This window comes from Streptomyces olivoverticillatus, from assembly GCF_014203555.1.
Classification (GTDB): domain Bacteria; phylum Actinomycetota; class Actinomycetes; order Streptomycetales; family Streptomycetaceae; genus Streptomyces; species Streptomyces olivoverticillatus.
Window position 1 is genome coordinate 157,093 of the sequence record NZ_JACHJH010000005.1, and the last position, 55,894, is coordinate 212,986.

Annotated in this window: 56 protein-coding genes (2 of these 56 running past the window's edge); 44 read left to right on the top strand and 12 right to left on the bottom strand. The window is 71.9% G+C overall.

What is annotated here, in order from left to right; translation table 11 throughout:
* From FHS39_RS17910 to truA, 9 genes are all read left to right on the top strand, one after another.
* Positions 1-475, top strand: partial view of an adenylate kinase gene (locus FHS39_RS17910; RefSeq protein ID WP_184350349.1) — the 3' portion only. The gene continues 182 nt to the left of window position 1, outside the view; only the last 475 of its 657 coding nucleotides appear in the window; its start codon lies beyond the left edge, outside the window; its stop codon occupies positions 473-475.
* A gap of 110 nt (positions 476-585) precedes the next feature.
* Positions 586-1,422, top strand: a complete 837-nt coding sequence (map, locus tag FHS39_RS17915) for a type I methionyl aminopeptidase (protein WP_184350350.1) — start codon at positions 586-588, stop codon at positions 1,420-1,422.
* Between the two features lie 152 nt (positions 1,423-1,574).
* Positions 1,575-1,796 (top strand): translation initiation factor IF-1, encoded by a 222-nt coding sequence (gene infA / locus FHS39_RS17920; RefSeq protein WP_003956442.1) that lies wholly within the window; start codon positions 1,575-1,577, stop codon positions 1,794-1,796.
* A gap of 56 nt (positions 1,797-1,852) precedes the next feature.
* Entirely contained in the window at positions 1,853-1,966 is a 114-nt protein-coding gene (gene rpmJ / locus FHS39_RS17925; RefSeq protein ID WP_003956441.1) for a 50S ribosomal protein L36, read from the top strand.
* A 189-nt stretch (positions 1,967-2,155) separates the two neighbouring features.
* On the top strand, positions 2,156-2,536 hold the full coding sequence (gene rpsM / locus FHS39_RS17930; RefSeq protein WP_184350351.1) for a 30S ribosomal protein S13: 381 nt from the start codon (positions 2,156-2,158) through the stop codon (positions 2,534-2,536).
* 104 nt (positions 2,537-2,640) lie between these two features.
* Positions 2,641-3,045: a 30S ribosomal protein S11 gene (gene rpsK, locus FHS39_RS17935; RefSeq protein ID WP_003948617.1), complete on the top strand. Its 405-nt coding sequence runs from the start codon at positions 2,641-2,643 to the stop codon at positions 3,043-3,045.
* A 140-nt stretch (positions 3,046-3,185) separates the two neighbouring features.
* Positions 3,186-4,208, top strand: a complete 1,023-nt coding sequence (locus tag FHS39_RS17940) for a DNA-directed RNA polymerase subunit alpha (protein ID WP_004946635.1) — start codon at positions 3,186-3,188, stop codon at positions 4,206-4,208.
* A gap of 188 nt (positions 4,209-4,396) precedes the next feature.
* Entirely contained in the window at positions 4,397-4,861 is a 465-nt protein-coding gene (rplQ, locus tag FHS39_RS17945; RefSeq protein WP_030368392.1) for a 50S ribosomal protein L17, read from the top strand.
* Positions 4,862-4,946: 85 nt separating this feature from the next.
* A complete protein-coding gene (gene truA, locus FHS39_RS17950) occupies positions 4,947-5,801 on the top strand; it encodes a tRNA pseudouridine(38-40) synthase TruA (protein ID WP_184350352.1) in 855 nt (284 codons plus the stop codon).
* A gap of 87 nt (positions 5,802-5,888) precedes the next feature.
* Here the strand turns inward: truA and FHS39_RS17955 are convergent, their stop codons facing one another.
* Positions 5,889-8,009 (bottom strand): glycosyltransferase family 4 protein, encoded by a 2,121-nt coding sequence (locus FHS39_RS17955; RefSeq protein ID WP_184350353.1) that lies wholly within the window; start codon positions 8,007-8,009, stop codon positions 5,889-5,891.
* Positions 8,010-8,245: 236 nt separating this feature from the next.
* Between FHS39_RS17955 and FHS39_RS17960 the strand changes: the two genes are divergently transcribed.
* A complete protein-coding gene (locus FHS39_RS17960) occupies positions 8,246-9,034 on the top strand; it encodes a hypothetical protein (RefSeq protein WP_184350354.1) in 789 nt (262 codons plus the stop codon).
* 7 nt (positions 9,035-9,041) lie between these two features.
* On the opposite strand, the gene FHS39_RS17965 is transcribed toward FHS39_RS17960, so the two are convergent.
* Positions 9,042-10,025 (bottom strand): hypothetical protein, encoded by a 984-nt coding sequence (locus FHS39_RS17965; protein WP_184350355.1) that lies wholly within the window; start codon positions 10,023-10,025, stop codon positions 9,042-9,044.
* A 64-nt stretch (positions 10,026-10,089) separates the two neighbouring features.
* On the opposite strand from FHS39_RS17965, the gene FHS39_RS17970 reads away from it, so the two are divergent.
* From FHS39_RS17970 to glmM, 4 genes are all read left to right on the top strand, one after another.
* Entirely contained in the window at positions 10,090-11,709 is a 1,620-nt protein-coding gene (locus tag FHS39_RS17970) for an ABC-F family ATP-binding cassette domain-containing protein (protein ID WP_184350356.1), read from the top strand.
* Between the two features lie 312 nt (positions 11,710-12,021).
* On the top strand, positions 12,022-12,468 hold the full coding sequence (gene rplM / locus FHS39_RS17975) for a 50S ribosomal protein L13 (protein ID WP_184350357.1): 447 nt from the start codon (positions 12,022-12,024) through the stop codon (positions 12,466-12,468).
* Between the two features lie 39 nt (positions 12,469-12,507).
* The gene (gene rpsI, locus FHS39_RS17980; RefSeq protein ID WP_184350358.1) at positions 12,508-13,020 is read left to right on the top strand and encodes a 30S ribosomal protein S9; all 513 of its coding nucleotides are present in this window, start codon (positions 12,508-12,510) and stop codon (positions 13,018-13,020) included.
* A gap of 142 nt (positions 13,021-13,162) precedes the next feature.
* Complete coding sequence (glmM, locus tag FHS39_RS17985; protein ID WP_184350359.1) at positions 13,163-14,521, top strand: phosphoglucosamine mutase; 1,359 nt, start codon at positions 13,163-13,165, stop codon at positions 14,519-14,521.
* 57 nt (positions 14,522-14,578) lie between these two features.
* Here glmM and coaA read toward each other — a convergent pair whose 3' ends face one another.
* Positions 14,579-15,559, bottom strand: coding sequence for a type I pantothenate kinase (gene coaA / locus FHS39_RS17990; protein WP_184350360.1), 981 nt, complete (start codon positions 15,557-15,559; stop codon positions 14,579-14,581).
* 257 nt (positions 15,560-15,816) lie between these two features.
* Between coaA and FHS39_RS17995 the strand changes: the two genes are divergently transcribed.
* The 10 genes from FHS39_RS17995 to FHS39_RS18040 all read left to right on the top strand — a co-directional run bounded on the left by FHS39_RS17995 (position 15,817) and on the right by FHS39_RS18040 (position 24,870).
* Positions 15,817-16,050 carry a hypothetical protein gene (locus FHS39_RS17995; RefSeq protein ID WP_184350649.1) on the top strand — a complete coding sequence of 78 codons (234 nt, stop codon included), beginning with the start codon at positions 15,817-15,819 and terminating at the stop codon, positions 16,048-16,050.
* Between the two features lie 23 nt (positions 16,051-16,073).
* Positions 16,074-17,921 (top strand): glutamine--fructose-6-phosphate transaminase (isomerizing), encoded by a 1,848-nt coding sequence (gene glmS, locus FHS39_RS18000; protein ID WP_184350361.1) that lies wholly within the window; start codon positions 16,074-16,076, stop codon positions 17,919-17,921.
* Positions 17,918-18,286 (top strand): holo-ACP synthase, encoded by a 369-nt coding sequence (locus tag FHS39_RS18005; protein WP_184350362.1) that lies wholly within the window; start codon positions 17,918-17,920, stop codon positions 18,284-18,286. Before glmS ends, FHS39_RS18005 begins: the two co-directional genes overlap by 4 nt.
* 98 nt (positions 18,287-18,384) lie before the next feature.
* Positions 18,385-19,569 (top strand): helix-turn-helix domain-containing protein, encoded by a 1,185-nt coding sequence (locus FHS39_RS18010; protein WP_184350363.1) that lies wholly within the window; start codon positions 18,385-18,387, stop codon positions 19,567-19,569.
* Between the two features lie 143 nt (positions 19,570-19,712).
* Positions 19,713-19,904 carry a hypothetical protein gene (locus tag FHS39_RS18015; RefSeq protein WP_184350364.1) on the top strand — a complete coding sequence of 64 codons (192 nt, stop codon included), beginning with the start codon at positions 19,713-19,715 and terminating at the stop codon, positions 19,902-19,904.
* Entirely contained in the window at positions 19,901-20,338 is a 438-nt protein-coding gene (locus FHS39_RS18020) for an ATP-binding protein (RefSeq protein WP_184350365.1), read from the top strand. Before FHS39_RS18015 ends, FHS39_RS18020 begins: the two co-directional genes overlap by 4 nt.
* Before the next feature lie 58 nt (positions 20,339-20,396).
* Positions 20,397-20,819 carry a hypothetical protein gene (locus FHS39_RS18025; RefSeq protein ID WP_184350366.1) on the top strand — a complete coding sequence of 141 codons (423 nt, stop codon included), beginning with the start codon at positions 20,397-20,399 and terminating at the stop codon, positions 20,817-20,819.
* A gap of 28 nt (positions 20,820-20,847) precedes the next feature.
* Positions 20,848-21,630 (top strand): SDR family oxidoreductase, encoded by a 783-nt coding sequence (locus FHS39_RS18030; RefSeq protein WP_184350367.1) that lies wholly within the window; start codon positions 20,848-20,850, stop codon positions 21,628-21,630.
* Between the two features lie 64 nt (positions 21,631-21,694).
* Complete coding sequence (locus FHS39_RS18035; protein WP_184350368.1) at positions 21,695-22,213, top strand: DinB family protein; 519 nt, start codon at positions 21,695-21,697, stop codon at positions 22,211-22,213.
* Between the two features lie 161 nt (positions 22,214-22,374).
* On the top strand, positions 22,375-24,870 hold the full coding sequence (locus FHS39_RS18040; protein ID WP_184350369.1) for a serine protease: 2,496 nt from the start codon (positions 22,375-22,377) through the stop codon (positions 24,868-24,870).
* Positions 24,871-24,888: 18 nt separating this feature from the next.
* Here the strand turns inward: FHS39_RS18040 and FHS39_RS18045 are convergent, their stop codons facing one another.
* A complete protein-coding gene (locus FHS39_RS18045; RefSeq protein ID WP_184350370.1) occupies positions 24,889-26,328 on the bottom strand; it encodes an NAD(P)H-hydrate dehydratase in 1,440 nt (479 codons plus the stop codon).
* 89 nt (positions 26,329-26,417) lie between these two features.
* Between FHS39_RS18045 and alr the strand changes: the two genes are divergently transcribed.
* From alr to FHS39_RS18065, 4 genes are all read left to right on the top strand, one after another.
* Positions 26,418-27,623: an alanine racemase gene (gene alr / locus FHS39_RS18050; protein ID WP_184350371.1), complete on the top strand. Its 1,206-nt coding sequence runs from the start codon at positions 26,418-26,420 to the stop codon at positions 27,621-27,623.
* Complete coding sequence (locus FHS39_RS18055) at positions 27,623-28,858, top strand: alpha/beta fold hydrolase (RefSeq protein WP_184350626.1); 1,236 nt, start codon at positions 27,623-27,625, stop codon at positions 28,856-28,858. Before alr ends, FHS39_RS18055 begins: the two co-directional genes overlap by 1 nt.
* A gap of 61 nt (positions 28,859-28,919) precedes the next feature.
* Positions 28,920-29,444, top strand: coding sequence for a tRNA (adenosine(37)-N6)-threonylcarbamoyltransferase complex ATPase subunit type 1 TsaE (gene tsaE, locus FHS39_RS18060; RefSeq protein ID WP_184350372.1), 525 nt, complete (start codon positions 28,920-28,922; stop codon positions 29,442-29,444).
* A gap of 166 nt (positions 29,445-29,610) precedes the next feature.
* Positions 29,611-29,793: a hypothetical protein gene (locus FHS39_RS18065; protein WP_184350373.1), complete on the top strand. Its 183-nt coding sequence runs from the start codon at positions 29,611-29,613 to the stop codon at positions 29,791-29,793.
* A gap of 94 nt (positions 29,794-29,887) precedes the next feature.
* On the opposite strand, the gene FHS39_RS18070 is transcribed toward FHS39_RS18065, so the two are convergent.
* Positions 29,888-30,490 carry a hypothetical protein gene (locus tag FHS39_RS18070; protein WP_184350374.1) on the bottom strand — a complete coding sequence of 201 codons (603 nt, stop codon included), beginning with the start codon at positions 30,488-30,490 and terminating at the stop codon, positions 29,888-29,890.
* A gap of 232 nt (positions 30,491-30,722) precedes the next feature.
* Here FHS39_RS18070 and tsaB point away from each other — a divergent pair, with 232 nt between their 5' ends.
* The 4 genes from tsaB (at position 30,723) to FHS39_RS18090 (ending at position 33,566) form a co-directional block, all read left to right on the top strand.
* Complete coding sequence (gene tsaB, locus FHS39_RS18075) at positions 30,723-31,391, top strand: tRNA (adenosine(37)-N6)-threonylcarbamoyltransferase complex dimerization subunit type 1 TsaB (RefSeq protein WP_184350375.1); 669 nt, start codon at positions 30,723-30,725, stop codon at positions 31,389-31,391.
* Positions 31,392-31,447: 56 nt separating this feature from the next.
* A complete protein-coding gene (gene rimI / locus FHS39_RS18080; RefSeq protein ID WP_184350627.1) occupies positions 31,448-31,963 on the top strand; it encodes a ribosomal protein S18-alanine N-acetyltransferase in 516 nt (171 codons plus the stop codon).
* On the top strand, positions 31,947-33,071 hold the full coding sequence (gene tsaD, locus FHS39_RS18085) for a tRNA (adenosine(37)-N6)-threonylcarbamoyltransferase complex transferase subunit TsaD (protein WP_184350376.1): 1,125 nt from the start codon (positions 31,947-31,949) through the stop codon (positions 33,069-33,071). The genes rimI and tsaD overlap by 17 nt, the downstream gene beginning before the upstream one ends.
* Before the next feature lie 111 nt (positions 33,072-33,182).
* Positions 33,183-33,566: a hypothetical protein gene (locus FHS39_RS18090; RefSeq protein ID WP_184350377.1), complete on the top strand. Its 384-nt coding sequence runs from the start codon at positions 33,183-33,185 to the stop codon at positions 33,564-33,566.
* A 10-nt stretch (positions 33,567-33,576) separates the two neighbouring features.
* Here FHS39_RS18090 and FHS39_RS18095 read toward each other — a convergent pair whose 3' ends face one another.
* On the bottom strand, positions 33,577-34,767 hold the full coding sequence (locus FHS39_RS18095; protein ID WP_184350378.1) for a class I SAM-dependent methyltransferase: 1,191 nt from the start codon (positions 34,765-34,767) through the stop codon (positions 33,577-33,579).
* A gap of 86 nt (positions 34,768-34,853) precedes the next feature.
* On the opposite strand from FHS39_RS18095, the gene FHS39_RS18100 reads away from it, so the two are divergent.
* From FHS39_RS18100 to groL, 3 genes are all read left to right on the top strand, one after another.
* Positions 34,854-35,711, top strand: coding sequence for a polysaccharide deacetylase family protein (locus FHS39_RS18100; protein WP_184350379.1), 858 nt, complete (start codon positions 34,854-34,856; stop codon positions 35,709-35,711).
* 296 nt (positions 35,712-36,007) lie between these two features.
* On the top strand, positions 36,008-36,316 hold the full coding sequence (gene groES, locus FHS39_RS18105) for a co-chaperone GroES (RefSeq protein WP_184350380.1): 309 nt from the start codon (positions 36,008-36,010) through the stop codon (positions 36,314-36,316).
* 116 nt (positions 36,317-36,432) lie between these two features.
* Positions 36,433-38,055, top strand: a complete 1,623-nt coding sequence (groL, locus tag FHS39_RS18110; protein WP_184350381.1) for a chaperonin GroEL — start codon at positions 36,433-36,435, stop codon at positions 38,053-38,055.
* A 123-nt stretch (positions 38,056-38,178) separates the two neighbouring features.
* Here groL and FHS39_RS18115 read toward each other — a convergent pair whose 3' ends face one another.
* The 3 genes from FHS39_RS18115 to FHS39_RS18125 all read right to left on the bottom strand — a co-directional run bounded on the left by FHS39_RS18115 (position 38,179) and on the right by FHS39_RS18125 (position 40,559).
* Entirely contained in the window at positions 38,179-38,868 is a 690-nt protein-coding gene (locus tag FHS39_RS18115) for an ester cyclase (RefSeq protein ID WP_184350382.1), read from the bottom strand.
* 99 nt (positions 38,869-38,967) lie between these two features.
* On the bottom strand, positions 38,968-39,741 hold the full coding sequence (locus FHS39_RS18120; RefSeq protein WP_184350383.1) for an SDR family NAD(P)-dependent oxidoreductase: 774 nt from the start codon (positions 39,739-39,741) through the stop codon (positions 38,968-38,970).
* Positions 39,738-40,559, bottom strand: coding sequence for an MOSC domain-containing protein (locus tag FHS39_RS18125; RefSeq protein WP_184350384.1), 822 nt, complete (start codon positions 40,557-40,559; stop codon positions 39,738-39,740). Before FHS39_RS18125 ends, FHS39_RS18120 begins: the two co-directional genes overlap by 4 nt.
* Positions 40,560-40,640: 81 nt before the next feature.
* Between FHS39_RS18125 and FHS39_RS18130 the strand changes: the two genes are divergently transcribed.
* Positions 40,641-41,552: a LysR family transcriptional regulator gene (locus FHS39_RS18130; RefSeq protein WP_184350385.1), complete on the top strand. Its 912-nt coding sequence runs from the start codon at positions 40,641-40,643 to the stop codon at positions 41,550-41,552.
* A 94-nt stretch (positions 41,553-41,646) separates the two neighbouring features.
* Here the strand turns inward: FHS39_RS18130 and FHS39_RS18135 are convergent, their stop codons facing one another.
* Positions 41,647-42,006 (bottom strand): WhiB family transcriptional regulator, encoded by a 360-nt coding sequence (locus FHS39_RS18135; protein WP_184350386.1) that lies wholly within the window; start codon positions 42,004-42,006, stop codon positions 41,647-41,649.
* Between the two features lie 442 nt (positions 42,007-42,448).
* Between FHS39_RS18135 and FHS39_RS18140 the strand changes: the two genes are divergently transcribed.
* The 5 genes from FHS39_RS18140 to FHS39_RS18160 all read left to right on the top strand — a co-directional run bounded on the left by FHS39_RS18140 (position 42,449) and on the right by FHS39_RS18160 (position 48,298).
* A complete protein-coding gene (locus FHS39_RS18140; protein ID WP_003948568.1) occupies positions 42,449-43,060 on the top strand; it encodes a response regulator transcription factor in 612 nt (203 codons plus the stop codon).
* 368 nt (positions 43,061-43,428) lie between these two features.
* Positions 43,429-44,004 (top strand): sigma-70 family RNA polymerase sigma factor, encoded by a 576-nt coding sequence (locus FHS39_RS18145; protein ID WP_206279852.1) that lies wholly within the window; start codon positions 43,429-43,431, stop codon positions 44,002-44,004.
* Between the two features lie 133 nt (positions 44,005-44,137).
* Positions 44,138-45,640, top strand: coding sequence for an IMP dehydrogenase (guaB, locus tag FHS39_RS18150; protein WP_184350388.1), 1,503 nt, complete (start codon positions 44,138-44,140; stop codon positions 45,638-45,640).
* A gap of 249 nt (positions 45,641-45,889) precedes the next feature.
* The gene (locus FHS39_RS18155) at positions 45,890-47,017 is read left to right on the top strand and encodes a GuaB3 family IMP dehydrogenase-related protein (RefSeq protein ID WP_004955655.1); all 1,128 of its coding nucleotides are present in this window, start codon (positions 45,890-45,892) and stop codon (positions 47,015-47,017) included.
* A gap of 132 nt (positions 47,018-47,149) precedes the next feature.
* Positions 47,150-48,298, top strand: a complete 1,149-nt coding sequence (locus FHS39_RS18160) for a rod shape-determining protein (protein ID WP_184350389.1) — start codon at positions 47,150-47,152, stop codon at positions 48,296-48,298.
* Positions 48,299-48,344: 46 nt separating this feature from the next.
* Here FHS39_RS18160 and FHS39_RS18165 read toward each other — a convergent pair whose 3' ends face one another.
* The gene (locus FHS39_RS18165; RefSeq protein WP_184350390.1) at positions 48,345-49,616 is read right to left on the bottom strand and encodes a nucleotide sugar dehydrogenase; all 1,272 of its coding nucleotides are present in this window, start codon (positions 49,614-49,616) and stop codon (positions 48,345-48,347) included.
* Positions 49,617-49,989: 373 nt separating this feature from the next.
* On the opposite strand from FHS39_RS18165, the gene FHS39_RS18170 reads away from it, so the two are divergent.
* Entirely contained in the window at positions 49,990-51,696 is a 1,707-nt protein-coding gene (locus tag FHS39_RS18170) for an FAD-dependent oxidoreductase (RefSeq protein ID WP_184350391.1), read from the top strand.
* A 123-nt stretch (positions 51,697-51,819) separates the two neighbouring features.
* Here FHS39_RS18170 and FHS39_RS18175 read toward each other — a convergent pair whose 3' ends face one another.
* Positions 51,820-52,965, bottom strand: a complete 1,146-nt coding sequence (locus FHS39_RS18175; protein ID WP_184350392.1) for a serine hydrolase domain-containing protein — start codon at positions 52,963-52,965, stop codon at positions 51,820-51,822.
* A 112-nt stretch (positions 52,966-53,077) separates the two neighbouring features.
* On the opposite strand from FHS39_RS18175, the gene FHS39_RS18180 reads away from it, so the two are divergent.
* Together FHS39_RS18180 and FHS39_RS18185 are read left to right on the top strand one after the other, a co-directional pair.
* Positions 53,078-54,601, top strand: coding sequence for a serine/threonine-protein kinase (locus tag FHS39_RS18180; protein ID WP_184350393.1), 1,524 nt, complete (start codon positions 53,078-53,080; stop codon positions 54,599-54,601).
* A gap of 205 nt (positions 54,602-54,806) precedes the next feature.
* Positions 54,807-55,894, top strand: the beginning of a protein-coding gene (locus tag FHS39_RS18185) for a protein kinase (protein WP_184350394.1). 1,390 nt of this gene lie beyond the right edge of the window; 1,088 of the gene's 2,478 nt are visible here — the first part of the coding sequence; its start codon is at positions 54,807-54,809; the stop codon falls past the right edge of the window.

Sequence of the window (55,894 nt, forward strand, 5' to 3'; positions counted from 1 at the left end):
CGAGGTCACCATCGGGATGGCCAAGGACCGGATGCAGCAGGCGGACGCCGAAGGCGGCTTCCTCCTCGACGGCTTCCCGCGCAACCTGGCCCAGGCCGAGGCGCTGGACGAGATCCTCAAGACGGACGGGCTGCGGCTCGACGCCGTGCTGGACCTGGAGGTCCCGGAGGACGAGGTCGTCAAGCGCATCGCCGGCCGCCGGATCTGCCGCAACGACAGCAGCCACGTCTTCCACGCGATCTACAACCAGCCGAAGGCCGAGGGTGTCTGCGACACCTGCGGCGGCGAGCTGTACCAGCGCGAGGACGACAGCGAGGACACCGTCCGCAAGCGGCTGGAGGTCTACCACAGCGAGACCGAGCCGATCATCGACTACTACAAGGCCCAGGGCCTGGTGGTGACGATCTCCGCGCTCGGCAAGGTCGCCGAGGTCACGCAGCGGGCCATGGCCGCGCTGGAGCGCGCGGAAGCCTGATACGCGAGTCGTACTACGGCCGCGATGCCCCCCTGGGCGTCGCGGCCGTAGTGTTTGTCCGAGCAGTTGTCCCGAGCAGTTGGCGTGGCCGAATGGAGAGAGGCACCCCCATGGTGGAGATCAAAACCCCGGAGCAGATCGCGAAGATGCGCGAGGCGGGGCTGGTCGTTGCCGCCATCCACGCGGCCACCCGGGAGGCGGCCGTGCCCGGCGCGACCACCAAGGACCTGGACGAGGTGGCCCGCAAGGTGCTGGCCGAGCACGGGGCGAAGTCGAACTTCCTGGGCTACGGCGGCTTCCCCGCGACGATCTGCACCTCGGTGAACGAGGTCGTCGTCCACGGCATCCCGGACACCAGGACCGTCCTCAAGGACGGCGACATCATCTCGATCGACGCCGGTGCGATCGTGGACGGCTGGCACGGCGACGCGGCCTTCACGGCCTTCGTGGGCACCGGGCACGCTCCGGAGCTGATCGAGCTCTCCCGGGTGACCGAGGAGTCCATGTGGGCCGGCATCGCCGCCGTGAAGAACGGCAACCGCCTGGTGGACATCTCCAAGGCGATCGAGGGCTACATCCGCCGCCAGCCCCGCCCGGCCTCCGGCAAGTACGGGATCATCGAGGACTACGGCGGGCACGGCATCGGCTCCGAGATGCACATGGACCCGCACCTGCTGAACTACGTCTCCCGCAAGCGCGGCAAGGGCCCCAAGCTGGTCCCGGGCTTCTGCATCGCGATCGAGCCCATGGTGAGCCTCGGCACGCCGAGGACGCACGTCCTGGAGGACGACTGGACGGTCCTCACCGACGACCTGACCTGGTCCTCCCACTGGGAGCACTCGGTCGCCCTCACGGAGCAGGGCCCGCTGGTGCTCACCGCGGTCGACGGCGGCCGCGCCAAGCTGGCCGAGTACGGGGTCACGGCGGCCCCCGATCCGCTGGCTTAAGGATCTTTGTGTCGGGGCAGGCACCCTGGATTAGTCTTTCCGGTTGCCCTGACGTAGACTGATGCGTCGGCTCTCGTGTATCCGTATGCCCGCATTCGTTCGGGCGGTGCGAACACGGAGTCGATCAAGGTAGCCGATTCGAAAGGCGAAGCGTGGCCAAGAAGCAAGGTGCCATCGAGATCGAGGGCACCGTGATCGAGTCTCTGCCGAACGCCATGTTCAAGGTGGAGCTCCAGAACGGTCACAAGGTCCTCGCGCACATCAGCGGCAAGATGCGGATGCACTACATCCGTATCCTTCCCGACGACCGGGTCGTGGTGGAGCTGTCTCCCTATGACCTGACGCGCGGACGGATCGTCTACCGCTACAAGTAGATCTTGCCCGCACCCTCCCGTGGGTGAAGGCACTGACCCGGAGAACCTCACATCCCATGAAGGTCAAGCCGAGCGTCAAGAAGATCTGCGACAAGTGCAAGGTGATCCGCCGCCACGGCCGGGTCATGGTCATCTGCGACAACCTGCGCCACAAGCAGCGCCAGGGCTGACGCAGAACCTGCACTCCGCAGTTTCTTCGCGCGACGCATAGCAATACGTACATACGCAGGGCCCGCCCAGCCACGGCTGGCGGCACCTCCGGCGGGGGCCGGGGACCCGGACGTACCGCTCTCTTTCAGAGGGCCGGCGGTCGGGAGTGGCTTTGCGGAAGACCCCCGAGAATCAACTGGAGCCATTGAATGGCACGCGTTTCCGGTGTTGACATCCCGCGCGACAAGCGCGTGGAGGTCGCACTCACCTACGTCTTCGGCATCGGCCGCACCCTGGCGCAGGAGACCCTCGCCGCCACCGGTGTGAACCCGAACTCCCGCGTTCGTGACCTCGGCGAAGAGGACCTGGTCAAGATCCGCGAGTACGTGGACGCCAACATCAAGACCGAAGGTGACCTCCGCCGTGAGGTCCAGGCGGACATCCGCCGCAAGGTCGAGATCGGCTGCTACCAGGGTCTGCGTCACCGTCGTGGCCTGCCCGTCCACGGTCAGCGCACCAGCACGAACGCTCGTACCCGCAAGGGCCCGCGTCGCGCGATCGCCGGCAAGAAGAAGCCGGGCAAGAAGTAGTCCACAGCGGACGCTGCGGATCTTCGGGGAGCAACCCCCGAGGCACCCGCAAACCAGCGGTCTTCGCTGTAGGACCGACCACCTCCACTCCACGGGAGTAAGACATGCCCCCCAAGGGTCGTCAGGGCGCTGCCAAGAAGGTGCGCCGCAAGGAAAAGAAGAACGTCGCTCACGGCCACGCGCACATCAAGAGCACGTTCAACAACACCATCGTTTCGATCACCGACCCCACGGGCAACGTGATCTCCTGGGCCTCCGCCGGCCACGTCGGCTTCAAGGGCTCGCGCAAGTCCACCCCCTTCGCCGCGCAGATGGCCGCCGAGTCGGCCGCCCGCCGCGCGCAGGAGCACGGCATGCGCAAGGTTGACGTCTTCGTCAAGGGCCCGGGCTCCGGTCGCGAGACCGCCATCCGTTCGCTCCAGGCGACCGGCCTCGAGGTTGGCTCCATCCAGGACGTCACCCCGACCCCGCACAACGGCTGCCGTCCGCCGAAGCGCCGCCGCGTCTGATTCCAGGGGTCACTGACCCTCGGGATTTTCGCGCCGCTTCATACGGCACTTCGGGCGGTACGGCTCTTCGGGGTTGTGCCGCCCGTACCCTTGACCTAGGCATCAAATAGTGGGTGCCTAAGACTGAGAGGCAACATCTCATGCTGATCGCTCAGCGTCCCTCGCTGACCGAAGAGGTCGTCGACGAGTTCCGCTCGCGGTTCGTGATCGAGCCGCTGGAGCCGGGCTTCGGCTACACCCTCGGCAACTCCCTGCGTCGTACGCTCCTCTCCTCGATCCCGGGTGCGGCGGTCACGTCCATCCGCATCGACGGTGTCCTGCACGAGTTCACCACCGTGCCGGGCGTCAAGGAGGACGTCACCGACCTCATCCTCAACATCAAGCAGCTGGTCGTCTCCTCGGAGCACGACGAGCCGGTCGTGATGTACCTGCGCAAGCAGGGTCCCGGCCTGGTCACCGCTGCTGACATCGCCCCCCCGGCCGGCGTCGAGGTGCACAACCCCGACCTGGTCCTGGCGACGCTGAACGCCAAGGGCAAGCTGGAGATGGAGCTGACCGTCGAGCGCGGTCGCGGCTACGTCTCCGCCGTGCAGAACAAGCAGGTGGGCCAGGAGATCGGCCGTATCCCGGTCGACTCCATCTACTCGCCGGTGCTCAAGGTCACCTACAAGGTCGAGGCGACCCGTGTCGAGCAGCGCACCGACTTCGACAAGCTGATCGTCGACGTCGAGACCAAGCAGGCCATGCGCCCGCGTGACGCCATGGCGTCCGCCGGCAAGACCCTGGTCGAGCTGTTCGGTCTGGCCCGCGAGCTCAACATCGACGCCGAGGGCATCGACATGGGCCCGTCCCCGACGGACGCCGCCCTGGCCGCCGACCTGGCGCTGCCGATCGAGGAGCTCGAGCTCACCGTTCGGTCGTACAACTGCCTCAAGCGCGAGGGCATCCACTCCGTGGGTGAGCTCGTCGCCCGCTCCGAGGCCGACCTGCTCGACATCCGCAACTTCGGTGCGAAGTCGATCGACGAGGTCAAGGCGAAGCTGGCCGGCATGGGCCTGGCCCTCAAGGACAGCCCGCCCGGATTCGACCCGACCGCCGCCGCTGACGCCTTTGGCGCCGACGACGACGCGGACGCGGGTTTCGTGGAGACTGAGCAGTACTGATCGGTCTTCGGGTGCGGGTGCGCTGTGGCTTGTCGCGCCCACGCGGCGGAGTTGCAGATTGACATCGCCCCGCGCCCCCTCCGGACTCGCCCCTTCGGGGCTTGTCCGGATCTCCGACGGGCGACCGCCTGCTCGGATACTGACTCCGGTACCTGATACGGCCGGGGCAGACACCAAGGAGAAACACCATGCCGCGTCCCACCAAGGGTGCCCGTCTGGGCGGCGGTGCCGCGCACGAGAAGCTGATGCTGGCGAACCTCGCCAAGTCGCTCTTCGAGCACGGCCGCATCACGACGACCGAGGCCAAGGCCCGCCGCCTGCGTCCGGTCGCCGAGCGCCTGATCACCAAGGCGAAGAAGGGCGACATCCACAACCGTCGCCAGGTGCTGCAGACGATCACGGACAAGGGCATCGTGCACGTGCTCTTCACCGAGATCGCTCCGCGCTTCGCCGAGCGTCCGGGTGGCTACACCCGTATCACCAAGATCGGCAACCGTCGTGGCGACAACGCCCCGATGGCCGTGATCGAGCTGGTCGAGGGCGAGATCGCGAAGAAGGCGACCGTCGCCGAGGCCGAGGCCGCCACCAAGCGTGCGGTCAAGGAGTCCGAGGCTGCTGCCGAGGCTCCGGCCGAGGAGTCGAAGGACGCCTGACGCATCTGATGCGTTGCACGGACGGGCCCGCTCCCTACTGCAGGGGGCGGGCCCGTTCCGCATTTTTGATGAGAGGGAGCTCCGAGTGAGTGACGAGGTGGAGCCCGGCTACGTCCGGGTGCGGCTGGACCTGTCGTACGACGGCAGGGAATTCTCCGGCTGGGCCAAGCAGCGCGAGGGCCAGCGCACCGTACAGGGCGAGATCGAGGACGCGATCCGGACGGTGACGCGGTCCAAGGAGACGTACGAGCTCACGGTCGCGGGCCGGACGGACGCCGGGGTGCACGCGCGCGGGCAGGTCGCACACGTCGATCTTCCGGCGGAGGTGTGGGCCGACCACGAGGACAAGCTGCTGCGCCGGCTCGCCGGGCGGCTGTCTCACGACGTCCGCGTGTGGCGGGCGGTGGAGGCCCCGGCCGGGTTCAATGCGCGCTTCTCGGCGATCTGGCGGCGGTACGCCTACCGGGTCGTGGACCACCCCGGCGGCGTGGACCCGCTGCTGCGCGGTCACGTGCTCTGGCACGACTGGCCGTTGGACGTGGACGCGATGAACGAGGCGTCGCGCGCGCTGCTCGGAGAGCACGACTTCGCCGCCTACTGCAAGAAGCGCGAGGGCGCGACGACGATCCGTACGCTCCAGCAGCTGAGCTGGGAGCGGGACGCGTCGGGCATCGTCACGGCGACCGTGCGGGCGGACGCCTTCTGCCACAACATGGTGCGCTCCCTGGTGGGTGCGCTGCTGTTCGTCGGCGACGGCCACCGTCCGGTGGACTGGCCGGGCAAGGTGCTGGGCGCGGGCGTCCGCGACTCGGCGGTGCATGTGGTGCGGCCGCACGGGCTGACGCTGGAGGAGGTCGGGTATCCGGCCGATTCCGAGCTCGCGGCGCGGAATCTTGCGGCGCGCAATCGGCGGACGCTTCCGGGGTGCGGGGGCTGTTAGGCGCCCGGCGCCGGGGTGCCCGTAAATCGCTCTTCGGGGTCGTCCTCAAACGCCGGACGGGCTGAATTCAGCCCGTCCGGCGAACGGTCAGCCTGCCGCTTCCATTGCCGGCAGATTCACCGCGAGGTCGCTCGACATCGTGAAGTACGGGTGGACGCCCGCGATCGTCGGGTACATATCCGTCTTGTTGCGGTCGACGATGTCGCCGATCAGCCTGCCGATCCGTACCGGCTCGGCGCCCGGTGCCACCCGCAGGGACAGGTCCCACGTCGTGCTCTCGTCGCTGCCGCGGGCGGCGCGCAGCCGCTCGTAGGGGATGCTCACGCGGAACGTCGTCGGGTCCACGACCTCGACGTCCACGGACACCTCCTCGGCCGTCTCCGTGCGAGGAGCGCCCAGTACCACCGGGTTGCTGTCGGCCGTGAACTCCGTGCCGTGCAGGGTGCCTTCGACCGTGAACTCGTCCGTGCCCGCCCGGACGCTGCGCGCCTCGGCGTGGGCGTCGCGGTGCCAGGCGCGCAGCGCGAGGTAGCCGTCGACGGTCGGGTAGGGCACCCACCAGGTGAAGGGCGCGCCCGGCAGGGGTTCGAGGTCGAGCAGGCCGCGGCCCTCGGCGAGGTGGGAGACCACGCGGCGGCGGGCCTTGTCGTCGGCCCGGACCACGTGCAGGTCCCAGCGGCCTTCGCCCAGCCGCAGCTCGGCCCGGTCGAGCACCGCCGTCCACGGTCCGCCCGTGGTGGTGGGCTTGGCCAGCGGCACCGCGACGGGCTTGCCCTCCTTGCGCCGGGTCACCGTCAGCGAGAGCTTCTCGCCGGTGATGCCCGCGCCGTCGACCGAGACGAGGATGTTGCCGGCGGCGTCGATCCGGCAGGAGGCCACCGGCCGCAGCGGCTTGCGGACCACGATGTCCTTGAGCACCGACTTCACCGGCGGCTTGGCGGCCCTGGCCACCGGGCGGCGCAGCGGCCGGACGATCTTGCCTGCGGTGCGGCGCAGCCGCTTGGCCAGGGGCAGCGGCTCGGCCTGGGGCCGGCCCTGGGCCCGGTCGGCCGAGGGCGCGGCGGCGCGCGGGGCGCCGAGGCTGTCGATCAGCTGGAGGTAGGCGTCGGCGATGCGTTCGGGGGAGTAGCGCTGGGCGGATTCGCGGGCGGCGGCGCCCATGGAGCGGCGCAGCTCGTCGTCCTCGATCAGCTTGAGCAGGCCCTTGGCGATGGCCTCGACGTCGCCGACGGGGACGAGCAGGCCGTCCTTGCCGTCGGTGATGATCTCGCCGGGGCCGTGCGGGCAGTCGGTGGCGACGACGGGGACGCCGCAGCCCATGGCCTCGACGATCGTCATGCCGAAGGACTCCTCGCGGGAGGTCACGGCGGCGATGGAGCCCTTGGCCCACTCGGTCTCGATGGGGGAGTGGGCGCCCATGAGGGTGAGGGACTCGGTGAGGCCGAGCCTGTCGATCTGGGCGCGCAGCTTGGGCTGCTCGGGGCCGCGGCCGTAGAGGCGCAGCTTCCAGTCGGGGTGGGCGGCGGCGACGGTGGCCCAGGCGGAGACCAGCAGGTCGTACCGCTTGACGGGGATGAGGCGGCCCGCGGCCACGACGAGCTTGGTGGCGGGGTCGGCCGGCTCCACCTCGGACGGGGGGCAGCCGTTGGGGATGCAGATGATCTTGGTCTTGACGTCGGGGAAGTGCTCGCGGTGGGTGGCCGCGTCGGCTTCCGAGACGGTGGTGTGCGCGTCCAGGTGGGGGATCGAGGCGTCCTGGTAGGCGCGGATGGACGGCTCGTGGGTGCCGTAGATCCGGTGCTCCTGGCCGATGCGCAGGTAGTGGTCCTTGCCGAACTCGGCGAGGTACATCACCAGGCCGGGGCGGGTGGCGACGACGACGTCGGCGTCGGTCTCGGCGAGGTGCTCGGCGACGCGCTGGTCGGTGAGGGCGCTGAAGTGGGCGCCCTTGGCCTCGACCGGCGGGATGTACGGGGTGTCCTGGCCGAGCAGCGGGTGATCGCGGTCGACGCCCTTCTCGGGGCGCTGGTCGATGAGGTTGACCAGTCTGACCTTGGGGTGCAGCGGCAGCCGGGGCTTTTCGCCGGTTCTGAGGATGGAGACGATCTCCACGTCGTTGCGGGCGGCGAGCGCTCCGGCGACGTTGAACGTGGAGCGGATGGTTCCGCCGATGCCGTAGGCGTTCTGCAAAAGGAAAGAAATCTTCATGGCGGTGTGTGCGCGGCAAGCTCGGTGTGCCGCGTCCGTCCTTCCCCCGTGGCCTGGGTGTCCGGTCGTCCCCCTGCGGATCGGCCCGTTGGTTGGTTGTCCGGTCCGATCCGTCGGTAAAGACCGTTGGTGGGGATTTCGGTTGCCTGCGCAGCCTACATTGTGGCTTGGGTCACGTGAAAAGCGGCGAGAAGGGCAGGCTCGTGGGCGCTGGACGGCGGGTTACAGGGAAGGCCATGGCGTCGGTCGCCGCGGTTGCGGTGCTGGGTCTGGCGACCGGCTGCGCGGGGGACGGTCCCCGCCCGGCGGCCGCGCGGGGGCCGGTCGTGGAGGGCAAGGGCGATCTGAGCGCTGTGAAGGTGCTCAGCGGTGTTCAGCTCCGACACGCCGAGCTGGGCCCGCGGGAGGTGGCCGGCTTCCAGATCGAGAAGGCGTCCCCCGGCTCGGCCGGGGGCGGCAGACCGAGCACGGACAGTCCGCCGTGCAGACCCCTGGTGGTGGCCCTGGGCTCCCAGCCGCAGCCCGAGTCGGCGGCGTCCGTGGTCAACACCTTCTCCAAGGGCACGCGGGAAGAGGGCTTCCAGGGGCTGCTGGGCATGATCCGCATCTCGTCGTATGCGGGCGACGGCGCCGCCACGACGCTGGGGGAGCTGCGGTCGGCGGCGGCCCGGTGCGCGGGCGGCTTCCGGATGAAGACCGGCGAGGGGCAGGCGCAGCGGTTCGAGGCGGTGCGGATGCTCCCGGCGCCGAAGGTGGGGGACGAGGCGGTGGCCTACCGCCTGGACAACGCGGTGGAAGAGGCGCCGAGCCTGGTCACGGTGGTGCGGACCGGGTCGACCCTGTCGATGTTCTTCGCCACGAATCTCACCGACCCGGGTGCGGTGGAGATCCCGGAGCGGCTGGTGGCGGCCCAGGTCGCGAAGGTGGAGAAGCTGGAGCGGGCCGAGCAGCGGCCCACGGCCCCGCCGCCGCACCCGGCGCCGGGGGGCGGCGAGGGCGGCGAGGCGGGCGAGAGCTCGGAATGACCGGGGGCTAGTGGGCCGCGGACGGCTTCGGGGAGCCGGAGGCGGTCTTGGCGGGCTCGGAGGAGGCCTTCGGCGAGGACACGGACGCCGACGCCTGGGCGTTGGCGCGGGCCATGATCCGCCGGAAGGTGTAGCCCGCCACGTCGTGCCCGGCCTTGAGCGCCTTGGTGTCGTCGGAGGTCACGGCGGTGCCGTTGGTGTATCCGGCGACGGTGAAGTAGGTGTAGCGGCCCTCGGCATTGGCCGTGAGGCGGCAGGCGGGCCCCTGGCAGAAATTGGTGCCGTCGTCCCCGGCGAGCGCGGCCATGTTGCCGGTGGACTGCTCCTTGGCCTTGTCGGCGGCGGCCTTGTTGTCGAAGACGGCGACCCCGACGGTCACGGCGACCCCGTCGCGGACGTAGGTGGCGCGCAGCACCTGGCGGCAGCCGTTGTCGGCGAGGACCGCGCCCAAGCCGTTCTGGCCGACCGAGGCGCAGTCGGAAGTGGAGTCGGTGGCCGCCCGCGTGTAGCCCGTCTTCGGGCTCATGACCGGCTTGGCGTGCGGGAAGAGCGTCTTGGTGGAGAGCGGCGCCTTGTCCTTGTCGCTGCTGGCTATGAACTCCTCCGGGTTCGGCGGAGGCGGCGGGGCGACCTTGGAGAAGGTGGGCTCGGGGGAGGCCGAGGCGGCGGGCAGCTTCTCGGCGGCGGGCAGCTTCTTGCCGCTCTTGCCGGACTGCACGACGGCCGTGGCCACGATCGCGGCGACCGCGCCGGTGGCCAGCACTCCGCCGCCGATCATCAGCAGCTTGCGGCGGCGGCTGCGGGAGGCGGTGGCGTCGGCGAGCTGCCCCCAGTCGGGGGTCTGCGTCTGCGGCGCCGCCTGCGGCCAGCCGGGTGCCTGTGGCTGCGCGGCCTGGGGCAGGGGCTGTGCCTGCGGCGGCGGCCCGAACTGCGGCGTCGACGGCTGAGATCCCCCCGGGGGCCCCTGCGGCCCTCCCTGCCCAAAGCTCATGGCGTGCATCGTAATCCGCGTAATCCGCTTGGTCCCCTGCCGGGGAGCCGGGAGAATCGCCGCCATGGGACACGTGGAAGCAGCGCATCTGGAGTACTACCTCCCCGACGGGAGGGTGCTGCTCGGCGATGCGTCGTTCCGGGTCGGCGAAGGCGCCTCGGTCGCCCTGGTGGGGGCCAACGGCGCGGGCAAGACCACGCTGCTGCGGCTGATCGCGGGGGAGCTCCAGCCGCACGGCGGTTCCGTCACGGTCACCGGCGGCCTCGGCGTGATGCCGCAGTTCGTGGGGTCCGTGCGGGACGAGCGCACCGTTCGCGACCTGCTGGTCTCGGTGGCGCCCCCGCGTATCCGGGCCGCGGCCGAGGCGGTCGACAAGGCCGAGTACGCGATCATGACGGTGGACGACGAGGCCGCGCAGATGGCGTACGCGCAGGCCCTCGCCGACTGGGCGGAGGCCCGCGGCTACGAGGCCGAGACCACCTGGGACATGTGCACCATGGCCGCGCTGGGCGTGCCCTACGAGAAGGCGCAGTTCCGCGAGGTGCGCACGCTCTCCGGCGGCGAGCAGAAGCGCCTGGTCCTGGAGTCGCTGCTGCGCGGCACGGACGAGGTGCTGCTGCTGGACGAGCCGGACAACTATCTGGACGTCCCCGGCAAGCGTTGGCTGGAGGAGCGGCTGCGCGAGACGAAGAAGACGGTGCTCTTCGTCTCCCACGACCGCGAGCTGCTGGCCCGCGCCGCCGAGAAGATCGTCAGCGTGGAGCCGGGCCCGGCGGGCAGCGACGTGTGGGTGCACGGCGGCGGCTTCGGCACGTACCACGAGGCCCGCAAGGAGCGCTTCGCCCGCTTCGAGGAGCTGCGGCGGCGCTGGGACGAGAAGCATGCCCAGCTCAAGAAGCTGGTGATCAACCTCCGGCAGGCGGCCGCGGTCAGCCATGAGATGGCCTCCCGCTACGCGGCGGCCCAGACCCGGCTGCGGAAGTTCGAGGAGGCGGGCCCGCCGCCGGAGCCGCCGCGCGAGCAGGACATCCGGATGCGGCTGCGCGGCGGCCGTACCGGCGTACGCGCCCTGACCTGCGAAAAGCTGGAGCTCACCGGGCTGATGCACCCCTTCGACCTGGAGGTCTTCTACGGCGAGCGGGTCGCCGTCCTCGGCTCGAACGGCTCGGGCAAGTCCCACTTCCTGCGCCTGCTGGCGGGCGAGGGCGTGGCGCACACCGGGGCCTGGAAGCTGGGTGCCCGCGTGGTGCCCGGCCACTTCGCGCAGACCCACGCCCACCCCGAGCTGACCGGCCGCACGCTCGTCGACATCCTGTGGACGGAGCACGCCAAGGACCGCGGCGGCGCGATGTCGGTCCTGCGCCGCTACGAACTGGAGCAGCAGGGCGACCAGCCCTTCGAGAAGCTCTCGGGCGGCCAGCAGGCGCGCTTCCAGATCCTGCTGCTGGAGCTGGCGGGCACCACCGCCCTCCTCCTGGACGAGCCGACGGACAACCTGGACCTGGAGAGCGCCGAGGCGCTCCAGGAGGGCCTGGAGTCCTACGAGGGGACGGTGCTGGCCGTCACGCACGACCGGTGGTTCGCGCGGTCTTTCGACCGTTATCTGGTGTTCGGAGCGGATGGCCGGGTACGGGAGGTTCCGGAGCCGGTGTGGGACGAGGGGCGCGTGGCGCGGAAGCGGTGACCGGGCCCGGCCGGGGGTCCGGGGGGTGTCCCCCGGGGGAATGCAGTCGGAGCCGGTGTGGGACGAGGGGCGCGTGGCGCGCAGCCGGTGAGACCATGTTTTGACCCGGCAGCGGCGTCCCGGGTACCCTGTGGGTTCGTTATGCGTATTGGCTTGGTCGTTCTCACGCGAGGGGCCCTTACGCTTGTCCACCAGGCTGATCGCCAGTGGCTGGCACACGGGTTGCGTCCCCGGAGTGCGGCCAAAGCTGTGTGATCGTCCGGCTGGGCCGTGTCAGGACCCACACTCACTGAAGAAGCGAAGGCTACGACCGTGCGTACGTTCAGCCCCAAGCCCGGCGATGTCCAGCGCCAGTGGCTCATCATCGACGCGCAGGACGTCGTCCTGGGCCGTCTGGCCTCTCAGGCCGCCGCCCTGCTCCGTGGCAAGCACAAGCCCGTGTACGCCGCTCACGTTGACATGGGTGACTTCGTCATCATCGTCAACGCCGACAAGGTGCACCTGTCCGGCAACAAGAAGACCCAGAAGATGGCCTACCGCCACTCTGGTTTCCCGGGTGGTCTGCGCTCCGTCCGTTACGACGAGCTGCTCGACAAGAACCCCGAGAAGGCCGTCGAGAAGGCGATCAAGGGCATGCTGCCCAAGAACTCCCTCGGCCGTCAGATGCTCTCGAAGCTGAAGGTCTACTCGGGCTCCGAGCACCCGCACGCGGCCCAGCAGCCCGTTCCGTTCGAGATCACCCAGGTCAAGCAGGGCTAAGTCCCGGCCACCGCCGAACCAGAAAGTCTGAGGAGAATCGTGGCTGAGACCACCGCCGAGACGCCTATCGAGGACATCACCGAGGAGTTCGCGGGCGACGCGACCTTCGAGTCCGAGGCGACCGAGTACACCAGCGAGTCCCTCGCGTCCCGCTTCGGCGACCCGCAGCCGGCCGCCGGCCTGGGCCGTCGCAAGAACGCCATCGCCCGCGTCCGGATCGTTCCGGGCTCCGGCAAGTGGAAGATCAACGGTCGCACCCTTGAGGACTACTTCCCCAACAAGGTGCACCAGCAGGAAGTCAACGAGCCCTTCAAGGTGCTCGAGCTCGACGACCGCTACGACGTCATCGCCCGCATCGCGGGTGGCGGCGTGTCCGGCCAGGCCGGCGCCCTGCGCCTGGGCGTGGCCCGCGCGCTGAACGAGGCGGACGTGGACAACAACCGCGGCCCGCTGAAGAAGGCCGGCTTCCTCAAGCGCGACGACCGTGCGGTCGAGCGCAAGAAGGCCGGTCTCAAGAAGGCCCGCAAGGCTCCGCAGTACAGCAAGCGCTAAACACGCGCCTGCGCTGTACTGTCCGAACGCCCCGGTCGGCACGTTCCGTGCCGCCGGGGCGTTCGGCCATTGGCGGTCAGGACTTGGTACGTATGTTCAGGGGCCGTGGCGGCCCCGCCCCCGCGTTTTTGGGAGGACACCAGTGGGACGACTCTTCGGTACGGACGGTGTGCGCGGTGTCGCCAACGCCGATCTGACGGCGGAGCTCGCGCTCGGCCTGTCGGTGGCGGCGGCGCACGTGCTCGCCGAGGCGGGTACGTTCGAGGGCCATCGCCCGGTGGCGGTGGTCGGCCGTGATCCGCGCGCGTCCGGGGAGTTCCTGGAGGCCGCCGTGGTGGCCGGGCTCGCCAGCGCCGGCGTCGACGTCCTGCGGGTGGGCGTGCTGCCCACGCCCGCCGTCGCCTATCTGACCGGCGCCCTCGGTGCCGACCTCGGCGTGATGCTCTCCGCCAGCCACAACGCGATGCCCGACAACGGCATCAAGTTCTTCGCCCGCGGCGGCCACAAGCTCGCCGACGAGCTCGAGGACCGCATCGAGCAGACCTACCGGGCGCACGCCTCCGGCGAGCCCTGGGACCGGCCCACCGGCGCCGGCGTCGGCCGGGTCCGCGACTACGACCAGGGCTTCGACAACTACGTCGCCCACCTGATCGGCGTCCTGCCCAACCGCCTCGACGGCCTCAAGGTCGTCATCGACGGCGCCCACGGCGCCGCCTCCCGCGTCTCCCCCGAGGCCTTCTCCCGGGCCGGCGCCGAGGTCGTCACCATCGGCACCGAGCCCGACGGCCTCAACATCAACCTCGAGTGCGGCTCCACCCACCTGGACAAGCTGCGTGCCGCCGTCGTCGAGCACAGCGCCGACCTGGGCGTGGCCCACGACGGTGACGCCGACCGCTGCCTGGCCGTGGACTCCAAGGGCAACGAGGTCGACGGCGACCAGATCCTCGCCGTGCTGGCCCTGGCCATGCGCGAGGCGGGTTCGCTGCGCAAGAACACCGTGGTCGCCACCGTCATGTCGAACCTGGGCTTCAAGCTCGCCATGGAGCGCGAGGGCGTCGACCTGGTGCAGACCGCGGTCGGCGACCGCTACGTCCTGGAGGAGATGAAGTCGAACGGCTTCGCCCTCGGCGGCGAGCAGTCCGGCCACGTCATCGTCCTCGACCACGCCACCACCGGCGACGGCACCCTGACCGGCCTGATGCTGGCCGCGCGCGTCGCCGCCACGGGCCGCTCGCTCGCCGAGCTGGTCGGGGTCATGGAGCGCCTCCCGCAGATCCTCATCAACGTCCGCGACGTCGACAAGTCCCGCGTCGGCGCCTCCCGGGAGCTGGCCGACGCGGTCAACGCGGCCGAGCGCGAGCTGGGTTCGACGGGCCGGGTGCTGCTGCGCTCGTCCGGCACGGAGCCGCTGGTGCGGGTGATGGTCGAGGCCGCCGACATCGAGCAGGCCCGCACCGTCGCACAGCGTCTTGCGGACGTCGTGAAGACCGAGCTGGGTTAAACCCCTCGAACGAACGCCGGACGGGCTGAAATCAGCCTGTCCGGCGTTTTTTCTTGCCTAAAGCTTCCGCAGCGACAGCCGCTGCACCTTGTGGTCCGCGCCCTTGCGCAGGATCAGATTGGCGCGCCCGCGCGTGGGCGCCACATTCTCCAGCAGGTTCGGCTTGTTGATGGTCCGCCAGTTGCGCCGCGCGTAGTCCAGCGCCTCCTCCTCCGACACCTCCGTGTACCGCCGGAAGTACGAATCCGGGTCCTGGAACGCGGTGGCGCGCAGCTTCTTGAAGCGCTCGTAGTACCAGCCCTCGATGTCCTCGGCGCGGGCGTCCACGTAGACGCTGAAGTCGAAGAAGTCGACGAGCCCGACCCGGGTCCGGCCGTCCTTGCCCGGCAGGGCGGGCTGCAGCACGTTCAGGCCCTCGACGATGAGGATGTCCGGGCGGTGCACGGTCAGCCGCTCGCCGGGGACGATGTCGTAGACCAGGTGGGAGTAGACGGGTGCGGAGACCTCGGCCTTGCCGGCCTTCACGTCCGCGACGAAGCGGGTCAGCGCCCGGCGGTCGTAGGACTCGGGGAAACCTTTCCGCGACATCAGTCCGCGCCGCTGCAGCTCCGCGTTGGGCAGCAGGAAGCCGTCCGTGGTGACGCGCTCGACGCGCGGGTGCTCGGGCCAGCGGGCGAGGAGGGCCTGCAGGAGGCGGGCGGTGGTCGACTTGCCGACCGCCACGCTGCCGGCGACGCCTATGACGAAGGGCGTGCCCGGCTGCGCCCCCTTCTCGCCGAGGAAGGTGTTCAGCGCCCCGCGCAGCTGCCCGGTGGCGCCCACGTAGAGGTTGAGCAGGCGCGAGAGCGGCAGGTAGATGTCGCGGACCTCGTCCAGGTCGATGACGTCGCCGAGACCGCGCAGCCGTTCGACCTCCTCGGCGGTCAGCGGCAGCGGGGTGTTCTCGCGCAGGGCGCTCCACTCCGCGCGGGTCAGGTCCACAAAGGGGGAGGAGTCGGCGCGGCGTCGATGCTGCGGCTGCTCTGTGGTCGTCGGCACGGGCCCATTCTGCGCGGAGGCGCCGCGGCGATCACTTCGGGGTGTGGGGTTCGGGTGTTCTTGTGGGGTTTGGGTGGGGATGGTGAGTGAAGTTCGCCGTGGATCCTGTCCTTACTGCCGAGTCAGGAGTACGTTCCTGCCTCCGGTCGGCACCATGCTCCGGACCGCACCACGCTCCGGTTTGCACCATGCGAGGGACTTCCGTGTTCGTACTCCATCTCGTGCTCCGCCTCATTCGAAAGCTTGTACTGCGTCTGGTGCGCGCCCCCCAGCTGGCCGCCCGGCACCGGGCCGCCGCCCGGGGAGAGCGCACCGCCCTCGCCGACCGGGTGCACGGCGAGCTGGCGGCCGAGCTGCCGGACGAGGACCTGGGCCAGGACCTGGACGACTGCCTCGACACCTACGTTCTCGGCAGCAAACCGCGCTGCGAGGAAGTGGAGTACCTGGAGCTGGTGCAGGAGGCCATCGACCGGATCGAGCGCGGTCGTTGACCCCTGGCCGTACGCTGCACTCCATGTGCGGAATCGTTGGCTATGTAGGAGGGCAGTGCGCCCTCGATGTCGTATTGGCAGGCCTGCGGCGACTGGAGTACCGCGGCTATGACTCGGCCGGGGTCGCGGTCCTGGCCGACGGCGGCCTGGCCTCGGCCAAGAAGGCGGGCAAGCTCGCCAACCTGGAGAAAGAGCTCGCAGGCCGGCCCCTGCCCTCCGGGCCGACCGGCCTGGGGCACACCCGCTGGGCCACCCACGGCGGCCCCACGGATGCCAACGCCCACCCGCACCTGGACAACGCGGGCCGGGTGGCCGTCGTCCACAACGGCATCATCGAGAACTTCGCCGAGCTGCGCGCCGAGCTGACCGATCGCGGCCACGCCCTCGGCTCCGAGACCGACACCGAGGTCGTCTCCCACCTGCTGGCCGAGGCCTTCTCCTCCTGCGGCGACCTGCCCGAGGCCATGCGGCAGGTCTGCCGCCGCCTGGAGGGCGCCTTCACGCTCGTCGCCGTGCACGCCGACGAGCCGGACGTGGTCGTGGGCGCCCGGCGCAATTCGCCCCTGGTGGTGGGCGTCGGCGACGGCGAGAACTTCCTTGCCTCGGATGTCGCCGCCTTCATCGCCCACACCCGCGAGGCCATCGAGCTCGGCCAGGACCAGGTCGTCGAGCTGCGGCGGGACGGCGTCACGGTCACCGACTTCGACGGCGCCCCCGCGGACGTACGCCCGTACCACGTGGACTGGGACGCCTCGGCCGCCGAGAAGGGCGGCTACGACTACTTCATGCTCAAGGAGATCGCCGAGCAGCCCAAGGCGGTCGCGGACACCCTGCTGGGCCGCATCGACGCGGCGGGGGCGCTGTCGCTGGACGAGGTGCGCATCCCCGCCTCCGTGCTGCGCGAGGTCGACAAGGTCGTCATCGTGGCGTGCGGCACGGCGTACCACGCCGGGATGATCGCAAAATACGCCATCGAGCACTGGACCCGCATTCCGTGCGAGACGGAGCTCGCCAGCGAGTTCCGCTACCGGGACCCCATCCTCGACCAGCGGACGCTGGTCGTGGCCATCAGCCAGTCCGGCGAGACGATGGACACCCTGATGGCCCTGCGGCACGCCCGTGAGCAGGGCGCGAAGGTGCTGGCCATCTGCAACACCAATGGCTCCACGATCCCGCGCGAGTCCGACGCGGTGCTCTACACCCACGCCGGGCCGGAGGTGGCCGTCGCCTCCACCAAGGCGTTCCTGACGCAGCTGGTCGCCTGCTACCTGGTGGCGCTGTACCTGGGGCAGGTGCGGGGCACCAAGTGGGGCGACGAGATCGTCTCGGTGATCCGCGAGCTGTCGGAGATCGCGACGCAGGTCGAGGAGGTACTGGAGACGATGGAGCCGGTGCGGGAGCTGGCCCGCTCCCTGGCCGACAAGAACACCGTCCTCTTCCTGGGCCGGCACGTCGGTTACCCGGTGGCCCTGGAGGGCGCCCTCAAGCTCAAGGAGCTGGCCTACATGCACGCCGAGGGCTTCGCGGCGGGCGAGCTCAAGCACGGCCCGATCGCGCTCGTGGAGAAGGACCTGCCGGTCGTCGTGGTCGTTCCCTCCCCACGCGGACGTTCCGTCCTCCACGACAAGATCGTCTCCAACATCCAGGAGATCCGCGCCCGCGGCGCCCGCACGATCGTCATCGCGGAGCGCGGCGACGAGGCGGTGCGCCCGTACGCCGACCACCTCATCGAGATCCCGGCGACCCCGGTGCTGCTCCAGCCCCTGGTCGCCACCGTCCCCCTCCAGGTCTTCGCCTGTGAGCTCGCCACGGCGCGCGGCAACGAGGTGGACCAGCCGAGGAATCTGGCGAAGTCGGTGACGGTCGAATGATCGTGGGAGTGGGCATCGACGTCGCCGAGATCGACCGCTTCGGCGCGGCCCTGGACCGCACGCCGACCATGGCCGACCGCCTGTTCGTAGAGCGCGAGCTCTACCTGCCGAGCGGGGAGCGCCGCGGCATCGCCTCCCTGGCGGTCCGCTTCGCGGCCAAGGAGGCCCTGGCGAAGGCCCTGGGGGCGCCGGCGGGCCTGCTGTGGACGGACGCCGAGATCGTCACGGAGGACAGCGGCCGACCGCGCCTGGTCGTCACGGGCACGGTGGCCGCGGCGGCGGAGGCCTTGGGGGTGACGTCCTGGCACATCTCACTGAGCCATGACGCGGGGGTGGCGTCGGCGGTGGTTATTGCGGAGGGGTGAGGGTTACGGCAATTGCCTCTGGGGGCAAGCCCTTTGGGCGTCGGTGTGTCGGTCGGTCAGGGTACCGTTCTGCTGTTCACGTCAGAACGGAGCACGCTATGCCCCCGTACTTGGACGAGCACACCGGCGCCCGCATCGCGCGGGCGCGCAGAGCGCGGCGGCTGACTCAGCGCGAGCTTGCCGACCTCTCCCACGTGTCCTACAGCACCCTCACCAAGGTCGAGCAGGGCGTGCTGCCCGCGAGCCCCGCCGTGACCGGTGCCCTGGCGCGTGCCCTGTCCGTCTCCGTCGCCGAGCTGAACGGCCAGCCCTACCTCGACGAACTGCGGCAGGATCAGCTGGACGGGTTGATCCAGCCGATCCGCGACGCGCTGAACGTCTACGACCTCGGGCCGGATCCGGACGTCACCCCGCGCCCGGTGGCCGAGCTGGAGGCGCACGCCGACCGGCTGTGTGCGCAGGTGCGCGCGACGAACATCAAGCAGGTGGCCGCCGACCTGCCCGCCCTGATGCAGGAGGCCACCACGGCGGCCCACCTCGCTCCGGACGACCGGAGCTGGCGCGTGCTGGCGAGCACCTACCGCACCGCCTACGACGTGACGACGAAGCTCGGCTTCCCGGATCTCGGGACGGTCGCGCTGGACCGCCTGGAGTGGTCCGCGCAACGGGCGTCCGACCCGCTGCTGAGCGGTATGCGGCAGTACATGCGGGGTGTGGCCTATCTGCGGGCGGGTGACTGCCGGACGGGAAAGCGGCTCGTCCGGCTCGGCATGGCCACGTTGGAACAGGCGGAGGCGGGGCGTGCGCGCAACGTGCTCACCGGGCAACTCCACCTGGGTGCAGCCGTCTTGTGCGCGCGTGACCAGGACGAGGGTGCAGCCGAGGGCCACCTCGGCGAGGCGCAGCGCATCGCCGAGCTGACCGGACCGGCCGAAAAGGTGCACTGGGTGTCGTTCGGGCCGACGAACGTCGGCGTGCACCGCGTGAGCGTCCTCGCCGAGCTGGACCACTACCAGGGGGCCGTGGAGGCCGCCGAGCACATGACGATCCCCGACGGCTGGCCCCCCTCGCGGTTGGCGCACCACTGCGCTGAGGTGGCGCGGGCGCAGATGTGGACCGGCCGCACGGACGCGGCCTTCAAGAACCTCCAGCGGGCCCGCAAGCTGGCGCCGCAGCAGACGCGCTACCACCCGCTGGTGCGGGAGACGTTCGCGGGCCTGGAGTCGGCGAAGCGGAGAATGCCGGACACCTTCGGCAACTACGGCGCCTGGCTGGGCAGGTAGCGGCCGGTGAAACCGTGGCCGGAGCTATCAGCAACGTCTGCTGGTTCCGGCCATGTGGCGCAGCCAGTCTGTGAAGGTCAGAAGACCCCCGCGACCGCGTCAACGGCCCGGGGGCACGGCCAACGCTTCCAAGGAGCGTCAACGTGCTCGACTCTATCCGCCGCATCGGCTCCGCCGCGAGAGCCCTGTTCCGGTCCCGTACCGTCCGGTGCGACGCCTGCGCCCGGAGGTTCGTCCCCGTGGCGGCGGGCGCGGCGCCGTACGTGCCCGTGGTCACCGCCCACGGTATCGACTTCGTGCCCCGCCAGCCGGGCCGGGCGGAGATGGCGCGGTGAGCGCCCCGTGCGGCCTCGTCGCCGCGCCGGTGCGGGCCTGCTACCGGATGAGCGCCCCGTGCGCCCCCGGTACCGCGCGGCTGGCGCGGGAGTTCGTCACGGCCGGCCTCGTCGCGGTCGAGCGGCGCCGCGCCATCGAGACGGCGCGGATCTGCGTGTCCGACGCCGTGGCGACCGTCGTGCGGCGCTCGCGCATGCCCGAGCTCGCCGTGGAGGTGACCGTGTACGACGAGCGCGTGGTCGTGGCCGTATGCGATGACGAACCCGGCAGGCTGCCGTGGCCCCGGCAGGCGGACGGGGGAGAGGGAGGCGGGAGCGGGCTCGCGCTCGTGCGCCGGCTGGCGGATGCGGCCGGGGTGAGCTGGGTCTGGGACGGGCTCGAACTCGTCGGGAAGCAGGTCTGGTTCGAGCTGCGGGAGCCCGTCCGTCCGTAACCCCTCGGCGCCCCGCCCGGTTGAAAAGGGCTCACGCCACCGGGAGGGGATCGAGGACATGGCCAAGCGGATCAGCGGCGCGGACCGCGTGATCATGGCGCTGCTGACGTCGCAGTGGCCGGACGGCCGGTGCGTGCTGGCGTATGCCAAGCACGGGGCGATGGCGGTGGTCGCCGCGGTGCCGGTGCCCGACCTCCCGCAGGGCGACTCGTCCCTGTGGGAGGTGGCGGCGCGGCACGTGCCGGGCAATTCGCTCAACGAGAGCGAGTCGTACGGCAGATGGCTGCTGTGCACAGGGTGGAGCATGAGCGTCATGCCTCCGGCCCACGGGCTCGTCGTCAAGGGCGAGCCCTGGTCGCTGGACGTGCTGAAGACCGCCGTGCTCAAGGAGCCCTGCTACGGCTCGGACGGTGTCCACGTGGGCCGGATGACGTTCGGGAACGAGGAGGTTTCGGAGCGGGTCCGCAAACTCCTGACCTGACGGCCGCGGGTGTGGGAGCGTGCGGCGCATGCCTTCCACTCGTACGTACCTGGTCACCGGAGCGGCTTCCGGCATAGGCGAGGCCACCGCCGAGCGCCTGCGCGCGGAGGGTCGCGCCGTCATTGGCGCGGATCTCGCGGGCGCCGGCATCTGCGCGGATCTGGCCACGCCCGAGGGGCGTGCGGAGCTGGTCGCGCGGGCCCGGGAGCTGACCGGGGGCCATCTCGACGCCGTGATCGCCTGCGCCGGGGTCGCGCACTTCGATCCGCTCACCGTCAAGGTCAACTACTTCGGTGCCGTGGCCACGTTGGAGGGCCTGCGGCCGCTCCTGGCCGAGGGGGCCGACCCGCGCGCGGTCGTCGTCTCCTCCGCCACCGCGATTCACCCGCACGACCCGGCGATCGTCGATGCCGCCCTGGCCGGTGACGAGAGCGCTGCGGCCGCCGCCGCGTCCGCAGCGCTGGAGCGTGGCGAAGGACATCTGATCTACGGCTCTTCCAAGCGCGCCGTGGCCCGCTGGGTGCGCCGCACGGCGGCCACGGCGGACTGGGCCGGCGCCGGCATCCCGCTCAACGCGGTCGCGCCCGCGCTCGTCGTCACGCCCATGACCGAGGGGGTGCTCGCCGACGCCAAGACGCGCCGGCTCATGGACGCCGTCCTGCCCATGCCGCTGCACGGCCACGCCGCCGCCGGGCAGATCGCACCGCTGCTGGCCTTCCTGACCTCGCCCGAGAACACGCACGTCACGGGCCAGATCGTCTTCGCCGACGGCGGTACGGACGCCGTGCTGCGCGGCGAAGGCGCTTGGTGAGCCCGACCGCCTGCCACCGGAAAACGCGTCGCCCGGCCGCAGCCCGCTCCGGCATGATCGCCGCATGACGTGGACAGCCCCCTCCGTGCCCCGGCCGCGGCCCGGCTCACTGACCGCCGACGAAGCCACCCTGCTGCGGGGCCTGCTCGACTGGCACCGCACCACCCTCCTGCGCAAGTGCGCGGGCCTGAACGGCGAGCAGCTCGCCGAGCGCTCCACCCCGCCGTCGAACCTCTCCCTGCTCGGCCTGGTCCGGCACATGGCGAAAGTCGAACGCTTCTGGTTCCGCAGCCGGTTCGCCGGGCTGCCGCTGGAGAAGCTGTACAGCACCCACGAGCAGAAGGACGCGGACTTCGAGGCCCTCGACCCGGCCCGCGCCGAGGAGGACTACGCCCGTCTGCTCGAAGAGTGCCGCCTCGCCGACGCGGTCGCCGCCGAGGCGTCCCTCGACGAGACGTTCACGCACGACGGCGAGGTCTGCTCGCTGCGCTTCGTTTACGTGCACATGATCGGCGAATACGCCCGCCACAACGGCCACGCGGACCTGCTGCGCGAGCGGGTGGACGGGGCGACGGGCGCGTAGCGCCCGCACGGGCATCCCGGCCGAGACCCCTGACGGGCCCCTCCGTCTGCCGTATCGTCAACTGCGCGGTGATGAAGGTGCGGCGGAGGGGGAATGGGCCCGTGCACCCGGCGAAAGAGCGGATTGCGGCGGTATTCGGGCGGGGCCAGGGGAGCGGGTATTTGCTCACCCCGCGTCTCGTGCTCACCGCCGCACACGTGGTGGCGGACTGCGAGGCGCCGCGGGTGATCGTGCCCGGGGGCGTCGGGCAGGTGCGGTGCAAGGTGGCGTGGGCGCGGGATGACGACCGGCGGTGCGACGTGGCGCTGCTCGTGGCCGAGCGTGACCTCGTGACCGAGGACGCGGCGGCCGCCTTCGAGCCGCTGACCTGGGGCCGGGCCTACGATCTGCGGTCCTGGCCGGGGGCGCAGGCCATCGGGTTCCCGCACGTCCAGCGGGACGCCTGCGGCGAGCTCGACACCGAGCAGGTCGTCGGCACGTTCAAGCCGGGCAGCAATCTGCTCAGCGGGCGGCACGTGCTGGACAGCGACCACGACGCGCCGGAGGCGCCGGCCGACGGGGGTTCGCCGTGGGCGGGCATGTCCGGCTCGGCCGTCTTCGTCGAGGGGCTGCTCGCCGGGGTGGTCAATGCCGACCCCGCCGGCTGGCGGCACGGGCGGCTGACGGTGACGCCGTCGGAGACGCTCTGGTCGGAATTCCGCTTCCTCCAGGAGTGCCTGCTGGCGGGGCACAAGCCGGAATCCCGGTCGCTGATGTCCAGCCGGCAGCTCGAAATCGAGGCGTTCGAGCGGCGGTTGCGCGAGTACGTGGTCGAGAAGGTCGGCAAGCTGACCATCATCGGCCTGACGCTCTCCGACGGCGACGGCGAGACCTGGCCGCTGGACGCCGCCTATCTGAGCCTTGAGCTCACCAGCGCGTCCCGGCGGCCGGCCGGCGGCTTCGGGCTGCCGCCCGGGGAGGCGGCGGGCCGGTCCGTACCGTCGCCGCGGCGCGCCGAGGAGGCGCTGGCCGGGCAGAATCGCGTGCTGCTGCGCGGCGCCGCCGGATCCGGCAAGACCACGCTGCTGCAGTGGCTCGCCACCATCACCGCGCGCGGCGAGCTGCCCCCGGCGCTCGGCCACCTGAGCGGCTGCCTGCCGGTGACCCTGCCGCTGCGCACCCTGATCCGGCGCGGGGCGCTGCCGCAGCCCGAGGAGTTCCTCGCGGCGTCCGCCGGGCCGCTGGCCGGGCTGCCGGCGGCGCAGGGCTGGGCGACGCGCAGGCTGACCGAGGGCACCGCGCTGCTGCTGATCGACGGCGTCGACGAGGTGCCTGAGGCGGACCGCCGCCGCACCCTGGTCTGGGTCAAGGACCTGCTGGCCGCCTACCCCAACGCGCGGTTCGTGATCACCACCCGGCCCTCCGCTGTGCGCGAGGGCTGGCTGGCCGACGCGGGCTTCACCGAGCTGGAGCTGCTGCCGATGAGCCGGGCGGACGTCACGTCCTTCATCGACCGCTGGCACACCGCTGCGGGGCAGCAGGGCGACGCCCGGTTACGGGCCTTCCGCGACTCGCTGACCACGGCGGTCGTCGCCAAGGGCGACCTCGGCCGGCTGGCGACCAACCCGTTGATGTGCGCCCTGATCTGCGCCCTCAACCGCTCCCGCAAGGGCTGTCTGCCGCACGGCCGGATGGAGCTGTACCGCGCCGCGCTGGAGCTGCTGCTCGTACGCCGCGACCGCGAGCGGGACGTCGTCGTCGGCGGGGACGGCCCCGAGCTGGAGCACGACCAGCAGGTGGCGCTGTTGCAGAAGGTCGCGTACTGGCTGATCCGCAACGGCCGTTCCGAGATCGAGTGGCACAAGGCCGTCGAGATCCTCGAACGGGCGCTGCCCGCCATGCCGCACGTGGCGCAGCGTGGCAGCGCCGAGGACATCCTGCGCCACCTGGTGCTGCGCAGCGGCCTGTTGCGGCAGCCGACCAGCGGGACGCTGGACTTCATCCACCGCACCTTCCAGGACTACCTGGGCGCGCAGGCGGCCGTCGACGAGTGGGACTTCGACGTGCTGGTCAACAACGCTCACGACGACCAGTGGGAGGACGTCCTGCGCATGGCCGTCGGGCACGCGCCGCCGCGCGCCCGCGCCGAGCTGCTGGGCATGCTGCTGGAGCGCGGCGACCGCGAGGAGGGCCACCGCCACCGGCTGCACCTGCTGGCGGCCGCCTGCCTGGAGCACGCGGTGATGGTCGACCCGGAGATCCGCGCCCGGGTCGAGAAGTCGGCCGCCGAGCTGGTGCCGCCGCGCGACGTGGAGGCGGCGAAGGCGCTGGCGGGGGCGGGGCGGGTGGTCCTGGACCTGCTGCCGGGGCCGGAGGGGCTGTCGGACGAGGTGGCCCATGCGGTGGTCGTCGTGGCGACGACGGTCTCGGACGACCGTGCCATCCCGCTGCTGGCGCGGTACGCGGCGCACCCCTCGCTGGCGGTACGGGCCCAGCTGGCGTGGGCGTGGGACCGGTTCGACACGGAGCACTATGCCGAGGCCGTGATCGCCAGGCTCTCGTACGAGGACGGGCTGGCGTTCGTGGTCAAGAGCCGAGCACACGAGGAGGCGCTGGAGAGGCTCGGCGGCCGGCCGGAGGTGTGGCAGCGGGGACAGGCGGCCGGACGACGGGACTGACCCCGTCCCCGTAAGCCGTCACCCCCGCGACACCTCCCGCCACACCCCCCGCAGCTCCTCGGCCACTCCCATTGCCGTGACCGGGGAGTCGCCCAGGAAGCGGGCCGCCAGGCCGTGCAGGTAGGCGCCCACCGATGCCGCGTCGCGGCCCGACAGGCCCGCCGCCAGCAGGGAGCCCGTCAGGCCCGAGAGGACGTCGCCGCTGCCCGCCGTCGCCAGCCACGGGGTGCCCGTCGGGTTGACCCGCACCGGGTGGCCCGCGTGGGCCACCAGTGTGGTCGAGCCCTTGAGCAGGGCCGTCACCCCGAAGCGGGCCGCCAGGGCGCGTACGGACGACAGGCGGGCCGCTTCCACTTCCTCGCGGGACAGGCCGAGCAGGGCCGCCGCCTCGCCCGCGTGGGGGGTCAGGACCGTGGCCGCGGTGCGGGCGCGCAGGCCCTCGGGGGTCAGCAGGCGCAGGCCGTCGGCGTCCACCAGGACCGGGACGTCCGAGGCCAGGACGTCCTCCAGGGCCTGCCGGGCCTCGGCGCCGTCGCCCAGCCCCGGCCCGACGACCCAGGCCTGCACCCGGCCGGCCTTCGACGGCGGCCCGGAGGAGACCAGCGTCTCGGGGAAGCGGGCGATCACCGCCTCCGCCGCGGGGCCCACGTAGCGCACCGCCCCCGCGCCGCCGTGCAGCGCGCCCGCCACCGCCAGCACCGCCGCCCCCGGATAGCGCGCCGACCCGGCGACGATGCCGATCACGCCCCGCCGGTACTTGTCGCTCTCGGCGTCCGGGCGGGGCAGCAGATCCGCCGCGTCCGCGTGCTGGAGCGCCTCCACCTCGGCCTCTTCCGGCAGCCGCAGCCCGATGTCCACCAGCCGCAGCGCCCCCGCGTACTCCCGCGCCGGGTCGATGAGCAGGCCGGGCTTGTACGCGCCGAAGGTCACCGTCGCGTCCGCCCGCACCGCGGCCCCGCGCACCTCGCCGCTGTCCGCGTCGACGCCGCTGGGCAGGTCGACGGCCAGGATCGGGGCGCCCCCGTCCTCCGCGGCCCGGACCAGCTCCTCGGCCGGGGCCCGCAGCCCGCCCTTGCCGCCGATGCCCACGATGCCGTCGACCACGAGATCCGCCCGCCGCACCACGGGCACCCCGTCCGCTGCGGAGACCACACGCCCCCCGGCGCCCCGCAGCGCCCGCACGCCGCCCGGGTGCGCCCGGTCGGCGGACAGCAGCACGGCCGTCACCCCGGCGCCCCGCCGTGTCAGGCGGGCCCCGGCGTACAGGGCGTCGCCGCCGTTGTCCCCGCTGCCCACCAGCAGCGCCACCCGCGCCCCGTACACCCGCCTGCCGAGCAGATCGGCGCAGGCCGCGGCCAGTCCCGCCGCCGCGCGCTGCATCAGCGCGCCCTCCGGGAGCTCCGCCATGAGAGCCCGTTCCGCCGCCCGTACCGTCTCCACGCTGAAGCCAGTCCTCATGGCCCAAGCCTCCCCCAGACACCCCGGATGTGACACCCGTCGCCCCCGGCCCGCATACCCCGGCCCGGTGGCCTGAGACACTGGCGGTGATGAGTGAGACACCGATGCGCGCCCGTGCCGTGGTCGACCTGGCCGCCCTGCGGGCCAACGTACGAGCTCTGCGGGCTCGCGCCCCCCGGGCGCAGCTGATGGCCGTCGTCAAGGCGGACGCCTACGGCCACGGCGCGGTGCCGTGTGCCCGCGCGGCCCGGCAGGCCGGCGCCCAGTGGCTGGGCACGGCCACCCCGCAGGAGGCGCTCGCGCTGCGCGCGGCGGGCGACCGCGGCCGGCTGATGTGCTGGCTGTGGACGCCGGGCGGGCCCTGGCGGGAGGCTGTCGAGGCCGACATCGACATCTCGGTCAGCGGGCTGTGGGCCCTGCAGGAGCTCACCGGGGCGGTACGGGCCGCCGGGCGCCCGGCCCGCGTCCAGCTGAAGATCGACACGGGCCTGGGGCGCAACGGCTGCCAGCCCGCGGACTGGGAGAAGCTCGTCGCGGGCGCCGTCGACGCCGAGCGGGAGGGCCTGATCCGGGTCACCGGCATCTGGTCGCACTTCGCCTGCGCGGACGAGCCGGGCCACCCCTCCATCCAGGCCCAGCTGGCCGTCTTCAAGGACGCGGTGGCCTACGCCGAGGCCCAGGGCCTGACCCCCGAGGTGCGGCACATCGCCAACTCCCCGGCGACCCTCACCCTCCCCGAGACCCACTTCGACCTCGTGCGCACCGGCGTCGCCATATACGGCATATCCCCGAGCCCGGAGGTCGGCGCTCCGGATGACTTCGGCCTCCGGCCGGTGATGACGCTGTCCGCCTCCCTCGCCTCGGTCAAGCGGGTGCCGGGCGGGCACGGGGTCTCGTACGGGCACCTGTACACCACGCCGGGCGAGACGACGCTGGCGCTGGTGCCCGTCGGCTACGCGGACGGCATCCCGCGGGCCGCCTCCGGCACCGGCCCGGTGCTGGTCGGCGGCAAGTGGCGCACGGTCGCGGGCCGGGTCGCGATGGACCAGTTCGTGGTGGACCTCGGCGGCGACAGCGCGCACGTGGGCGACGAGGCGGTGCTCTTCGGCCCGGGCGACCGCGGCGAGCCGACCGCCGAGGACTGGGCGCGGGCGACCGGAACCATCGCCTATGAAGTCGTCACGCGCATCTCCGCGCGCGTACCGCGCGTCTATGTCGGTGAGTACGACAGCGACATGTGCGATCAGGGCAACTCCGAACACGACAACGAAGTCGACGACACGGGGGACGCATGATGGGCGAGGGCGACAGTACGGGCACGGGGGTAGCGGGCGGCCTGGGAGCGGCCGCCTGGCGGCGCGGGGCGGGCGTCGCCGGAGCCGCGGTCGGGGTGCTGGCCGCGGGAGCCGCGGTCGGGGTGGCCGCGGAGCGCCTGACGGTCGGGCGCGGCATGCGCCGCAAGGCCCGGCTGGCGCTGGACTCGACCTGCCCGTACGGGACGCTGCGGGGCACGCCGGGCACGGCGGTCACCGACGACGGCACCGAGCTGTACTACGAGGTCGACGAGGTGGACGAGCCCGGCGACCGGCGCGGCTCGCGGTTCTTCGGGCGGCGCCGCGCCGCGCCGCCGGTCACGGTCGTTTTCAGCCATGGTTACTGCCTCAACCAGGACTCCTGGCACTTCCAGCGCGCCGCCCTGCGCGGCGCCGTCCGCATGGTCTTCTGGGACCAGCGCAGCCACGGCCGCTCCGGGCGCGGCAGTACCCCGGGCGTCTCCATCGACCTGCTGGGCCGCGATCTGAAGGCGGTCATCGACGCCGCCGCGCCCGAGGGGCCGCTGGTGCTGGTGGGGCACTCGATGGGCGGCATGACGACCATGGCGCTGGCCGCCCACTTCCCCGAGCTGATCGACGGGCGCGTGGTCGGCGCGGCCTTCGTCGGCACCTCCTCGGGCAGGCTCTCCGAGGTCACCTACGGGCTGCCGGCCGCCGGCATGAGCGTGATCAGGCGGACCGTGCTGCCGGGCGCCTTCAAGCTGATGACGGCGCAGACCGCGCTGGTCGAACGGGGCCGACGGGCCGGCTCCGAGATCGTCGGCGGCGTCATCAAGCGCTACTCGTTCGGCTCCCGGGATGTGGACCCGGCGGTGGCCCGCTTCGCCGAGCGGATGATCGAGGCGACCCCGGTGGACGTGGTCGCCGAGTTCTACCCGGCCTTCGCCGAACACGACAAGATCGAGGCGCTGTGCGCCTTCGACGACCGTCCGGTGCTCGTCCTGGCGGGCGAGAAGGACATGATCACCCCGGCCACCCACAGCCAGGCGATCGCGGAGGCACTGCCGGACGCGGGGTTCGTGGTGGTGCCGGGGGCGGGGCATCTGGTGATGCTGGAGCAGCCCGCCGCGGTGAACGAGCACCTGAACGAGGTCCTGGCGGCGGTGTCGCCGCTCCACGGGGGCTCGGCCCGTCCGGCGTTCGAGGACGACGCGCGGCAGAGCGGACAACGGGGCCCGGGGGCCTGCCCCGGGTAGCGGGAAAGGGGCGGGCCGGGGGAGAAGGCCGCCGGAGGCCACCCCGGTACCATCGGCCGGTATGAACGCCCCGCACGCCACCCCGTCCGCCCCCACCGCGCAGCTCACCGTCAAGTCCGCCGAAAGCATGCGGGACTTGGGCCGCAAGCTGGCCGCCCTGCTGCGCCCCGGCGACCTCGTGCTGCTCTCCGGCGAGCTCGGTGCCGGCAAGACCACGCTGACGCGCGGGCTCGGCGAGGGGCTGGGCGTGCGCGGCGCCGTCACCTCGCCCACGTTCGTGATCGCCCGGGTGCACCCCCCGCTGGGCGACGGCCCGGCCCTGGTGCACGTGGACGCCTACCGGCTCTCCGGCGGCCTCGACGAGATGGAGGACCTGGACCTCGACGTCTCGCTGCCCGAGTCCGTGATCGTCGTGGAGTGGGGCGACGGCAAGGTCGAGGAGCTCTCCGAGGACCGGCTGCGGGTCGTCATCGAGCGCGCGGTGGGCGCGGACGCCCCGGTGGACGACGCGGACGACGTGCGCAGCGTGACCGTCACCGGCATCGGCGCCCGCTGGGAGGGCACGGACTTCGCGCCGCTGGGCTGAACCGCTGCTGGGCTGAACCGCTGCTGGGCCGAACCGCGCGACGGCTGTACGTTCCGACAAGCCGTCGGCAAGATGTTGCGTGGTCGGTACCGGGCGTGGTCACATGGAAGCCAGAGAGACGGTTAGGTCTACCTAAGTAGCCCCGAGTGGGTCCCAGGAGGCACTCATGTCGGCCAACGAACCTGCCGCCGCCATGGCCGACCGCTCCGGCGAGGAGCGGTCCCCCTCGATGCGTGACCTCCTCGCGGCCTGTGCCGCGGCCGACGCGGTCTCGACGCCGCCGAAGACGCCCCCGGCGGACCCCGCCGAGCCGGAAGAGCGCCCGGCCCCCAGGCCGCACGCAGCCTGAGCCGCCCGAGCGGAATTTCCGCCCTCCGGCTGAAGGCCGAGGCGGTCCACAGGACGCCCTACAGGACGACGACGCCCTACAGGACGCAAACGCCTTACAGGACGACGACGACCTTCGTGTTGTTCACCGCGAACTCCCACATCGCCTGGCCGTCCGCCGGCGTCTCCCGGATGCCGCCCGTCTTCTTCCCCGAGGCCGGGTTCGGCGACGAACCGTCGACGGCCGCGCTGAAACCGAAGACGATCCCGCTCGCACCCTGGTGGAAGCGCACCACGTGCTCGATCGGGATCCCGTCCGACCCGGTGACGTTCGCCGAGCGCGAGGTCACCGCGTAGCTGCCCGGCGGCGGGTTCACCGCGCTGGGCGAGACCTGGAAGCTGCGGGTGGCCTTGCCGTCGGAGCCCACCAGCCACACCCGCTTCTGTGCGAGCGCGTAGACGACCCGCAGGCCCGTGCCCGAGCCCTGCGGCACCGGGGGCTGCGAACCCTGCGCCTTGTCGCCCGCGTCGCCACCCGGCTTGCCGGCGTCCTGGCCGCCCTTGCCCTTGTCCGCCCCGCCGGAGGGCGAGGGGCTCGCGGCGTGGGCGCGCGCCGGACGGTCGGGCGCGGCCTCCGCCTGGACGGCGAGGAAGCCGACCCCGGCCAGGGCCGCCGCGGTGAGCGCGGCCACGATGACCCCCGAGCTGCTGCGTCCCACGCTGCGCACCCCTTCATCTGCTGCTTGTGCTGCGTCTGCGAGCCGCCGGGCGGCCGGGCCGTCGCGGGTGTGACCCTTACGGCCGTATCCCCGCGATCGCCGCGCCGCCGCCCCCGCGGCCGCTCGTACGACTATGCGGCTGACCGTAGCACCCGGTCCGCGCCCCCGCCGCGCCCCCGGCGGAGGCCAATGCGCGCACCGGACGCCCCACGCCGCGCCGTAGGCTTGTCACGTGCTGCTGCTCGCTCTGGATACCGCCACCCCCGCTGTCACCGTCGCCCTGCACGACGGCGAGTCCGTCATCGCCCGGTCCGACCAGGTCGACGCCCGCCGCCACGGCGAGCTGCTGCTGCCCGCAGTGGACCGGGTGCTCGCCGAGGCCGGCCGCACGCTGGACGCGGTGACCGGGATCGTCGTCGGTGTGGGCCCCGGTCCGTACACCGGCCTGCGCGTCGGCATCGTCACGGCCGCGACCTTCGGCGCCGCCCTCTCCGTCCCCGTCCACGGCCTGTGCACGCTGGACGGCATCGCGTACGCGGCCGGACAGGCGGGCCTGACCGGCGAGTTCGTCGTGGCGACGGACGCCCGCCGCAAGGAGGTCTACTGGGCGCGGTACGCGGACGCCCGCACCCGGCTCACCGAGCCCGCCGTCGACCGCCCCGCCGAACTGCCCGAGCAGATCGCCTCCATGCCGTCCGTGGGCGCGGGCGCGGCGCTCTACTCCGGGGTCTTCACGGACGTACGGGAAGAGCTGCCGCAGCACCAGTCGGCGGCCGCGCTGGCCGAGCTCGCCGCCGAGAAGCTGCGCACGGGCGGGGAGTTCCTGCCGGATCAGCCGCTCTACCTGCGCCGCCCGGACGCCCAGGTGCCGGCCAACTACAAGGTGGTCACGCCCAAGTGACCGGGACCGACAACAGCCCGAACGGGGCGGGCGCGCCGGACGTCCGCATCCGTGAGATGCGCTGGTGGGACATCGGGCCGGTGCTGGAGCTTGAGCGCGAGCTCTTCCCGCACGACGCCTGGTCCAAGGGCCTGTTCTGGTCCGAGCTCGCGCACGCGCGCGGGGCGAACGCCAACCGCCGCTACGTCGTGGCGCAGACGCCGGACGGGATCGTCGGATACGCCGGGCTCGCCGTCATTGACGGGACCGGGGACGTCCAGACCATCGCCGTGGACCAGGGCTACTGGGGCACGGGCCTGGGCGCCCGGCTCCTGAGCGAGCTGCTGCGGACCGCGACGGCCTTCGAGTGCCGCGAGGTGCTCCTCGAAGTGCGCGTCGACAACACCCGCGCCCAGCGCCTGTACGAGCGCTTCGGCTTCGAGCCCGTCGGCATCCGCCGCGGCTACTACCAGCCGGGCAACGTCGATGCGCTCGTCATGCGCATGATCCCCGCGTCGGAGCCCTCCGGCGCATCCGCATCCTCCGACGCCGCAGACTCAGAACAAGGAACACCTCATGGCTCGCAAGGCTGACGAACCCCTCGTCCTCGGCATCGAAACCTCGTGCGACGAGACCGGCGTCGGCATCGTCCGCGGCCACACGCTGCTGGCCGACGCGGTCGCCTCCAGTGTCGACGAGCACGCCCGCTTCGGCGGCGTGGTCCCCGAGGTCGCCAGCCGGGCGCACCTGGAGGCCATGGTCCCCACGATCCAGCGCGCCCTGAAGGAAGCGGGGGTGAGCGCGAAGGACCTCGACGGCATCGCGGTCACGGCGGGCCCGGGCCTCGCGGGCGCCCTGCTCGTCGGCGTCTCGGCGGCCAAGGCCTACGCCTACGCCCTGGGCAAGCCGCTGTACGGGGTCAACCACCTCGCCTCGCACATCTGCGTGGACCAGCTGGAGCATGGCGCGCTGCCCGAGCCGACGATGGCGCTGCTCGTCTCCGGCGGGCACTCCTCGCTGCTGCTCGCGCCCGACATCACCTCCGACGTGCGCCCCCTCGGCTCGACGATCGACGACGCCGCGGGCGAGGCCTTCGACAAGATCGCCCGGGTGCTGCACCTGGGCTTCCCCGGCGGCCCGGTCATCGACCGCTACGCCCGCGAGGGCGACCCGGCCGCGATCCGCTTCCCGCGCGGCCTGACGGGCCCTCGTGACCCCCTATACGACTTCTCCTTCTCGGGCCTGAAGACGGCGGTCGCCCGCTGGATCGAGGCCAAGCGCGCGGCCGGCGAGGAGGTGCCGGTGGCGGACGTCGCGGCCTCCTTCCAGGAGGCGGTGGTGGACGTACTGACCCGCAAGGCCGTCCGCGCCTGCAAGGACGAGGGCGTCGACCACCTGATGATCGGCGGCGGCGTGGCCGCCAACACCCGCCTGCGCGCCATGGCCGAGCGCCGCTGCGAGGACGCGGGCATCACGCTGCGCGTCCCCCGCCCGAAGCTGTGCACGGACAACGGCGCGATGGTGGCGGCGCTGGGCGCGGAGATGGTGGCGCGGGGGCGCGCGGCGTCCTCGTGGGACCTCTCGGCGGATTCGTCGCTGCCGGTCACGGAGACGCATGTGCCGGGGCACGAGCACGGTCACGGGCATGACCACGATCACGACCACTTCCACGAGCTGAGCAAGGACAATCTGTACTCGTGAGGGGGGAGTCGTGACGGGGGAGTAGCACCTCTGTCCGACGCCTTATCCTGTTGCGCGAGCAGCGGCACGGTCCTGCTCGTACAGGGGACACGGGGAAGGCGGCGATCCGCAGTGGAATGGTTCTGGTGGGCGTTCATTTTCGCCGGGCCGGCTGCCGGCATCGTCGCCAAGGTCACCGAACCCGTCCGCACCGGGCTCAAGATGCGCCACGAGCGCAAGCTGGCGGAGCTCGATGCACAGCGTGAGGCGCAGCGCGAGGAGCGCGCCGCGCTGGAGGCGGCGGGCAAGCAGCCCGCGCCGGTGTGCGGCTGCGGACACCACCTGGCCAAGCACGACAAGCAGGGCAAGTGCCATGAGTCGGTCGAGGTGGCCGTCGCCTGGGACGCGGACAAGAAGCCGGTCCGCTACGAGCCGGGCCAGTGCAACTGCCAGCAGTACGTGGGCCCGCAGCCGCTGACGACGTTCTACGCGGAAGACCTCACGGACCTCGACTAGCCCTGAGCGGCTACGCCCGGACGGGCTGCCCCAGCAGCATCGCGGGGGCGCCCGCCACCCGCGTCAGGACGATCACGCAGGAGTTCGGCCCGGTGGGCTTGAGCTTCTTGCGCAGGTCCTCCGGCTCCACCGCGGAACCCCGCTTCTTGATCACGACCACCCCGATCCCGCGCTCGCGGACGAGGGCCTTGAGCTTCTTGAGGTTGAAGGGCAGCACGTCGGTGATCTCGTACGCCGCCGCATAGGCGGTGGCGCGCAGCTCGTCAGACGTCACGTACGCGATCGTCCCGTCGATCAGGCCGCCGGCCAGCTCCTCGGCGGCCTCGGCCACCAGGTGGGCGCGGATGACCGCGCCGTCGGGCTCGTAGAGGTAGCGGCCCACCGGCCGCACGGCCGGGTCCGGCAGGCCGCGGCCGGTCAGCGAGGCGCCGCCCGGCAGCAGCGTCGCCCTCCGTGCGCCCGGCTCGGTGCCGAACCACAGCACGGCCTCCTTCACATCGCCGCCGTCCGAGATCCACTCCGCCTCGGCCTCGTCCGGGACCGCCTCGTGCGGCACCCCGGGGGCGATCTTGAGGGCGGCGTACGGCGCCTTGCGCGCCGCCTCCACGGCCCAGGACAGCGGGGGCGAATACGCCTCCGGGTCGAAGATCCGGCCGCGGCCGCCGCGCCGTGCCGGGTCGACGAAGACGGCGTCGTAGCCGGAGGTGTCGATGTCCGCGACGTCGGCGCAGCGCACCTCGATCAGCTCGGACAGGCCCAGCGCCTCGGCGTTGGCCCGGACGGCCTCGCAGGTCAGCGGGTCGCGGTCGACGGCCAGCACCGAGATCCCGGCCCGTGCGAGCGCGATCGCGTCGCCGCCGATGCCGCAGCAGAGGTCGGCCAGACGGCGCACACCGAGCGCGGCGAAGCGCCGGGCGCGGTAGGCGGCGACCTCAGCGCGCGTGGACTGCTCCACGCCGTGGGGCGTGAAGTACATGCGGTAGGCGTCCTCGGCGCCGAACTTCGCTACCGCGCGCTGTCGCAGCCGCGCCTGCCCCAGCGCCGCCGAGACCAGCTCGGCGGAGTGCTCGCGGCGCAGCCGGGTCGCCGTGGCCAGCTCCTGCGCGGGATCGTGGTCGCGGAGCTCGTCGAGGAGGCGGCGGCCCTCGTCGGTGAGGAGCGGGGCGAGGCCGGTCTGGTTCGGTGCGGACACGAGTCTCATTCTCGCCGACGCCCGGCGGGCGGCCCGCCCGGCCACCGGCGGAACCCCCGTCGCCGCATCCGAACTCGTGCACAACAATCGGCAGTGTGAGCCCGTCGATATCCGGCCGCCTGCGCGCCGCCACCCTCGCCTCCGCCCTGCTGCTGACCGCCGCCCTCTCCGGCTGCTCCGGCTCGTCCTCCTCCGGTGGCGGGGCCGCGGCGCACAGCGCCCCGCCGTCGAAGCCGAAGGCCTCGGCCTCCGCCACGCCGGACGCCGCCGCCTACCGCCGCTGGGGCCTGGACAAGCCGCTGGCCGCGCCTCCGGCCCCGCCCGCGGTCAAGCCCGTCAAGGGCGGCAAGGAGGGCGGCACCCCGCAGATAGTCCGGCGCATACCGACCAGCGACAAGGTCGTCTTCGTGACCTTCGACGACGGGGCCGAGAAGGACCCGCGGTTCGTGCAGATGGCGCAGGACCTGAAGTTCCCCTTCACGATGTTCCTGACGGACTCCATAGCCCGCGCGGGCAGCGGCTACGGCTACTTCGACAAGCTGCGGGCCCTCGGCAACGGCATCGACAACCACACCCTGACCCACCCCAACCTGCGGACGCTCTCCGCCGAGGCCCAGCACCACGAGATATGCGGGCAGCAGGACGTCCTCCAGAAGCGGCTCGGCAGCCGCCCGTCACTCTTCCGGCCGCCCTACGGCAACTACAACGACCACACACTGGCCGCCGCCGCGGGCTGCGGCATCCACACGGTGGTGCTGTGGGAGGCGACGATGCAGATCAACGACATGCGCTACGCCGAGGGCGACAAGCTGCACCCCGGCGACATCATCCTGGCCCACTTCCGCGGCCCGTCGGAGCTCAAGGGCACCTCGATGACCGAGATGACGGCCAACATGCTCCGCAGCATCCAGGCCCAGGGCTTCACGGTGGCCCGGCTGGAGGACTACGTCTGAGGCGGCGGGGCCAGGCGTAGCGCGGCCCGCGCCGGGGTACGGCTGCTCTCCGGGACCGAACCGGCGGCCGGAGAGGCGCCGAACCGGGGCCGATCCAGCCGAGCGCGCCGCACGGCGAATTGGCACTCCGCTTGACCGAGTGCTAACCGCGTCATAGTCTCGGCTTCGTTGGCACTCTCCACCGGTGAGTGCCAGACACAGCGACGGGCAGGTTCCGGCACCCGCGACGACGGACCCAGCTGGTCGCCACCTCAGACAGTTAACCCCGCGAGATCTCCGAAGGGGGAGGTCGGATCGTGACGACCGCCAGCTCCAAGGTTGCCATCAAGCCGCTCGAGGACCGCATCGTGGTCCAGCCGCTCGACGCCGAGCAGACCACGGCCTCTGGCCTGGTCATTCCGGACACTGCCAAGGAGAAGCCCCAGGAGGGCGTCGTCCTGGCCGTGGGCCCGGGCCGCTTCGAAGAGGGCAACCGCATTCCGCTCGACGTGACCGTCGGCGATGTCGTGCTCTACAGCAAGTACGGCGGCACCGAGGTGAAGTACAACGGCGACGAGTACCTCGTCCTCTCGGCTCGCGACGTCCTCGCGATCGTCGAGAAGTAATTCACCCGAAGCTCTCGAGCTTTCGAAGCTTTAGTTCTGCGCCCCTGGTTCCCGCGTTCAACGACCCGGGTGCCCGGGGCGCAGTTCGTTTAGAGATGGCGAAGGATACGTAACCCATGGCGAAGACCCTGAAGTTCGACGAGGACGCCCGTCGCGCCCTTGAGCGCGGCGTCAACAAGCTTGCCGACACCGTGAAGGTGACGATCGGCCCGAAGGGCCGCAACGTCGTCATCGACAAGAAGTTCGGCGCACCCACCATCACCAACGACGGTGTCACCATCGCCCGCGAGGTCGAGCTCGACGACCCGTACGAGAACCTCGGCGCCCAGCTCGTCAAGGAGGTGGCGACCAAGACCAACGACATCGCGGGTGACGGCACCACCACCGCCACCGTGCTGGCCCAGGCGCTGGTCCGCGAGGGTCTGCGCAACGTCGCCGCCGGCGCCTCCCCGGCCGCCCTGAAGAAGGGCATCGACGCCGCCGTCAAGGCCGTCTCCGAGGACCTGCTCGCGACCGCCCGCCCGATCGCCGACAAGGCCGACATCGCCGCCGTCGCCGCGCTCTCCGCGCAGGACAAGCAGGTCGGCGAGCTCATCGCCGAGGCGATGGACAAGGTCGGCAAGGACGGTGTCATCACCGTCGAGGAGTCCAACACCTTCGGCCTGGAGCTCGACTTCACCGAGGGCATGGCCTTCGACAAGGGTTACCTCTCGCCGTACATGGTCACCGACCAGGAGCGTATGGAGGCCGTCCTCGACGACCCGTACATCCTGATCCACCAGGGCAAGATCGCCTCCATCCAGGACCTGCTCCCGCTGCTGGAGAAGATCATCCAGGGCGGTGGCTCCAAGCCGCTGCTGATCATCGCCGAGGACGTCGAGGGCGAGGCGCTCTCCACCCTCGTCGTCAACAAGATCCGCGGCACGTTCAACGCCGTGGCCGTCAAGGCCCCGGGCTTCGGCGACCGCCGCAAGGCGATGCTCGGCGACATGGCCGCCCTGACCGGCGCCACCGTCATCGCCGAGGAGGTCGGCCTCAAGCTCGACCAGGCCGGCCTGGACGTGCTGGGCTCCGCCCGCCGCGTGACCATCACCAAGGACGACACCACGATCGTCGACGGTGGCGGCAACCACGACGACGTCGTCGGCCGCGTCGCCCAGATCAAGGGCGAGATCGAGACCACCGACTCCGACTGGGACCGCGAGAAGCTCCAGGAGCGCCTCGCCAAGCTCGCCGGTGGCGTCTGCGTCATCCGTGTGGGTGCGGCCACCGAGGTCGAGCTCAAGGAGAAGAAGCACCGTCTGGAGGACGCCATCTCCGCGACCCGCGCCGCGGTCGAGGAGGGCATCGTCTCCGGTGGCGGTTCCGCGCTCGTCCACGCCGCCAAGGTGCTGGAGGACGGCCTGGGCAAGGAGGGTGACGAGGCCACCGGTGTCGCCGTCGTCCGCCGCGCCGTCGTCGAGCCGCTGCGCTGGATCGCCGAGAACGCCGGCCTCGAGGGCTACGTCATCACCTCCAAGGTGGCGGAGCTCGAGAAGGGCCAGGGCTTCAACGCCGCGACCGGCGAGTACGGCGACCTGGTGAAGGCCGGCGTCATCGACCCGGTCAAGGTCACCCGCTCCGCCCTGGAGAACGCCGCCTCCATCGCCTCCCTGCTGCTCACGACCGAGACCCTGGTCGTCGAGAAGAAGGAAGAGGAGGCCGCCGAGGCCGGTCACGGCCACGGCCACGCGCACTGACGCAGCCACCGCATCACGCCGGGGCCCGGCCTCCCGCAAGGGGGGCCGGGCCCCGGCGCGTTCGGGCAGCTCTGTTTCCGGCAGCTCCGCTTCCAGGAGCCCGCTTCGGGGGGCTCCGCCGCGTTACTCCGCGGCCAGCTGCCGCATCAGGCTCCGCACGTCGTAGGCCCACCAGCCCTCGCAGATCTTCCCGCCCTCGAAGCGGAAGATCGTGGTCCCGGTCATCTGTGCCTCCCGGCCGGTGGGCTGGAGGTCCATGAAGTCGCCCTCGTGGGTGCCCTGCCAGGTCCAGCGGGTGGCGACCAGGTCGCCCTCGGCGAGCTGGTCGTGCAGGGTGAAGCGGAAGTCGAACCCCTGGCGCCAGCGGGCGACGTCGTCCTTGACGGACCGGATGCCCACTCCCTCGTACCCCTTGACGGGGTCGTGGTCGCGGTAGTTCTCGGTGAAGAGGCCGTCGGCGACGTCGAGGTGGCCGCCGACCGCCATCTCCTCGAAGAAGCGGCGGGCCGTGGCCTTGTTCAGCTGCTCGTCGCGGACCACGTCGAGGTCGGTGAAGGACGGGGCGCCGTCGCACAGCGCGACCATCTCCTCGAAGATCCGGTTGGTCTCCGGGAGGTCGGAATTGGCCATCGCGGCCTCGTGGGACGGGAACTCGATGATCTCGACGTAGTGCTCGGCATCGGCGAGGTCCCGGCCGACGACCGCATGGGTGGCGGTCCGCTTGCCCTCGGTCTGGGCGACCCAGCTGTCCATCAGCCGGTTCATGTCGTCGTACCGGCGAGTCTTGCAGTCGACTATCTGTACGAATGTCATGATGCCTCCCGGGTGATATGTCCAAGTTAGGGCGTGTCCGATGGGTCGGTACAGGCCCTGGCCCTGGGGCCGCCCGGGAGGCATGCCCGGCGGCAGCCGTCAGTTGGGCCCGTACCTGCGGCCCGTGGTGGCGCTCGCGCGGGAGACCGCGCGGCGCGGAGCCAGCTTCATCAGGCCGGTGAGCGCCTTGTAGCGGGGGTCCGGAATGGACAGCGACTTGCCGCGGGCCAGGTCCTTGAGCGCCGCGTCCACCAGCTTGTCCGCGTCCAGCCACATCCAGCCCGGTACGTTCTCGGTGCCCATCCCGGCCCGCTGGTGGAACTCGGTGCGGACGAAGCCCGGGCACAGCGCCATCAGCCGCACCCCGCTGCCCGCCAGATCGCGCGCCGCGCCCTGGGTGAACTGCACCACCCACGCCTTGCTCGCCCCGTACGTGCCGCGCGGCACGAAGGCGGCGACGGACGCGACGTTGACCACGCCGCCGCGCCTGCGCTCGCGCATCCCGGCGGCCGCCGCCGACGTCAGCCGCAGCACCGCCTCGCAGTGCACCTTGAGCATGGTGAGCTCGTCGGCCATGGAGACTTCGAGGTAGCGGCCCTTGTTGCCGAAGCCCGCGTTGTTGACGAGCAGGTCCACCGGGTTCTTCCGGTCCGAGAGCCGGGCCTCGACCGCCTCGATGCCCTTCTCCTCCGACAGGTCGGCGCGGAGCACCTCCGCCTCCACCCGGTGCCGGTCGTGGAGTTCGGTCGCCTGTTCGCGCAGTCGCTTCTCGTCGCGGGCCACGAGGACCAGGTTGTGTCCGTCGGCAGCCAGGCGCCGGGCGAAGGCCGCGCCGATGCCGGCCGTCGCCCCCGTGATCAGTGCAGTCGTCATACAGGCACGTTAGTGGCCGGTGGAGCTACTTCGAAGCCTTCCTTCCGCTCTTGGCCTCCGCCAAGGCCCCCGGCGGCGGACTTCCGGCCTTCCCCGAACGCCAGGGCCTTCTCCCGCATCTCGGACGGCAGCGCCTGACCGGCGGCCAGAAGGCGGGGCAGCAGGGCCCGTTCGGTGGTCAGGGCGCGGAAGGCGAAGGAGATGGTCACCTCGTGTCCGGGCCGGTGCACCACGGTGACGGGATCACCCGCACGGATCTCTCCCGGCTCGACGACGCGCAGATACGCCCCCGGTGCGGCCGCCTGGGTGAACCGCTTCATCCAGCCCGTCTCGCCCAGCCAGTCGGCGAACACCCGGCAGGGGATGCGCGGCGCGGAGACCTCCAGCAGCAGATCCGTACCTATGCGCCAACGCTCTCCGATGCGCGCGCCATTGACGTCGAGTCCGCTGGTGGTGAGGTTCTCGCCGAAGGAGCCGCCGGGCAGCGGGCGGCCGAGCTCGCGCTCCCAGGCGTCGAGATCCTCGCGCGCGAAGGCGTACACCGCCTGGTCGTCGCCGCCGTGGTGGCGCAGGTTGACCACCGCGTCCCCGGCGAGGCCGCTGCCGCCCGTGCCCTTCGGGCCGGGGGCCGCCACCGCGACGCCGCCGTCGGCCGGGCGCTTGTCGATGCCGCTGCCGAGGCCATCGGTGAAGGCGCCCTCGCAGCCCGCGCGGTCGGCGGACCGGGCGCGGCCGACGTTGACGGAGAGGAGCCGGCCGGGCGGCACGGCCGCGAGGACGGAAGCGGGGGCGGCACAAGGGGAGGAAGGCGACGGCATGGCACAGAAGCCTAGGCGAGAAGGCTCAAAGTGCCCACCCAATATTTCGCGACGCCTCCAAGTTGGGCTTATGCTCGACCTATGATCGAGGCTCGTCATCTCAGGGTGCTGCGCGCCGTGGCCACCACCGGTTCGTTCTCCGCCGCCGCGCGTGAGCTGGGCTGCACCCAGCCCGCCGTCAGCCAGCAGATGAAGGCCCTGGAGCAGTCGACGGGCACCCCGCTGCTGATCCGCACGGGCCGCGAGATGCGGCTGACCGAGGCGGGCGAGGCGCTCGTGCGGCACGCCTCGGGCATCCTGGCCGGGCTGACCGCGGCCGAGGAGGAGATCGCGGCGATCGCCGGGCTGCGGGCCGGGCGGGTGCGGCTGGTGTCCTTCCCCAGCGGTAGCTCGACGCTGGTGCCGGGCGCGCTCGCCGAGATGCGCGCGGCGCATCCGGGCACGAGGGTCTCGCTGGTCGAGGCCGAGCCGCCACGCTCGGTGGAGATGCTGCGCGAGGGCGAGTGCGAGATCGCGCTGGCCTTCCGCTACCCCGACGTGCGCGGCGCCGACCCGTCCGCGGGTGCGGAGTGGGACGACCTGGTCGTACGGCCGCTGCTCACCGACCGCCTCATCGGCGTGGTGCCGGAGGGGCACCGGCTGGCCGGGGCGGAGCGGATCGGGATAAGCGAGCTGGAGCGGGAGCCGTGGATCGCGGGCTGCCCGCGGTGCCGCCGGCATCTGGTGGAGGTGTGCGAGAGCGCCGGGTTCACGCCTCGGATCGACTTCGCGACGGACGACTACCCGGCGGTCTTCGGGCTGGTCGGGGCCGGGCTCGGGGTGGCCGTGATGCCCGAGCTGGCGCTGGAGTCGGTGCGGCCCAAGGGAGCGCGGACGGTGCCGGTGGAGCCGGTGGTGCACCGCGAGATCGTCGCACTCACCCTGCCGGACCTGGCCAGGGTGCCCGCCGTCGGGGCCATGCTCGACAAGCTGGCGGAGGCCGCACAGCGCTGAGGCGGCGGCCGTTCGAAACGTTTCTGCGTACGTTTCCGCGTACGTGTCCGGGTGAAGCGGGGCAGGTGCCGTCAGGGAAGTGCCGCCACCCCGCTCATGGCACCGGCGCGCGCGCCGTGTTGGGGCTTGTGTCGGGGCTCGGGCCCGCGCCCGTGCCGTTCGCGGCGATGGAGCGGTGCCGCGCGCGCCCCATAAGCTCCTCGCGCTCGTCCTCGGTGAGGCCGCCCCACACTCCGTAGGGCTCCCGTACGGCCAGCGCGTGCGCCGCGCATTCCGCGCGTACAGGGCAGCGCATGCACACTTCCTTCGCGGACGTCTCGCGCGCGCTGCGCGCGGCGCCCCGTTCGCCCTCGGGGTGGAAGAAGAGCGAGCTGTCGACCCCGCGGCAGGCCGCGAGCAGCTGCCAATCCCACAGGTCGGCGTTGGGACCGGGAAGGCGGGAGAAATCTGCCATTGCTTATCCCCTCGAAACGATCTGCCGAAGTGATCCGGGTGATCCGGGTGGTCCGAAGTGATCCGATGCAGGTACCCAAGCCGCAGGCGCTCATCCATGACCGTCTGAGCAGATGAAAATATGACTCATTGCGAATCTAGCCACAGACACCAGCAAATGGGAAGAAAAACAGGTCCGAGTGGGCAAATGGGGCATAGCTTGAGTTGAAGGGCGGGCGCCCCCCGTGCGCCCTGCTCCGTATCCGCACCCTCACGTAGAGTGCCGAACGTGGTCGACCGAACCCGTAACTCTTTCGGGTGACCGTCGTTGAGAGTGCGGAGGCGGTTGACGGATTAATCAGCCGGGCGCAAGGCAGGCGGCCGGGCCCCGTCAACCGCACAGGTGACGATCAATACAGCCTCTGGAGGCTCAAGGTGACGCGCATCAGCTGCGGAGGACGGCCATGACATCCGTCCTCGTCTGCGACGACTCCCCGCTTGCCCGAGAAGCGCTCCGTCGCGCGGTGGCGACCGTGCCCGGCGTCGAGCGCGTGACGACGGCGGCCAACGGCGAGGAAGTCCTCCGCCGCTGGGGCGCCGATCGTTCGGACCTCATTCTGATGGACGTACGCATGCCCGGACTCGGGGGTGTGGAGACCGTCCGCCGGCTGCTCTCCGCCGACCCCGGCGCCCGGATCATCATGCTGACGGTGGCCGAGGACCTGGACGGGGTCGCGCTCGCGGTCGCCGCCGGGGCGCGCGGCTATCTGCACAAGGACGCCTCGCGCGCCGAGCTGCGCGCGACCGTCACGCAGGCGCTCGCCGACCCCACCTGGCGGCTCGCCCCGCGGCGGCTGCGCTCGGCCGAGATGGGCGCTGCGCCCACCCTCACCGCGCGCGAGATCCAGGTGCTCGAAGGCATGAGCCATGGACGGTCCAACGCCGAGATCGGCCGCGAGCTCTTCCTCTCCGAGGACACCGTCAAGACCCACGCGCGACGGCTGTTCAAGAAGCTGGGCGCCTCGGACCGGGCGCACGCGGTGGCGCTCGGCTTTCGCTGGGGGCTGGTGCGCTAGGCGCGGTGTGGCGCGCAGCGTCGTGAGGTCGCGGTGCGCGCCACCCGGCGGGTGGTGCCTGCCGCGACCTCACGACGTCGGCGTCCGACGCCGAAACTCCGAGGGATGCCGCATCCTTGGAGTGTGACTCCTCCCCGGCAGGAGCCGAGGCTTTGCACTCGGCCCCAAGAGACCTCATGACGGACAAGCCCTGCCCGCCGCCGTACGGCACGGGCGCAAGCTACCGGTGGAGTCGTGAGTGCAGGGGCGGGCATACCCGAAAGGGGGAGGCGCTAGACGTGAGTGCGACGACACCGACGCGTAACGGTTCGATGCACAACCACGAGGGTGGTGCCACGGAAGGTTCCACACCGAGGCACCATGGACCGATGCGCGACGACGACACGACAGCCATTGGCGCGCTCGTCGCCCGCGCGGTCGAGGGCGACCGGCAGGCCACCCACGACCTGCTCGCCCTCGTGCACCCTCTTGCGCTGCGCTACTGCCGCACCAGGCTGTCGCGGCTGCCGGGCGATGCCCGGCACTTCGTGGACGACCTGGCGCAGGAGGTCTGTCTCGCGGTGCTGTGCGCCCTGCCGCGCTACCGCGACACCGGGCGGCCCTTCGAGGCCTTCGTCGTGGCCATCGCCGCGCACAAGGTCGCCGACCTCCAGCGGGCCGCCATGCGCCATCCCGGCAGTACGGCCGTGCCCTCCGACGAGATGCCGGAGCAGCCGGACGACTCCCTCGGCCCCGAGGAGCGGGCGCTGCTGAGCAGCGACGCGGAGTGGGCCAAGAAGCTCCTCGCCAACCTTCCGGAGAATCAGCGCGAGCTGGTTCTGCTGAGGGTCGCCGTGGGGCTCACGGCCGAGGAGACCGGGCAGATGCTGGGCATGTCGCCGGGCGCCGTACGGGTCGCCCAGCACCGTGCCCTCAGCAGGCTCCGGGCCCTCGCCGAACAGTGAACGATCAGCCGACCGCGAGGCCTCTCGTGCGAATCTCCAAGTGACGAGTGACTCAGCCGTCGTGGAATGGGACACCCCCGGCGGCCGTTAGCATGGGAGTCCTCGCCGAGGCAAGACCATTTGGGAAGGTGTCATGACTGACAACGTCGACGGAATGCCCGGGAAATTCGCGATGCTCGGTCTGACATACGACGACGTCCTGCTGCTGCCGGGCGCCTCAGAGGTCCTGCCGAACGCCGTGGACACCTCCTCCCGGATCTCGCGGAACGTACGGGTCAACATCCCGCTGCTGTCCGCTGCGATGGACAAGGTGACCGAGGCGCGGATGGCCATCGCCATGGCGCGCCAGGGCGGTGCGGGCGTGCTGCACCGCAACCTCTCCATCGAGGACCAGGCCAACCAGGTCGACCTGGTCAAGCGCTCGGAGTCCGGCATGGTCTCCGACCCGATCACGGTCCGCCCGGACGCCACGCTGGCCGAGGCGGACGCGCTGTGCGCCAAGTTCCGCATCAGCGGTGTGCCGGTGACCGACCCCGCGGGCAAGCTGCTGGGCATCGTCACCAACCGCGACATGGCCTTCGAGATGGACCGCGGCCGCCAGGTGCGCGAGGTCATGACGCCGATGCCGCTGGTGACGGGCAAGGTCGGCATCTCCGGCGAGGACGCCATCGAGCTGCTCCGCCGCCACAAGATCGAGAAGCTGCCGCTGGTGGACGACGCCGGTGTGCTCAAGGGCCTCATCACGGTCAAGGACTTCGTCAAGGCCGAGAAGTACCCGAACGCCGCGAAGGACTCCGAGGGCCGGCTGGTCGTCGGTGCCGCGGTCGGCGTGGGCGACGAGGCCTACGAGCGGGCCCAGGCGCTCGTCGAGGCCGGTGCCGACTTCCTGGTCATCGACAGCGCCCACGGCCACAGCCGCGGCATCCTCGACATGATCGCCAAGGTCAAGTCCAACATCGACGTCGACGTGGTCGGCGGCAACGTCGCCACCCGTGACGGCGCCCAGGCCCTGATCGACGCCGGCGTGGACGGCGTCAAGGTCGGTGTCGGCCCGGGCTCCATCTGCACCACCCGAGTGGTCGCCGGCATCGGCGTCCCGCAGGTCACCGCCATCTACGAGGCCGCGCAGGCCTGCCACGCGGCGGGCGTCCCGCTGATCGGCGACGGCGGCCTGCAGTACTCGGGCGACATCGCCAAGGCGATCGCGGCCGGTGCCGACACGGTGATGCTCGGCTCGCTGCTGGCGGGCTGCGAGGAGTCGCCGGGCGAGATGGTCTTCATCAACGGCAAGCAGTTCAAGTCCTACCGGGGCATGGGCTCGCTGGGCGCGATGCAGTCGCGCGGCCAGGCCCGCTCGTACTCCAAGGACCGCTACTTCCAGGACAACGTCCTCTCCGAGGACAAGCTCGTGCCCGAGGGCATCGAGGGCCAGGTGCCCTACCGCGGCCCGCTCGCCTCGGTCGCGCACCAGCTCATCGGCGGTCTGCGGGCCTCCATGGGCTACGTCGGCTCGGCGAACGTCCAGGAGCTCAAGGACAAGGGCACCTTCGTCCGCATCACCGCTGCGGGCCTCAAGGAGAGCCACCCGCACGACATCCAGATGACGACCGAGGCGCCGAACTACTCGCGGCGCTGAGGCCGGGTCTCCGGCCGGGGGTCCGGGGGTCGTCCCCCGGGTGGGGCTGTCAGATGACGACCGAGGCGCCGAACTGCTCGCGCCGCTGATTGTCGGAATCCACAACCGCCGGGCGGGCTGATCATTCAGCCCGCCCGGCGGTTTGCGGTCCGGGGGTGCAGGGCCAGGGTGCGGATCCGCCCGCCGCCGAACCGCACGGCGTCGGGGATACTGGGATGCGGCAGACGTGCAGAAGGAAAGGCCACACACGTGACTGAGATCGAGATCGGGCGCGGCAAGCGCGGCCGCCGGGCGTACGCATTCGACGACATTGCGGTCGTCCCGAGTCGCCGTACCCGCGACCCGAAGGAGGTCTCGATCGCCTGGCAGATCGACGCCTACCGCTTTGAGCTGCCGTTCCTGGCCGCCCCCATGGACTCGGTCGTCTCGCCCGAGACCGCCATCCGCATCGGCGAGCTGGGCGGCCTCGGCGTGCTCAACCTTGAGGGCCTGTGGACCCGCTACGAGGACCCCGAGCCGCTGCTGGCCGAGATCGCCGAGCTCGACGAGCACGCGGCCACCAAGCGCATGCAGGAGATCTACGCCGCTCCCATCAAGGAGGAGCTGATCGGCCAGCGCATCAAGGAGGTCCGCGACTCCGGTGTCGTGACCGCCGCCGCGCTCTCGCCGCAGCGCACCGCGCAGTTCTCCAAGGCCGTCGTCGACGCGGGCGTGGACATCTTCGTCATCCGCGGCACGACCGTCTCCGCCGAGCACGTCTCGGGCGCCGCCGAGCCGCTGAACCTCAAGCAGTTCATCTACGAGCTCGACGTCCCGGTCATCGTGGGCGGCTGCGCCACCTACACCGCGGCCCTGCACCTGATGCGCACGGGCGCGGCCGGCGTCCTCGTCGGCTTCGGCGGCGGTGCCGCGCACACCACCCGCAACGTCCTGGGCATCCAGGTCCCGATGGCGACCGCCGTCGCCGACGTGGCCGCCGCCCGCCGCGACTACATGGACGAGTCCGGCGGCCGCTACGTCCACGTCATCGCCGACGGCGGCGTGGGCTGGTCCGGCGACCTGCCGAAGGCCATCGCCTGCGGTGCCGACGCCGTGATGATGGGCTCCCCGCTGGCCCGCGCCACGGACGCCCCGGGCCGCGGTCACCACTGGGGCATGGAGGCCGTCCACGAGGACGTGCCGCGCGGCAAGCGCATGAACCTGGGCGCGGTCGGCACGACCGAGGAGATCCTGCTCGGCCCCTCGCACACCCCGGACGGTTCGATGAACTTCTTCGGCGCCCTGCGCCGGGCGATGGCGACCACGGGCTACAGCGAGCTCAAGGAGTTCCAGCGCGTCGAGGTGACGGTCGCCCCGTCGCAGCACGACAATCGCTGACGCTTCGTCTTCTTGAAGGCCCGGTCCGCTTCGGCGGGCCGGGCCTTCGGGCTCTCCGCCCGCCCGCTGCCCGCCTGCCGTTTCGCCGTTAGCTCCGTATAAGCATTCGATCATAGGGAATACTGGCGACTTATGGCGCAAAGCAAGTCGTTCAGCGGCAGGGACATGGGCATCGACCTCGGCACCGCGAACACGCTGGTGTACGTGCGGGGGAAGGGGGTGGTGCTCAACGAGCCCTCGGTCGTCGCGGTCAACGCCGAGGACGGCAGCGTGCTGTCGGTCGGCTCGGAGGCCAAGGAGACCATCGGCCGCACTCCGTCGAACATCGTCGCCATCCGTCCGCTGCGCGACGGCGTCATCGCCGACTTCGAGATAGCCGAGCGGATGCTGCGGCACTTCATCAAGAAGGTCGTGGGCAACCGCCGCTTCACCCGGCCGCGCGTCGTGGTGTGCGTGCCCTCGGGCATCACCGGCGTCGAGCGGCGCGCGGTCATCGAGGCCGCGGCCCAGGCCGGGGCGCGGCAGGTGCACCTGGTCGAGGAGCCGATGGCGGCGGCGATCGGCGCGGGACTGCCGGTCAGCGAGCCGACCGGCTGCATGGTCGTCGACGTCGGCGGCGGTACCACCGAGGTCGCCGTGATCTCGCTGGGCGGCATCGTCACCGCGCGCTCGGTGCGGACGGCGGGCGACGCGATGGACGCGGCGATCATCTCCTACGTGAAGAAGGAGTACGCCCTGGCCATCGGCGAACGGACCGCCGAGGCGCTCAAGATGAGCATCGGCTCCGCCTCGCCCACCGGCTTCGGCTACTCGTCGGAGGCCGGGCTCGCGGCCCTCGCCCGGCAGGTGGCCAAGGCCGGCGACGAGGCGGGCGGCGACCCGGAGGAGACCCAGGGCCTGCGGCCCGGGGACCGCTTCACCATCCGCGGCCGGGACCAGGTCAGCGGCCTGCCCAAGACGCTGGAGCTGACGGCCGACGAGATCCGGCACGCGCTGTCCGAGCCGGTGGACGCCATCGTCATGGCCGTCCGCCAGACCCTGGACGAGACCCCGCCGGAGCTGGCCGGCGACATCATGGACCGCGGCGTCGTCCTCACCGGCGGCGGCGCGCTGCTGCGCGGCCTGGACGTGCGGCTGAGCTCGGAGCTCGACATCCCCGTGATCGTCGCGGACGACCCGCTGGACTGCGTGGCGATCGGCACCGGCCGCTGCGTGGAGGACTTCGCGGCGCTGCGGACGGTCCTGGACGCCCAGCCGCGCCTGCTGGCGGGACGGCTGTAGGCGGCGGTTGCAGGGAGGGCGGGGGCGGATACGGCAGGGCTGTGCCCTAGAGCCGGTGGGCCGCCCCCGCCGGGCTCGCACCCCGGGTGTCCAGCAGCAGCTGGGCCTTCACCGCGAGCCCCTGGAGGTCGTAGGTGCGGTGGGGCTGGAGAAGGACCGTCAGATCCGCCTCGGCCGCGGCCTCGTACAGGCAGTCCGCCCGGGGCACCGGCCGCCCCAGCACGCTCCACTCGTGCACATAGGGGTCGTGGTAGCTGAGCTGCGCCCCCAGCTCCATCAGACGTGAGGCGACTTCCCGCGCGGGTGAGCCCTCCTGGTCGCCGGTGTCCGGCTTGTAGCTGACGCCCAGCAGCAGGACGCGTGCCCCGCGCGCCGACTTGCCGTGCTCGTTGAGCAGGGTGGCGGACCGCTGGGTGACGTAGCGCGGCATCCGCCCGTTGACCTCCTGCGCCAGCTCCATCATGCGCAACGGGTAGCCGAGGCTGCGGCCCTTGTAGGAGATGTAGTTGGGGTCGATGGGCACCCCGTGCCCGCCCACCCCGGGCCCGGGCCGGAAGGCCTGGAAGCCGAACGGCTTGGTCTCGGCGCAGCGCACGACGTCCCACAGGTCGACGCCGATGTCGTGGCAGAAGACCGCCATCTCGTTGGCCAGCGCGATGTTGACGTACCGGTAGTTGCTCTCCAGGACCTTGACCGCCTCGGCCTCGCGCGGCCCGCGGGCGCGTACGACCTTCTCGCAGATCCGCCCGTAGAAGGCGGCGGCGGCCTCGGTGCAGGCGGGGGTGAGGCCGCCGATGACCTTGGGGGTGTTGGCGACGCCGTGGCGGCGGTTGCCGGGGTCGAGGCGGCTGGGGGAGTAGGCGAGGTGGAAGTCCTGGCCCGCGCGCAGCCCCGAGCCGGCTTCGAGGAGGGGGCGCAGGAAGTCCTCGGTGGTGCCGGGGGAGACGGCGGACTCCAGGACGACGGTGGTGTGCGGGCGGAGCCGGGGCGCGAGCGCGCGGGCCGCCTCGCCGACGGCGGTGAGGTCCAGCGCCCGGTCCTCGCCGAGCCGGGTGGGGGCGCAGATCACGGCCGTACGGACCTTGCCGAGTTCGGCGTCGTCGGTGGTGGGGCGGAAACCGGCGGAGAGCATGCGGCGGATTCCGGCGGCCGTGAGGGAGCCGTCGCCGCCGTCGAAGGGGGGACGGCCGGCGCGGAGTTCGGCGACGGCGTGCGGGTCCGGGTCGTAGCCGGTGGTGGCCACGGAGGCGGCGGTGGCGGCCTGGGCGAGGGGAAGGCCGAGGGGGCCGAGTCCGATGACGGCGAGATCTGCGGGCATGGCGGGATGCGGTCCTTCCCGGAGGAGGCGTCCGGAGGGATGGCGGCGGGGCGGCGCGGGCTGGCGGCGGGAGTCGGCGGGGGAATCGGCGGGGGACCGGCGGGGGAGACCGTCCGAAATCAGCTGGTACATCAGGTTAAGCGGATATATGACTGACTTCCGGTATTGTCGCGGCGCGGCTCGTCCCGGAATGATTTCGGGCACCTTCTGGCGGCTTCCGTCTTCCTCCCGGCCCGAATCCGAGCGGTCCCAACACGGCCGAAGCAGCCGATCTGGGGCAGCATCGAAGGAGCAGGGGTGCCCGCCCGGCGTGGCGCATCGGCATCGGCAGGTCACCGGCATGGGCAGCGGCAGCGGTCAGCGGGAGGCAGTGGTGAGGACAGCGACACTCGGGCCGGCCGAGCGCGGTGCGGCGCTCGCCCGGATGGCGGAGCGGGAACTGGACATCCTGGTGGTCGGCGGCGGTGTCGTCGGCGCGGGCACCGCGCTCGACGCGGCGACCCGCGGGCTGGTCACCGGGATCGTCGAGGCGCGCGACTGGGCCGCGGGCACCTCCAGCCGGTCCAGCAAGCTCATCCACGGGGGTCTGCGCTATCTGGAGATGCTCGACTTCGCCCTCGTCCGGGAGGCCCTCAAGGAGCGTGGACTGCTGCTCCAGCGGCTGGCCCCGCACCTGGTCAAGCCGGTGCCCTTCCTCTATCCGCTCCAGCACAGAGGCTGGGAGCGCCTGTACGCGGGCTCGGGCGTGGCGCTGTACGACGCAATGTCCCTCTCCTCCGGCCACGGCCGCGGACTGCCCGTCCACCGCCACCTCACGCGCAAGAAGGCGCTGCGCGTCGCGCCCTGCCTGCGCAAGGACGCGCTGGTCGGCGCCCTCCAGTACTACGACGCGCAGATGGACGACGCGCGCTACGTCACCACCCTCGTGCGCACCGCCGCCGCCTACGGTGCGGACGCCGCCAACCGGGCCCGCGTCGTGGGCTTCCTGCGCGAGGGCGAACGGGTGGTCGGCGCGCGGGTGCGGGATCTGGAGCAGGGCGGCGAGTTCGAGATCCGGGCCCGTCAGATCGTCAATGCCACGGGGGTGTGGACGGACGACACGCAGCAGCTCATCGCCGAGCGCGGCCAGTTCCACGTACGGGCCTCCAAGGGCATCCACCTGGTCGTCCCCAAGGACCGTATCCACTCCACGACCGGGCTGATCCTGCGCACCGAGAAGAGCGTGCTGTTCGTCATCCCCTGGGGCAGGCACTGGATCATCGGCACGACGGACACGGACTGGGACCTGGACAAGGCGCACCCGGCGGCCTCCAGTGCGGACATCGACTACCTGCTGGAGCACGTGAACTCCGTGCTCGCCGTGCCGCTCACCCGCGCCGACGTGCAAGGCGTCTACGCGGGGCTGCGCCCCTTGCTGGCCGGCGAGTCGGACGCGACCAGCAAGCTCTCGCGCGAGCACACGGTGGCGCACCCCGTGCCCGGCCTGGTGGTCGTGGCGGGCGGCAAGTACACGACCTACCGCGTGATGGCCAAGGACGCGGTGGACGAGGCGGTGCACGGGCTCTCCCAGCGGGTCGCCGACTGCGTCACGGAAGACGTGCCCCTGGTGGGCGCGGAGGGCTACCGCGCCCTGTGGAACGGGCGCGCCCAGCTGGCCGTGCGCACGGGGCTGCACGTGGCCCGGATCGAACACCTGCTCAACCGGTACGGCTCGCTCGTGGACGAGGTGCTGGCCCTGGTCGTCGACGACCCGTCCCTCGGCCAGCCGCTGGGCGGCGCCGAGGACTATCTGCGGGCGGAGGTCGTCTACGCCGCCTCGCACGAGGGCGCGCGCCACCTGGACGACGTGCTCACGCGCCGCACCCGCATCTCGATCGAGACCTTCGACCGCGGCGCGCGCTGCGCCCGTGAGGCCGCCGGTCTGATGGCGCCGGTCCTGGGGTGGGACGCGGCGCAGGTCGTCAAGGAGGTCGAGCACTACGAGAAGCGCGTGGAGGCGGAGCGCGAGTCGCAGCTGCAGCCCGACGACCTGACGGCGGACGCGGCCCGGCTGGGCGCCCCGGAGATCCAGCCGATCTAAGCGGCCTCGGTGAAGTGCAGTGCTGATCCTCCCGCGCCCACCCAGGTCGGCGCCTTGGCAGCCCAAAGGATCAGCACTCGACTTCGACCAACCCGCTTAGCGCCTCCGGCGGCGGGCGCGGATTCACCGCCCCCGTGGGCAGAACTCCGCGCTGAGCAGTCGTGCTTCGGCCGCGGCGGGCGGCCGGGTGTCGCTGTTGGTCCGGTAGCCGACCACGCGCTGCCCGTCGGCGGTGCCGAGGACCTGCACGTACGAGCCGTTGATCTCGCCGTTGTGGCCCCACAGCGTGCGCCCGCAGGTCAGCCGCACGGGGAAGAGGCCCATGCCGTAGCGGCCGCCGGAGGCCGAGGTGTCCCGCATGGCGCGCAGCTCGGGCGCGGGCAGCAGGGCGCCGCTCAGGAGGGCGCCGAAGAACCGGTCGAGGTCGGGGAGGGTGGAGACCAGCTCACCGGCGGCGCCCGCGGCCGAGGGGTTGAGGTCGGTGACGTCCGTGACGTCGGAGATGTCAGCGGCGTCGGCGCTGTAGGCCCGCCCGTGGGGTGAGGGGAGCGAGGTGCGGGTGCCGGGGAAGCTGGTGCCGGTGAGGTGCAGCGGGCCGATGACGCGGCGTCGGGCCTCGGTGGCGTAGCTGTGGCCGGTGACCTGACGGATGGCCATGCCGAGGAGGAGGTAGTCGGTGTTGGAGTAGTGGTAGCGGGTGCCGGGCGGCGCGTACGGCGGATGGGCGAGCGCGGTCCGCACGAGCGCGTCGGCGGAGTGGGAGTCGTAGCGGTGCGTGGCGAAGCCCTGGCCGAAGAATTCGCTGAAGAAGGTGCTGTCGTCGGTGTAGGAGAACACGCCGCTGGTGTGGGTGAGCAGTTGGCGGACCGTGACTCCGGCGATTCCCGGTGCGCTCCGCAGGGCCCGCGCGGTCGTGGCGGGCAGGTGCGCGGCGACGGGGTCGTCCAGCCCCAGCCGGTGCTCGGCCACGAGCTGGAGGGTGACGGTGGCGACGACCGTCTTGGTGATGCTCCCGGCCCGGAAGCGGTCCGTGAGGCCGATGCGACGCCCGGTGTGTACGTCCGCCACGCCCGCCGTGCTGAACCTCAGCTCACCATGAGCACCTTGTGACAACTCGGCGGCACCGGGAACCGACCGTTCCGAAACCAAGTCCTGTACAGGTGAGCGGGCGACGACGCCGCCGCATCCCGTCGTCATCGACACCGTTACGGCGCAGCACAGCGCGGTCATGGCCGCAGTGAAGCGCGGGAGCACGGTGCGCGTCGGCATGCCCTCATCATCCATGGCCTCGGACCCTGGCCTTCCGCCGGTCCGCGGATGAGAGACAATGGTCGCTCTGCCAGGGTCGGTTGGTCGCAGAGCTGATTGCCAGAGGGGACGCATGTCGGAGGCGGAGCAGACGCAGGGCACGGCAGGGCGCCTCCTCGCCGGGCGATACCGCCTCGGGGACGTCCTCGGGCGCGGTGGCATGGGCACGGTCTGGCGGGCGACCGACGAGACCCTGGGCCGTACGGTCGCGGTCAAGGAACTGCGGTTCCCTGCCAACATCGACGAGGACGAGAAGCGCCGTCTGATCACGCGCACACTGCGCGAGGCCAAGGCCATCGCCCGTATTCGCAGCGCCGGGGCGGTCACCGTCTACGACGTGGTGCACGAGGACGACCGGCCGTGGATCGTCATGGAGCTCATCGAGGGCCGTTCGCTCGCCGACGTCATCCGTGAGGACGGGCCGCTGAAGTGGCGCAGAGCCGCCGAGGTGGGCGTCGCCGTGCTCGACGTGCTGGGCGCCGCCCACCGCCAGGGCATCCTGCACCGCGACGTGAAGCCGTCGAACGTGCTCATCGCCGAAGACGGCCGGGTCGTCCTCACCGACTTCGGCATCGCGCAGGTCGAGGGCGACCCCTCGGTCACCTCCACCGGCATGCTCGTCGGCGCGCCCTCGTACATCTCTCCCGAGCGCGCCCGCGGCCAGAAGCCCGGACCGCCCGCGGACCTGTGGTCGCTGGGCGGTCTGCTGTACGCGGCCGTCGAGGGCGTGCCGCCGTACGACAAGGGGTCGGCCATCGCCACCCTCACCGCCGTGATGACCGAGCCCCTGGGCCCGCCGCGCAACGCCGGTCCGCTGGCCGAGGTCATGTACGGCCTCCTCGCCAAGGACCCGCAGAAGCGGCTGGACGAGGCGGGCGCGCGGGCGTTGCTGACCGACGCGGTCAATGCCCCCGACGAGCGCCTGCCCAAGCCCCCCAAGCCGTCTCCGGACCTGGATGCCACGCAGGCCATCGCGATGCCGACGCTGCCGTCGATACCGGCGAAGCCGGGGTGGGCGGAGAAGGCGGACCGGGCGGGCGCGTCGGAGCGCACCGCCGGCTTCGGCCGGTCGGGGGCGTCGGACAAGATCGACGGGACGGGTGCGTCCGGCTCGCGGGCCGCTGCGCCGTCAGGGTCGCGGGGTGCCGGTGAGCGCTCCGGGGCTGCCGGTACTTCCAGGGCCGAGGGTGCGCGTGGTGCGCGCGGTGCCTTCAAGCCCTTGCGGGACGACGTCGAGGCGGCGTCTTCGACCACCGGCAAGCAGAACGAGCCGGTGCCGTCGTTCAACCTCACCGTCGGAAGCGTCGCCGCGGCCCGGGGCGGCAGGGGCGCGCGCTCCGGCGGCTACGGCCGTGCCTCCATCACGGACGTCGTGCCGCGCCGCGTCCTGCTCGTCGCGGCGGTCGTCGTGGTGCTGGCCGTCATCGGCACGGTGCTCGCCATCACCATGAGCGGCGACGACAAGGGCAAGAACGGCAAGGGCGGCACGTCGCCCGGCCACAAGAAGGCCGCCATGTCCGTCACCGTCACGACGGACGCATATGCGGCGGCCCTGCCGGTGCGCGGCGCCTCGGCCGGCCTCCCCGGCGCGAACTGACGCCGTCCGCTTCCGGACCCGCCGCTCCACAGGCATACCGTCGGCGGTGCCGGGGGACGTACTGAGCCGTACGCGCCCGAAGGGGCGGGTTCGGCACGTATCGTGAGTGGCCGTGGACGGTACGCAGCCGCAATGAGCGCCTGAATGACCGGCTTTGACGGTTGTTCGGGCGATGGTTGGTGGATCGCACGATCGGGGAGGCGTCGTGGACGAGTACGCGGGCCGGGTGCTCGCCGACCGCTATCGCCTGCCGTTGCCCCCCTCCGACGCCTTCGAACTCGTCGAGACCCGGGCCTTCGACACGTACAGCGGCCAGGAGGTCCTCGTCCGGCAGATTCCCCTGCCGGAAATCGTGGACGCGGAAGTCGTGGGCGACGAAGGCGCGTACGAGACCGGGGCAGGGCCCCGGCCGGGGGCTGCCGGCGCGAGAGCCGGCCGTACGACCGGGGGCCCCGGCGATCCGGCGGTGCGCCGTGCGCTGGCCGCGGCGACGGCCGCCGCACAGATCCCCGACCACCCGCGGCTCGACCAGGTCTTCCACGTCTTCGCCGAGGCGGGCAGCCTCTGGATCGTCAGCGAGCTCGTCTCCGCACGCCCGTTGGCCGCGCTGCTCGCCGAGCGCACCCTCTCGCCACACCGTGCGGCCGAGGTGGCCGCCGACGTCCTGACCGCCCTGCGTGCCCTGCACGCCCAGGGCTGGACCCATCGCAACATCACCGCGCGCACCGTCCTCATCTGCGACGACGGTCGCGCCATCCTCACCGGACTCGCCGCGGGAGCGGCGGAAGAGGCCCTGTGCGGCTACGACCCCGTCCCGTCCGAAGCCGGCCGGCCGCGCCCCGGCGCGGCGGGCACCGTCCCGCGCCAGGTGCGCGGGACGGACGCGCAGGGCGCTTCCGCGGCGGGCGGCTTCCCCGCGGCCCAGGGTGACAATGGTGCGGCGCCCGGCGGCGCGCGCCGTCCGGACCCCTCCCACGGCGAGCGCAGCGAGGCGCGCAACGCACGCGCGGTCCGGTCCGGCGCGATCGCCGCGTACCACGCGGCAGCCCGCGCCGCCGCGGCCCGCGCGGCGGTCGAGGGCGGCTCCCGTGCGCCCAAGGGCTCGTCCACCTGGGGCGGCGGCAGCGCCGCCAGCGGCACCGCCCCCGCGCCGGGCTCCCCTGCGCCGTGGAGCGCCGACCCGCTCGTCCAGGGCGCTCAGAATGGCGGCGCTTCCCGTGCCGCCGGTGGCGCAGCGAAGGCCCACGGCCCGGCCGGCGGCGTGGCGACCGGCCATACGCAGGTGGCCGCCGA

Excerpts from the sequence above, each read along its gene's own strand:
- FHS39_RS18160 (WP_184350389.1), top strand. The coding sequence starts at position 47,150 with ATGGCGCAAAGCAAGTCGTTCAGCGGCAGGGACATGGGCATCGACCTC.
- FHS39_RS18140 (WP_003948568.1), top strand. The coding sequence starts at position 42,449 with ATGACATCCGTCCTCGTCTGCGACGACTCCCCGCTTGCCCGAGAAGCG.
- groL (WP_184350381.1), top strand. The coding sequence starts at position 36,433 with ATGGCGAAGACCCTGAAGTTCGACGAGGACGCCCGTCGCGCCCTTGAG.
- FHS39_RS18115 (WP_184350382.1), bottom strand. The coding sequence starts at position 38,868 with ATGACATTCGTACAGATAGTCGACTGCAAGACTCGCCGGTACGACGAC.
- FHS39_RS18175 (WP_184350392.1), bottom strand. The coding sequence starts at position 52,965 with ATGCCGACGCGCACCGTGCTCCCGCGCTTCACTGCGGCCATGACCGCG.
- rpmJ (WP_003956441.1), top strand. The coding sequence starts at position 1,853 with ATGAAGGTCAAGCCGAGCGTCAAGAAGATCTGCGACAAGTGCAAGGTG.
- FHS39_RS18005 (WP_184350362.1), top strand. The coding sequence starts at position 17,918 with ATGATCGTGGGAGTGGGCATCGACGTCGCCGAGATCGACCGCTTCGGC.
- rimI (WP_184350627.1), top strand. The coding sequence starts at position 31,448 with ATGCGCTGGTGGGACATCGGGCCGGTGCTGGAGCTTGAGCGCGAGCTC.
- alr (WP_184350371.1), top strand. The coding sequence starts at position 26,418 with ATGAGTGAGACACCGATGCGCGCCCGTGCCGTGGTCGACCTGGCCGCC.
- FHS39_RS17955 (WP_184350353.1), bottom strand. The coding sequence starts at position 8,009 with ATGAAGATTTCTTTCCTTTTGCAGAACGCCTACGGCATCGGCGGAACC.
- FHS39_RS18135 (WP_184350386.1), bottom strand. The coding sequence starts at position 42,006 with ATGGCAGATTTCTCCCGCCTTCCCGGTCCCAACGCCGACCTGTGGGAT.
- FHS39_RS18035 (WP_184350368.1), top strand. The coding sequence starts at position 21,695 with ATGACGTGGACAGCCCCCTCCGTGCCCCGGCCGCGGCCCGGCTCACTG.
- FHS39_RS18065 (WP_184350373.1), top strand. The coding sequence starts at position 29,611 with ATGTCGGCCAACGAACCTGCCGCCGCCATGGCCGACCGCTCCGGCGAG.
- tsaD (WP_184350376.1), top strand. The coding sequence starts at position 31,947 with ATGGCTCGCAAGGCTGACGAACCCCTCGTCCTCGGCATCGAAACCTCG.
- FHS39_RS17970 (WP_184350356.1), top strand. The coding sequence starts at position 10,090 with ATGGGACACGTGGAAGCAGCGCATCTGGAGTACTACCTCCCCGACGGG.
- rpsK (WP_003948617.1), top strand. The coding sequence starts at position 2,641 with ATGCCCCCCAAGGGTCGTCAGGGCGCTGCCAAGAAGGTGCGCCGCAAG.
- rplQ (WP_030368392.1), top strand. The coding sequence starts at position 4,397 with ATGCCGCGTCCCACCAAGGGTGCCCGTCTGGGCGGCGGTGCCGCGCAC.
- rpsM (WP_184350351.1), top strand. The coding sequence starts at position 2,156 with ATGGCACGCGTTTCCGGTGTTGACATCCCGCGCGACAAGCGCGTGGAG.
- guaB (WP_184350388.1), top strand. The coding sequence starts at position 44,138 with ATGACTGACAACGTCGACGGAATGCCCGGGAAATTCGCGATGCTCGGT.
- map (WP_184350350.1), top strand. The coding sequence starts at position 586 with ATGGTGGAGATCAAAACCCCGGAGCAGATCGCGAAGATGCGCGAGGCG.
- FHS39_RS18095 (WP_184350378.1), bottom strand. The coding sequence starts at position 34,767 with ATGAGACTCGTGTCCGCACCGAACCAGACCGGCCTCGCCCCGCTCCTC.
- FHS39_RS18165 (WP_184350390.1), bottom strand. The coding sequence starts at position 49,616 with ATGCCCGCAGATCTCGCCGTCATCGGACTCGGCCCCCTCGGCCTTCCC.
- FHS39_RS18030 (WP_184350367.1), top strand. The coding sequence starts at position 20,848 with ATGCCTTCCACTCGTACGTACCTGGTCACCGGAGCGGCTTCCGGCATA.
- FHS39_RS18025 (WP_184350366.1), top strand. The coding sequence starts at position 20,397 with ATGGCCAAGCGGATCAGCGGCGCGGACCGCGTGATCATGGCGCTGCTG.
- FHS39_RS18055 (WP_184350626.1), top strand. The coding sequence starts at position 27,623 with ATGGGCGAGGGCGACAGTACGGGCACGGGGGTAGCGGGCGGCCTGGGA.
- FHS39_RS18180 (WP_184350393.1), top strand. The coding sequence starts at position 53,078 with ATGTCGGAGGCGGAGCAGACGCAGGGCACGGCAGGGCGCCTCCTCGCC.
- FHS39_RS18130 (WP_184350385.1), top strand. The coding sequence starts at position 40,641 with ATGATCGAGGCTCGTCATCTCAGGGTGCTGCGCGCCGTGGCCACCACC.
- FHS39_RS17960 (WP_184350354.1), top strand. The coding sequence starts at position 8,246 with ATGGCGTCGGTCGCCGCGGTTGCGGTGCTGGGTCTGGCGACCGGCTGC.
- FHS39_RS18145 (WP_206279852.1), top strand. The coding sequence starts at position 43,429 with ATGCGCGACGACGACACGACAGCCATTGGCGCGCTCGTCGCCCGCGCG.
- glmS (WP_184350361.1), top strand. The coding sequence starts at position 16,074 with ATGTGCGGAATCGTTGGCTATGTAGGAGGGCAGTGCGCCCTCGATGTC.
- tsaE (WP_184350372.1), top strand. The coding sequence starts at position 28,920 with ATGAACGCCCCGCACGCCACCCCGTCCGCCCCCACCGCGCAGCTCACC.
- FHS39_RS17940 (WP_004946635.1), top strand. The coding sequence starts at position 3,186 with ATGCTGATCGCTCAGCGTCCCTCGCTGACCGAAGAGGTCGTCGACGAG.
- FHS39_RS17965 (WP_184350355.1), bottom strand. The coding sequence starts at position 10,025 with ATGAGCTTTGGGCAGGGAGGGCCGCAGGGGCCCCCGGGGGGATCTCAG.
- FHS39_RS18125 (WP_184350384.1), bottom strand. The coding sequence starts at position 40,559 with ATGCCGTCGCCTTCCTCCCCTTGTGCCGCCCCCGCTTCCGTCCTCGCG.
- FHS39_RS18045 (WP_184350370.1), bottom strand. The coding sequence starts at position 26,328 with ATGAGGACTGGCTTCAGCGTGGAGACGGTACGGGCGGCGGAACGGGCT.
- FHS39_RS18120 (WP_184350383.1), bottom strand. The coding sequence starts at position 39,741 with ATGACGACTGCACTGATCACGGGGGCGACGGCCGGCATCGGCGCGGCC.
- FHS39_RS18010 (WP_184350363.1), top strand. The coding sequence starts at position 18,385 with ATGCCCCCGTACTTGGACGAGCACACCGGCGCCCGCATCGCGCGGGCG.